This window comes from Salegentibacter maritimus (assembly GCF_016236975.1).
Lineage (GTDB): Bacteria > Bacteroidota > Bacteroidia > Flavobacteriales > Flavobacteriaceae > Salegentibacter > Salegentibacter maritimus.
The window spans coordinates 1-41,974 of the sequence record NZ_JAEHNY010000007.1 but is presented as its reverse complement, the minus strand read 5'-3'; the positions used below and the strand labels follow the sequence as shown (position 1 = coordinate 41,974).

Sequence of the window (41,974 nt, the reverse complement as noted above, 5' to 3'; positions counted from 1 at the left end):
AGATGAGAACGGCAATACTTCAACCCAGACACAAAATGTGATTATTGAAGATGTAACCGCCCCGGTAGCCGATCAGACAATTTTGGCAGATATCACAGCAGAATGTGAAGTTCTGGCCGGTGATGTGCCTACACCAGGCGCTACCGACAATTGTGGAGAAGTGGTTAAGGTCACCAACAATGCAACCTTCCCAATCACGACGCAAGGAACTACGGTGATCACGTGGACTTACGAAGATGAGAACGGCAATACTTCAACCCAGACACAAAATGTGATTATTGAAGATGTAACCGCCCCGGTAGCCGATCAGACAATTTTGGCAGATATCATAGCAGAATGTGAAGTTCTGGCCGGTGATGTGCCTACACCAGGCGCTACCGACCATTGCGGTGGAACAGTAAGGGTTAATAACGATGCTACCTTCCCAATCAGCACGCAAGGAACTACGGTAATCACGTGGACTTACGAAGATGAAAACGGCAATACTTCAACCCAGACACAAAATGTGATTATTGAAGATGTAACCGCTCCGGTAGCCGATCAAACGATTTTAGTTGATATCACTTCGGAATGTGAAGTATTAGCAAGTGATGTGCCTACACCAGACGCCACCGATAATTGTGGAGGCACGGTAATGGTAACCCATGATGCTACTTTTCCGATCACTTCACCAGGAACAACAGTGATTACCTGGACCTATGAAGATGAAAACGGGAATACTTCAACCCAGACGCAAAATGTGATTATTAATGACTCCCCTTTAACACAGGTTATTTTTGAAGATCAAACTTTTGTTTATGATGGTGCTGTAAAAGGATTAGAAGTAGTTAATCTGCCCGAGGGTACTACAGTGTCTTATACGAATAACGAGCAGGTAGATGCTGGAGTCTATGAGGTTACAGCTTTTATAACTTCTGCCAATACCAGTTGTCAAGATCAAACCTTGACAGCTAAGCTTACAATAGAAAAGGCGCCTCAGGAAATTAATTTTGATGAAATTTCCGATAGAAATCAATATACCGACGATAATTTCCAGTTGGAGGCCACTTCAAGTTCGGGGTTACCTATAATTTACTCCTATACTTATAATACCGAAAATCCACCTGCCACCGTAGGCCCCCGGGGCTTTGTACAAATATTAAACAGGGGAGAAATAACTATCACTGCCAGGCAGGAAGGAAATGAAAACTATAAACCAGCAACCCAAATAGTAAGAGTACTTAGGATAATCGGTGGTGAAGCCCGTTTGAATAATGTGGCTATCAACAATATCATGTACCCTAACCCCGATGAAGAGGTTTATCATCTTATGGTTTGTGGAAATGATAAGAATGAAGTGCATATTGAACTGGAACCTAGCCTTGGTGCCTTTACTGATAAGGGAAATGAATTTATAATGGCAACTCCAATTCCTGGTATTTACAGGGAGACGGTAAGAGTTACTTCTGAAGATGGGAATATTACAAAAACCTATACTATAATTATTGAAAAGAGGTTCAGTTTTGATGATATTATTATTCAAAAATTCAATAATGTCTTGCTTGTGAATAATAATCCGGAAACTAATGGAGGTTATAAGTTTGTTAAATACAGGTGGTATAAAAACGGTTCGGTAATTGGCCACAATCAGTATTATTCTGCAGGAAATGATCTGGTAGACCAATTAGATCCTGATAGCGATTACTATGTGGAGATGGAAACCGAAGACGGAGAAATTCTAAAGACCTGTATTGCAAAGGTTCAGTTAAGGAGTTCCTACAATATAACCTTAACACCTAATCCGATAAGATCGGGGGGGGCTATGGAGCTGTTCGTAGATTTCCCCAAAGAGGAACTAAAAACAATGGAACTTTCTATACACAATCTTAACGGTGTATTCTTGAAAAACCTAAAAGCCAATAGTAAGACTACTCGCATATCTATACCGTATAATCTTCAAATAGGTGTGTATTTACTCCGTATAAAAACTCAGAATATCAATAAAACCTTAAAGTTTATTGTGAAATAAGAAAGGTTTACATATTAAAAAACTCACTAAAGTTTAATATATCGATGAATAATAAAGATATAATAGTTTATAAAGAAAGATTTTTATTAAAGCTCATGATACTGGTTGTTTTGATAAGTGTAACCGGTAGTGCCTTAGGACAATCGAAGAATGAAGTCTCATTCTTTTTGCAGGGCTCATTTTCAAAACTGGATTATAAAGTTTTGAATCAGAAAAGTGAAATGAAAAACGGCTTTGGTTTTGGAGCTGGGTACGCCTATTATTTATCTGAAAACTGGAGTATTGGTACTGGTGCAGAGCTACAATATATAGAAGGATCTGTTTACATTCCTATTATTGAAGATGCCTATCAAACCCGGGATCAGGAAGGGGAGAATTTTGAATTTAGATATCAGGCTAAAGACTTTTATGAGAATCAATATGCTTACTTTTTAAATATACCACTAAAAATTCAATATGAAACAAAAGGGATAACTCGCTTTTATGCCGGTGCTGGTATTAAAGCCGGACTAAGTTTAAAGTCTGAATACAAATCAAGGCTGTCCTCTTTGGTCACCAGTGGTTATTATCCACAATATGATGTGGAACTGAAAGGCCCGGGGTTTGCGGGATTCGGGAAGTTTGATGAAATAGACGATTCCCGGTCTGAATTCGATATAAATACCAGTTTTATACTGAACCTGGAGAGCGGGATAAAGCTTATGCTTGAAAATAAAAAATCTTTATACATAGGTGGCTTTCTGGATTATGGGCTTAACAACATCCGGTCTGGTGCGTCGTCTGAAGAGAAACTTATAAGATATAATAGCCAGGATCCTATGACTTTTTCTGTTAGTAGTTTATTGAATTCGGGAGAAAATAGTAACTCGGGATCTTTTATAGATGAAATAAGAACTTTTGTTTTTGGTTTAAAACTTCGGTATGCCTTTAAACTATAATTGCGGTAGATTTATTGGCGCTGCCAAAGGGCATAATATCCTGAGGTTTGTCAAGAAATTAAAATTTTTTTCTAACGAATGTCTCGTTGGCTCGCCCTGAGGTAGTTTACTAGCATTATTCAGGATATTTTAATGTTCTCTTGTTAATTGACCTAAAAAAAATAGATATTTAAGGGTTTCAAAAATCATTAATTTACGATTCGTGAATTAATGATTTTTGAAATATGAATAGTGTATGTGACCCAATAAACTCTAAATTTCTATATTTTCGGCTTAGTTACATACATAGTACATTACTTTGCATATAGGATATTCAAAGTATACATTTTCTACTTTTTCTTTCTTTGGCTTTAACACTTACCCCGATAGTTATCGAAACTTTGAGGCTTTCCACGAAATAGGAAATCTTTCTATTCAATGCCTCGTGGGCGTGTCATGAGATAAATAAACTCGCAAAGAAAATATTATAAACCAATATAACCCACGTCCTTACTCATAAGATCTGCCAATAACTTACAAAAAATCACACCTGATTTCAAGAATGAAACGACCCGAAATAAAAAATTAAGTTGAAATTACTGGATAAATTACCAGCCTAATTTTATTCTTTTTAAGTCGATATAAGGATTCTTTAAATATTTTACTCATTGTATAGAGGGATGTTTTAATTATTTTAAATTTATATAAAATTATTGTAAAACAATATTTTTATATAAATTTGCAGAAATAAATTAAATTTTATGATATGCGAAAAACGATGATTATCTCCAAAATCTTATATTTCATTACAAGCATTTTGGCAGGCTTGTATATAGTTACTGGAATATACGGAGCATTAAGTTGGTTAACGAACACCCATTTACAAATCAAAAATACCCAAACAATTATAACCTATCCCTTTACAGAAAAGGCGTTTTTAATTTTAGATAGCAGTAACACATATTTGGTTTTTTGTTTTTTGATTCCAATTTTTGCGTATGGTTTGTTTTTTTGGTTGTTGTGCAATGTTTTTAAGGTTTTTTACCAGGACAAGTTATTTACTTCAGAAAACATCGTGCATCTAAGGCGGTTTTATCTTGTCAATATCTTTCTGCCTACTGTGCTCACCATATTCACATCGTTTTTTATGCCCATTGATAGTGAACTGTTCTTAATAGTTATTCTTCATCTTCTTCTTGGGGTTTTTATTTTTTTTATGTCAGAAATATTTAGCCAAGGATTGACCTTACAAAACGAACAAGATTTATTTATCTAAGCTATGCCTATTATTATAAATATAGACGTTATGCTCGCCAAACGTAAAATGAAGAGCAAAGAGTTGGTAAAAGAAATTGGTATTACCCCAGCAAATTTATCAATACTTAAAAATGGAAAGGCCAAAGGTGTTCGCTTTGAAACTTTAGAGAAAATATGCAAAGCCCTGGATTGTAAACCGGGAGACATCATAGACTATGTAGACTAACGCTTCCTTAAATATTACCTTATGAATACATTGAAAGTCAACAATGTATCCCTTGTGTACAACAATGGATACCAGGCGCTTCATGCCATAAATTTAAACATAACAAACGGTGTTTTTGGATTACTAGGGCCTAACGGCGCAGGGAAATCTTCGCTTATGAAAACCATTGTAGGCTTACAAAAACCATCGGAAGGAGAACTGTTTTTCAACGGCACAGACATTGTAAAAAAACCATTGGAAATACAAAAACAGCTGGGTTTTTTGCCCCAATATTTTGGTGTTTATCCTAAAGTTTCGGCTTACGATTTGTTGGAACATTTGGCCAGGTTAAAAGGCATTCACGGTAGGAAAGGGCGTCATAACCAAATTATGACTCTTCTGGATAAAGTGAATTTAACAGATGCCAAAAATAAAGAGGTACATACGTTTTCAGGTGGAATGAAACAACGTTTTGGTGTGGCCCAAGCTTTATTGGGAGACCCGAAAATTGTTATTGTAGACGAACCAACAGCAGGTTTAGATCCGGAAGAGCGTAATAGGTTCAATGCTTTGTTGAGCGAAATCGGTGAGGATATCATCATTTTATTATCCACCCATTTGGTGGAAGATGTACGCAATCTTTGTTCGCAAATGGCCATCATAAAACAAGGAAGCATTGTGGCCGAAGGAAATCCAAATCAATTTATTAATGCGTTGCACGGAAAACTATGGCAAAAAGCCATAAACAAAGAAGAGCTCCCCAAACTGGAACCGAACTTTAAAGTCATCAGCAAACAATTTATTGAAAAGGTGATGCACATAACCGTTTATGCAGAAGCCTGTCCAACCGGATTTCAAGCGGTAGCGCCAAATTTAGAGCACGCTTACTTCACTCATTTAAATAGTGCAAAATGAAAACGGTTTTAAGTAATGATATACGCGCCTCGTTAAAACAGACAGCCACTCGTTTTGCTTTCCTGGCTTATTTAGTTTTAGGCTTTTTTGCAGGTTATAAGTTCAATATTAATGTTGGCGATGGAATTGCTGCCAATGCGCCCTATTCGGTTGGGTTTATGACAGGTTTGTTAAGTCTGATTATTATTTTAATGGCAACACTGTTGGCTTTTTCAGGGTTATTTAAGGAAAGTGATACTAATTTTGGTTTGATAATTTTTACAACGCCCATAAAGAAGCGTGACTTTGCTTTAGCCCGATTTTTATCCTTCTTTTTACTTACTGTATTCAGCTTTTTTACTTTAATGCTTGGTTATGTTATCGGTTTGCATGTGCAAACAGATGCCGAAATGCTCGCAGGGTTTCAGCTGTGGTATTATGTGTATCCTTTTTTGATTTTTGGGGTAGTAAATAGCTTGTTGGTATGCAGCATCCTGTTTTTTTGTGCTAAAAAATTTCAGAATAAATTATTGGTGGCTATTGCAGGTTTAATGCTTTATATAACCTATATGATTGTGTTGATGTTTTCAAACGCGCCGTTTATGGCACAATCGTTACCGCAATCGCTGTTTGCTCAAAAAGTGTCTGCCTTAACAGACATATTTGGGCTGTCGGCTTACTTTTATGAAGCCAAAGATTTCGATGTTTTTCAAAGAAACCATAGTACCGTTTCGTTTACCAATGTGCTATTGCTCAATCGCCTGTTTGTTATTTTTCTCTCATTAATCATGGTAAAGCTGGGCATTCGTGCATTCTCGTTTTTACCGGTTTTTAAGCAAAAGTCAAAAAAGAAAAACACGGCATTAACATCTAAAAAGACCAAACGTTTAGACGCTTCATTTGCCAAAGTAAGCACTTTATTCAGCCCAAAAACAAGACAGAAAGCACTGTTTTCCTTTGTGAAAATCGATCTTATTTATTTGTTTAAAAGCATCCCGCTTATTTCGGCTTCTGTATTGCTCTTATTTTACGTAGGTGTAGAAATGTATGGCGATATTGATATGGGGATTAGACTGCCACAACAATACGCCAGCTCTGGCTTGTTAGCTCAAACTATTAATGAAACATTTTATTTTATTGGGGCATTGGTGGTGGTTTACTTTACAAATGATGTGTTTTGGCGTGCAAACGCCAGTGGGTTTTCTATCATCCAAAACACCACCTATTATGCAAGAGAACGACTATTGGCACACAGCATAAGCATGGTGTTATCGATTGTCTTTCTTACGAGTTTAATGCTGTTGGAAGCGATTATTTTTCAGCTTATTTTTCAATATGCCTACATTGATTGGCAAGCGTATTTTGGTGTTTTTGTTTTTAATACGTTGCCACTTATACTTCTTTCCTTAATACTGCTTTTTTTGAATAGTAAGAGCAAAAACAAGTCGATTGCTTTAGGGATTTCCATCTTGTTTTTCTTATTGTTTGTTACACCTATTTCAAAAAATATCATTTCCAATCCGTTGTTTAGAATATTATCTGGGTACAAAGGTGCTTATAGCGATTTTATAGCTTACGGACCTTACTTAAAAGTCTTTTTGTGGCGATTAATTTTTGGATTTTCTCTGGTTGGGCTGCTGTTTTTCGTTTCTCATTTAATCAAAACAACAGCTAAAAGAAAAAACAAATTGGTTGCCCTTATTGTTTGTGGATTCATGGCACTTTTTAGTGGATTTAATTTCTTAAAAGGCTATGAGCCTAAAGATAAAGAGGCTGCTATTTTGGAAAAAGTCACTTATGAAAAAAACTACCGAAAATACCAAAACCTTCCACAACCCACAATTAAAAAGGTAAGCACTGAAATAGACTTGTTTCCTAAAGAAAAGGCTTACCGAATAAAAGGCAATTATTGGTTGGTAAACCCACACAACCAAGTTATAGATTCTATGCTTGTAAGTGTTCCTAAAGACTTTGAGATAAAATCGCTTTTATTTAGCTATAAAAATGACACGATAATGTTAGATGGTTCCATTTCAGAATTGAAATTAAAACACGCTTTACAAGCACGGGATTCGGCAAAGCTGGAATTCGAGTTGGCTTATAAATGGCAGGCTGTTAATGGCCATAATCCCTTTAATGCGATTGTAGAGAATGGGTCATTTATGCGAATTAGTCGGTATTTTCCACAATTTGGTTACGATGCCGACAATGAAATTTCGGATAAAAACATTCGAGAACAACATGTATTGGGGGAAGAGACGCAAATGAAGCCATTAGACACTCCAAAAACCACTGTAGATGATTTTATTCGTTTAGACATGCAAATCTCTACCGATAAGAATCAAATTGCCGTTGGTACGGGTGAATTAAAGAAGCAATGGCAAGACGCCAATAGGAATTATTACCAGTACCGGGCAGATACCGTTCCGTTTCGTTTTGCGGTTTCTTCTGCCAGCTATAACGTTAAAAAAGTGCAACACAAAGGCATTTCTATTGAGGTTTTATACCATCCTTTGCACGAAAACAATGTGAACCATCTTATAGAAAACACAAAACTTTCATTGGACTATTGCACCAAATACTTTGGGCCTTATCCTTTTTCCTCTGTACGATTTGCTGAAGTTTCCTCGTTTACACAAGGCTTTGCGGGAACGGCTTATCCAGGCGTAATTTTTATGACAGAACACATGACATTTAATGCTAATATAGAAGCCGATCACAATCAGGATGTTATCAATGAATTGGCAGGGCATGAAGTGGCGCATTTTTGGTGGGGCACCAACCAAATTGATCCCGATTACCGAGAAGGTTATGCCATGCTAACCGAAAGTTTGGCCATGTATACTGAAATGATGATTTACAAAAAAATGTACGGCAAAGACAACATGTTGGAGCGTGTTGCCGTACACCAACAAATCTATGAAGCTGAAAAGGGTTTTAACGAAGACCTTTCTTTGTTGAAAACCACTAAAGACAATGCTTTTGTTGCCTATTCCAAGGGTGCCATAGTTTTTGTAGAATTAAGTGAATTGATTGGGGAAGAGCGATTGAACTTAGCGTTAAGAACTTTTTTGGAGCAACACAGATATCCTAACGCGAAGCCTACTTCAACTGATTTATTAGAAGAAATCCTAAAAATTAGTGATGAAAAATTTGAGCAAAAAATTAGAGAGATGTTTAAGTAAATTATCCCGAGCAAATTAACAAGGCATTAAATCTCGATTCTTGAGTAAATACCGTTTATAATTAATTGTTGCTGAATTCCTAAATCAGAATTCACCGTTTTTGATATATTGGTTATTAAGCATAAAAATAGCTGAAAGATTTTATCGCAATGGAAATGAAATTTTAACCACGTAAGTCACAAAGCTAAAGTCTTTGTACTTACTTTGAACAATATATGAAAATAGAAGAAGAGAAATTAGATAACCCTGTTTGGTATTCTTTAAGCGAAGAACACTATAAGCTTTCAGTAGAATATCATGGGATAAAATTTTATCAATCAGAGTATTGTCCTTTTGGTGGATTTATAGACCACAAAACACCTAAAGAGGGAATTAATAAATACTCTTTATTAACGGATAATTTTTATGTAGTTGGAGATAAGCCTATTTTAACAGACAAAGTACAACTCAAAAAAGAATTGGTTTGTAACCAAATGTTGCTCAACCAAGAAATTGACTTTGGAATCTCTGAACTCATAATAGAACTTAAAACGACCAGGCAAAAAAATGATTTGTTCGGTCTTGTAAACTTAGTTCAGCCGGGATACTTCAAAAGCAAGACCTCAAATTTAGGGAACTACTATGGCATATATAAAAACGATAAGCTGGTAGCTGTAACGGGGGAGCGAATGAAAATGGACAAATATACTGAGATAAGCGCTGTGGTAACGCATCCCGAGCATACAGGAAATGCTTATGCTAAACAATTAATAAAACACACTGCCAATAAAATATTTAAAGAAAACAAAATACCGTATTTACACGTTGCAGAATTAAATACTGGAGCAATTAAACTTTATGAAAAGTTAGGGTTCTTAACCAGGAGGAAAATTAGTTTTTGGAATTTAATAAAAAAATAAAAACGAAATCTTATCGTGGCTTAACTGTATTTAATTTTCACTTTTAAAATATTTCTGTAAGGAGAATTACACTATCATCTTTTAGTTTAAACCTTAGAGCCCGTAATGCTTCATTTGGAAAATAAAAATTGGGTTTATACAATATTTTGAATTACAGGCAGGTTACTTTTATTACCAAGCTGAAAACCTAAATTCAGATAATTAAATAAATATGAATATTGGAATAGTAAAAATGACTCAGTATGATTTTTCCGGGTATTTTAAGATGGTAAATGGTGATAAAGTAATGAAGATGATTACCGGAAAATCTATCGAATTAGAAAAAGCTAAAACCGATTTTGAAAAATTGATTAAAGAGAATAGCTTGAACAAAAACTTTGAGAAATTTAAAGTAGTGAATAATGAGACGAATGATTTTTTAGGAATAGCTAAGCTGGAAGTTTATGAGGGAAATAGTCAGGGAGTGGAGATTGGATATATGCTTTCGCCTCAATATTAGGGAAAAGGAATTGTAGATTTTGTTGCAAAAACATTAATTAATACTGTGAGGAGACAAAAATCAATAAAGCAAATATTCGCTATTATTGATCCTAAAAATATAGCTTCAAGAAAAATTTTAACAAACAACGGTTTCACTTCAAATGAACCTAAATGCATTGAAGGCCTACAAAGAGAAATCCTTGAGCTAAAACTTAAAAAGGAAGGTTATAGCTAGAAAGAAGAATATAAAAGATCAGTGATTTAACGATTTTCTTTAAGCTTAATAATTTTACATCAAAAATAGGATAAGATTAATTGTGAACACCGTATTCTGGTAATAGCCATAATCCTGTATTTATAAAATTGCATTTTAGGTTCTATTATACCCTGGTTATCTAATTTTGATTTAGGGTTGCCTCAGTAAAAACTGAACCTAAAATAAACTGCTCAGGTTCCTATTTATGGTTAATTCTATTAAACCACAGCGGTATCCTTATTTTTGGTTACACCAAGCCTGTGAAATTATTAAGTTTTATCTAATGAACTATATAGGGTAACATGAACTATCAAACATACAATCACATAATGACTTAAGTTTACTTGTTAGTTGTTTTTGGACCCTGTAGGTGTCTTTGAAAATAGAACCTCAAAATAATGAATTGTCCTGCACGCTTGTGTTGAAATGGCGTTTATTCCTGGCAACGGCATAAGGCGATACACTTGCGAAAATGATTTTCTACATTAACTTCTTACCATGGTGCTCGAACAAACAATTCACCCCTTTTATATTTAGCGAACCGGAGTAGTGAAAGTTTTTTCTGTGCGATTTTATCCGTATGGGTTTGCTAATTTTGTTTCTGAGCCAATTAGTAATTTAGTAGGTAAGGAAGCACCTATATTCCAGATTTTTGGAACAGAAAAGGGAATGATTCAGAGCAAAAAATAAATGAGGCTTATTTTTGAATAAAAAGGTATTACCTTTTAATAAAATTTAAATATGAACTTAAAAGATTTAAGCAAAATAACTTCATCAATGAGTAACACAGGCAAAATGCCTGTGCTTTTCTTAGGTCATGGCAGCCCTATGAATGCCATTGAAGAAAACGAATTTGTTTCAGCATTTAAGAAATTGGGAAAAGAATTGGTACGACCAAATGCTATTCTTTGTATTTCGGCACATTGGGAAACTAAAGGCACCTTTGTGACTGCGATGGAAAATCCGCCGACAATTCACGATTTTGGTGGTTTTCCACAAGCATTGTTTGACGTTCAATATCCAGCAAAAGGAAGCCCAGAACTTGCACAAGAAACCAAAAGTATTATTACTAAAACAGAAGTTGGATTAGATGATAAATGGGGACTTGACCACGGTGCTTGGAGCGTAATCAAACATTTATATCCAAATGCAGATATTCCAGTGATACAAATGAGTATAGATTATTCACAACCTGCAAAATATCATTACGATTTGGCAAAAGAAATAAGCAGTCTTCGCCAAAAAGGAATATTGATTATTGGAAGTGGAAATATGGTGCATAACCTTCGCATGGTAGCCTGGAACAAGCTAAACGAAGAATTTGCTTTTGATTGGGCTACCGAAGCCAACGAAAAAATGAAAAGCCATATTTTAAGTGGGGATTTTCAACCTTTAATCGATTTTAAATCGCAAGGAAAAGCCTTTGATTTGGCCATTCCAACACCAGAACATTATTTACCCTTACTTTATACATTAGCATTAAAAGAAGAAAGTGAAAAAGTAAGCTTATTCAACGACAAGCCTGTTGGGGGTTCTTTATCTATGACTTCCTTGAAAATTGAATCTGAATAGAGCTGAAAAAAGTAAACTTAGAAGGAATAAAATTAACTATCAAACATCCGATCATATAATGACTTAAGTTTACTTGTTAGTTGTTTTTGAACCCTGTAGGTGCCTTTGCAAATAGAACCTCAAAAACAACGAATTGTCCTGAGTTGATATTTTGCTATTTTTCACGTTTCAGAGGGAAACAAAATCAGATTTTCATTAGCCAAACTAAAAGAGCAACTCCAAAATAGTATACTAAAAAAATAGCTTGGGTTTGGTTTGGATTCTATACTTTAGAAGCCTAAAAGAAAGACGGTGTAGCAATAAGTTAGTTTTTCCTTCGCTATAATCCTTTGGAAGTAATAAAAAATGAGGAATTATTTAGAAGAATTTGGTGTACTAACCAAAGATGAAATAGATGTATTTGAAAATAAACTAGTCTATAAAAAGTTTAAAAAAGGAGATTTTTTTATCCGGGAAGGGCAAACTTGCAAAGAAGTAGCCTTTGTAGCTTCAGGACTATTTAGATCTTTTTACTATTCATCTTTAGAAAAAGAAGTAACCTATTGTTTTACATTTTCCAATTCGTTTGTAACTGCTTATTCTTCTTTTTTATCTCAAAATAAAACTGTTGAAAATATTCAGGCTTTAACCGATGTTGAAATATTAACAATATCTCGAAATGAGATTTTAAAACTAGAGCAATCAAGTACCAATTGGTTGCGGTTTTTTAAACTTATTGCAGAACAGGAATATATAAAAATGGAAAAAAGAATTTTCCTGTTACAAAAGGAAACGGCCGAAAAACGTTATAGCGACTTACTTAAAAACCAACCGGAATATTTACAGTTTATTCCCCTTAACTTTCTCGCATCTTATTTAGGCATTACCCAAAGACATCTAAGCCGAATAAGAAAGTCAATTTCAAATTAGACAAATGTCCTTTTAAAGGAGCTTAGTTGTGTGGTTCTTTGTAAAAAACATAGAACATAGATGAAACAAATACTTATAATTAATGGGCATCCCGATAAAGAGAGTTTTAATTACGCATTATCAAAGGCTTATGCAAAAGGTGTAGGTAACACAGATGCGATCTTGAGCCAAATTAATATTTCTGAATTAGACTTTGAACCTAATTTAAAATTTGGTTACCGCAAGAGAATGGACCTGGAACCCGATTTGCTTAAGGCAATTGACAAGATAAAAAAAGCTGACCATATTGTATGGATATTTCCAATGTGGTGGTATGGGTATCCGGCTATAATGAAAGGCTTTATTGATAGAACATTTCTTCCGGGAATCACTTATCAACCGGTTAAGGGTAAAGCTTTTCCCGAAAAGCTCTTAAAAGGAAAATCGGCACGTTTAATTATTACTGCCGATACGCCAAAATGGTATGATTCTCTATTTATGAAAAGCCCGGCCATAAATCAGTTTAAAAAAGGTACTTTGCAATTTTGCGGAATTACTCCTGTAAAAGTAACTTACATCTCCCCGGTTAAAAATTCCAGTCCCGATTTTCGGAAGAAATACTTAGAAAAAATATCTTTATTGGGGGCAGGTTTAAAATAATTACTGAATTCAAGACTATAGGGAATTTACGCCTCTTAGTAACTTTAGTTTTTAGTAAGCCACAAGCTGAATAATCAAAAGACAGTTTATAAAGTGAATATAATATTGAAAATTATTCAGAATAAACTCAAGAACAGGGCTAGAGAAACACTGGGGTACAATACACCGCAAGAAATGATGTGTCTTGAAGGAAAAAATTATATTTGACCACGCAACTTTTAATAAGACTTTGTTGCGTTAGAACATTTAATCCAGCAATGCGAAAGAATTAATGAGCAAGAAAAATAGCATATTTATCGCAACAAGTTTAGATGGTTATATAGCTGATAAAAAAGGAGGAATTGATTGGTTGAATTCCGTTCCAAATCCCGACAATGACGATATGGGATATTTGCAATTTACGAATGGGATTGACGCACTTATTATGGGGCGAAATACATTCGAAACTGTAATTGGATTTAATGTTCCATGGCCATATAACAAACCTGTTTTTGTGTTAAGTAACAAATTGAAAGAAATACCTGAATCTCATAAGGACAAGGCTTTTTTAGTCCATGGAACTTTAACCGAAATTTTAGAACAAATTCATAAAAAAGGATATGAAAGATTATATATTGATGGAGGAAAAACAATCAGAAATTTTTTAAAAGCAGATTTAATTGATGAAATGCTATTAACAACTATTCCAATTTTACTAGGCGGCGGTTCTTCACTTTTTGGAGAATTACCTAACGAATTGAAATTTGAGTTAATTGAAACAAAAACATTTCTAAATCAAATATCGCAGAGACATTATAAACGAAAAAAATAAAATTTGAAATATCAACAAGCTCTATAGCTAATAGCAAATCAGATAGATTACAAGAGTTCTGCTCTTTGAGCAGGCAAAGCCAAAACAAAGTTTTGATGTTTAACCAATAAGTAAATTAAAAGTGAAAACGTTTGTTAAAGCTTAGAGATAAAGGAAGAATGAAGTGCTTCGAATCTATCATGCTTTTCATAAATAGACCGTTTCAGAACTCTGGCAGCAAATAAACCAAAGTGTATCTAATGAACAAAAAAATAGGAATTTTAAGAGGAATAAATGTAGGAGGAAAGCGAAAAATCCTGATGGCCGATTTAAAGTTACTTTGTGAAAAATTGGGCATGGAAAACGTAAAAACCTATATTCAAAGCGGGAACCTTATTTTTAATTCAGATAAACAAGGTTTTGAATTAGAAAACGCACTGGAGAAAGGTATTGCCCAGGAGTTCGGGTTTGATGTACCTGTAATAGTTAGAACAGAAAAGGAGCTTGAAACTTCAATAAATAACAATTCTTTTTATGATAAAGATGTTGATATTAGTCAGTTGCATTTAACATTTTTAAAAGAAAAACCTGCTAAGCAACATATAGACAAAGTATCAAGCCTTGACCACGAGCCTGATAAATTCAAAATAAAAGATAAAGATGTATTTATATTATGCGAGGGTAAGTATCATAAATCAAAATTATCAAACAGTTTTTTCGAAAAGCAATTGAAGGTAGGGGCCACAACCAGAAATTGGAAAACGGTATTAAAGCTTTTGGAATTAGCCAAAAATTAATTGAATGTTACGGGCTAGTCATTTCAAATAGTATTTAAATACAATTAATACCCAAAAATACACCGGAGATCTAACAGGCCTCTTAATTTAAAATGAATTACCCGGTTTTAAAATTAGTAGTTGAAACCAGGTAACATCGGAAAAAAGTACTACATTTAACTATACATTAGCAGGTTTTTGTTGCGGAATGTAATATCCCTTCAAATATAAAATATGAAAAACTGGAATTTTAAAGTTAAGTGTAGGCCTAACGAAATAAGTAAGAATTTGGAAGCTTCTTTTGGTGCTGCCAATGGGTTTGTGTTTAATATTAAAAACAATCAAAATAACTTAGTATCTTTTAAAATTCGTAAACGGCTGCTTTATGCCTGGTATATTCTTTATCATAATAACGTGGTCGTAAAAGGAAGCTTATCTAATGCAGAAGGAAAAGGGGAGACCAATGTAAATATCTCTTTTAGCCAGCACTTATTGTGGAAGTTTGTAATATTTGTACACCTGCTTTTAGCTTTAAGTTTTGTAATAGCTATTTTTTTAGGGAGTAATGATATTGCTATGTACGTATTGGCAATTATTACTTTAGCAATTGGCGTATTCTTATGGCTTAGGTTGCAGAAAAAATACGAAAGAAATATACAGGAGTATAAAGATTTGATATGTAATTTGTTATAGTTTTAATTTGGTTGGTTTGGAGTGGAAATGAAGTGATTTTAAAAGTAAGCTGTAAATATGTCCAATCTTAGAAACGAATCAGGTTTGACTATAATGATTTCTCAGAAAATGGCACTCACCTTTTATACTTAGAAAAATTTATTTACTTCTAAAAGATCATGAAAGTATTTTTTCCAGTACGTCTCCTACATAATATGCAATAAATGCTGCAATTCCTCCAAGTAAAAGGGTTTCCAGAATACCAACAATCATATTCTTTTCAGTCACCAAACTCTTAAGGGCACCTACAATAGAAAGTGCAATAGCGGTAAGAATGCAGGAGTATAAGAAAAGTTGAGAGTCCAGGCTTGAAGAGTTAGTGTTCATGAATAGATATGAAAGTAGGGGAACCGATCCTACTGCTAGAAAACTTGCAAAAGTTACTCCTGCTGTTTTATAAGGGGTTTTTTCGCCTCGAACCATTTCAAGTTCTTCTTTCATCATAGTATCTACCCATACATCTTTATTAGAGGTAATTACTTCTACCACTTGTTCTAATAACTCTCCTTTAAAGCCTTTTTCTTTATAGATATCCCTTATTTCCTGTATTTCTTTTTCCCTAAGATTTTCTATCTCCCAGTATTCTATCTGCCTGTGTTTATCGAAGTTGTCTTTTTCAGCTTTTGTAGAGAAAAAATTACCTACAGACATGGAGAAGCCATCGGCAATTAAATTGGCTAATCCCAGTATTACTACTACCGAAATTCCCAGGCTGGCACCTTCGGCCCCGGCTACTACCGCAAATGTTGTAATGGCACCATCAATTCCACCGTACACAAATTCACCAATATATTCTTTATTGATAAATAATGCTTTTCCCCGCGAATGAAGCAGGCTTTCATCTTTCTTAGGTGGTTCTTTTGGTGGCATACTGGGTGTTACAAACTTTTATTTAAGCTAAAGTTAATAGAAAATAGTGAAAATAAGAATCCTAATTTATCATTTAAAGCTTTTATAGCGAGTTCTTTACCAATAAAAATGTTCGCCATACTATATTTTATAAAACTTTCTGGGCTTACATATTTTCGAGCAAAAACATTTACGAGTTACTGTAAGTCTTTAAATGGATAGTAATTAGTAGCCTAAAGAAACTTACCAAGTAAATTAAGCCAAATATTCTTATTAAGAATTAGGAGTGATCAATGCAATCTAAGGCTGGGCGGGAGTAAGCAGATGATAAAAAAGAATAATTATTTTTTTTCAGTTTTGAGAGTCCAATGAAAATATCGTATTTTGCTTTTATTAATCCTGCTATATAATAAAACTTCATGGGAACAATAGAAAGACATCAAATAATAATAGAAAAAATTACTAAAGACGGGCAAGTCAAGGTTCAGGATCTATGTGATGAATTTGATGTTTCTTCGGTAACGGTTCGAAAAGACCTTAAATTTTTGGAAGAGAAGGGTTTATTGTATAGAATGCATGGTGGTGCGACCCATACCAATCCTTATACAACCGATAGGCATGTGAATGAAAAGGAGAAAATTCATCTTTCGGAAAAAATGGGCATAGGTGAAGTTGCTGCAAAAATGGTTACTGCCAACGACTCTATATTAATTGCTTCAGGTACTACCGTGTTATCCCTGGCCAAAAATATAAAGCCCCTGGAAAACCTTACGGTTATTACTTCAGCTTTAAACGTAGCTCTTGAATTAAATCAGCATATCGAGATAGAGGTTATTCAATTAGGGGGAATTCTTCGTAAACGTTCTTCTTCTGTAACCGGTTTATATGCAGAAAATAACCTTTCAGATTTTTCTTGCTCTAAATTATTTTTGGGGGTAGATGGTATTGATCTTGAATTTGGTCTTACCACGGCCAATATGATGGAAGCCAGGCTTAATAGGGAAATGATTAAAGTGTCTCAAAAAACTATTGTACTGGCTGATTCCACTAAATTTGGTAAACGTGGTTTTGGTAGAATTTGCGGTTTTGATAGTATAGATGAAATTATAACAGATTCAGGAATTTCAAAATTTACCAGGGAAGCACTGGAGGAACATGGAATAAAAATTACAATCGTATAATTATTACTACTGCACTGTATTATCGAGCTAAGATGGTTCCTTTTTTTTTCTTGAGATTTAAATAAAAGCTCCAATAAATAACTAAAGCACTTGCTTTAAGCTAATTTAGCTTACACAAAACTTTATTTTCTCCCTCCATAAAACAATTTCTCAGGGATAGGAGTGAGTGATATACTTGCTGCAATACCTGTTTTTTCCCCTACTATACATAAAAGTTAGCTTTAAGCTGCTGGAGAATATCTTTTTGTTTTTTCTGTTAGTTTAGTTTAATGAACTTTTTAATGCTTTCCGGTTTTAAAAAGCTTTCCCATATATTTTTGAAAGCATCTTTATAGAGATATAGGTTATAACACTATTTAAGTTTTTTAAAAACAAAAGCTAATATAACCTATTAGAACAGTCAACTTTAGAACATACCTTTTCTTAAAGATTCCTATATAAGGTGCTAGTTTCGTTTTGTATTTAATAATATGTGCTGTTGAGATATCATTTCGAAGAGATTTTAGGACTTTTCTTGCTATTTTTTTAATAGTTTTTATATGAAAACACTATTAAAAATAACAAATAAAAATAAATAAAATATTTTTTTAGGTTTTAAATTGTTGTTTTTTGTTTTTATTTTTTACATTTGATTTTGTTAATCTAATGTGAATAAATGATTTGATTGTAGGTGTTTTTTAGTCACTATATCGATTTCGCGCTTTATTCGACGGTTTACACAAGATTTAGTTAACCTAAAGTTAATAGAAAGACAATTTTAAGGTGCAGAAGAATTGAAAACTAAATAAAATATTTGCAAACCTAATTATGAAATTTAATTTAAAAAATTATGAAACAAATTTTACAAGGGTTTATGTTATTAACCTTAGTTCTGGGACCTGGGTTAATACAAGCTCAGGAAAGACCAATTTCAGGTCTGGTATCTGACGAAACAGGGATACCAATACCTGGGGTTACTGTTCAGGAAAAGGGAACCTCTAAAGGAGCGGTTACCGATTTTGATGGGGAATTTTCCCTTTCAGTTTCAGATAACAATAATACTGTTTTGGTTTTTTCTTTTTTAGGTTATAAATCTAAAGAAGTAAGCATTGGGGCTAAAACTAATTTTAATATTACTCTGGAGGAGGATTCAGAAAGTTTAGATGAGGTGGTAGTTGTAGGTTATGGTACACAAAAAGAAGAAAACCTGGTTGGTTCGGTAAGTACCGCAAACCTGGGAAATATAGAAACACGACCTTCTGCCGATATAGCCAGTTCTTTACAGGGGGCAGTGCCGGGATTAAACGTTCGCTCGGGTGCAGGTGGTGATCCTTCATCAACACCCAGTATCAATATTCGTGGTTTTAATTCTATTAATGGAGGATCTCCGCTTGTTATAATTGACGGTATAGAAGGAGACCTTGCAAACATAAACCCAAATGATATTGCAAGTGTTACGGTATTAAAAGATGCCGGTGCAGCCGCCATATATGGGGCCAGGGGCTCTTTTGGGGTTGTTTTAATAACCACTAAATCAGGAAAAGAAGGGGAGTTTAATGTAGAGTATTCCAATAACTTCGGATTTACTACAAATACCAGTAGAACCGATTTTGTTACCAATCCATATACTTATGCAAAATGGGTAGATGAAGCTATAGGGTCTTACCATAGTGGATGTTACGTTTGTTATGAAGATGAAGATTGGGAAATTGCACAACAGGTAGGGAATGGGGAGCGAGAACCATTCTATGAACAACAGCCTGACGGGACTTATAAATTCTTCGGAAATACCGATTTCTATGATATTTTATTTAAAGATCGAAGAGCGCACCAGATAAATAATATTTCGGTTTCCGGTGGGTCTAAAAAGCTAAGAGGAGTGATTTCGGGTAGAACTTATGAAAGGGAGAAAATCCAAAACATTCAGGATGCCGAAATGAAACGATATAACCTGCAGCTTAAATTAAGTGCGAATCCTTATGAATGGTTGGAGTTAACGGCATTGAGTAGGTTTAGTAGTAGGTATGACGAGCAATATGCAGGAACAAAAAATGGTTGGGGAGATGAATTTGGAGTTAGTAAATGGCGTGACCTTTTTCCTAATCATCCGGCATTTGTAGATGGTTATGGTGTTAGTGTTGGCCGTACCAGAAATGGTTATGTAGGCCGTTTAGGAGCCTTAAAGGAAGGTGCAGCGCATCGACAATGGACGTATGAAAATCAAACAAACACCCTGGGTGCTGAAATTAAACCTCTTGAAGGTTTGGTGCTCAATATGAATTATAACTATAGTATTGACAGAACAGACAGGACGTTTTCTTATAAACCATTTAGTTACCTGTCTGGAGATAAACTTGAGTTATTAGAGGATGAAGGCTTAAACCGTCTAAATGAATATCGTTGGAAAGACTATTACACTGCGATAAATATTTATGGTACTTATACCAAAAGAGTTGCAGATAAGCACAACTTTAAAGTAATGCTTGGTTTTAATCAGGAGGAGTTTGATAGGGATAGAGTAGGGATGAGAATTGAGGATTTACTTACCAGGGATAAAGCTAATATTACTTTTGGTACTGAAATGCTAGATATGGAAGGCTCTACGTTAGAATGGGCCGTTCAGGGATATTTTGGACGATTTAATTATGATTACGATGGTAAATACCTTTTGGAGCTTAACGCCCGTTATGATGGCTCTTCACGTTTTCCTGAGGAAAACAGGTGGGGGCTATTTCCATCTATTGCCGGAGGTTGGATAATTGACAAAGAAGACTTCTGGACACCTTCAATAGAAAGTGTAATTTCTTCTTTAAAATTAAAAGCCTCTTATGGTAAGCTTGGAAACCAGAGTGTTGGTGTGAATACCTTTAGACAACTCATAGGAATGGGTAGAACTTCCTGGTTGTTTAATGGTGAGCAAAACAACTATGCAAGGGTGCCATCACCACTGCCGGCCAATATTGGATGGGAGAAGATAACTTCAACAAATGTTGGTCTTAATATGGGCTTTTTAAGGGATAAATTAACAACCTCTCTTGAAGTTTACGAGCGTAATACAGAAGATATGTACTTGCCTGGTCAACCCTTGGCAGCTGTATTTGGTGCATCAGAACCTAGAAGGAATTATGCAGCAATGCGAAACAGAGGTTTTGAGGTAACTGTAGGGTATAATGATGAATTTACTGTTTTAGGTTCAGAGTTATCCCTTAGTGCGAGTGCGAATGTATCAAATAACCGTGCAGAAATAACAAAATTTGATAATCCAAACGGCTTGCTGAGTACTTTTTATGAAGGTCAGGAAGTGGGTGAAATATGGGGGTATCGCATAGACGGTCAATTCCAATCAGATGAGGAAGCTGCAGCTTTTCAAAGTGAATATGGAAGAGACAACCTTTTTAGGGTGTATAGGGGAATACTTGATTATGGCTCAAATAGTGACTGGAACCTGTTAAGGGGAGGAGATCTTAAATATGTAGATGTTGATGGAGATGGTAGTATAGATAACGGTAATAATACGCTTGAAGATCACGGAGACTTAGTGCCAATTGGAAATTCTATGCCACAATTTCCTTTTGGGTTTAATATAAATGCTTCCTGGAAAAATTTTGATCTTACTGTTATTGGGCAGGGGGTTGCAAAACAAGATTGGTACCCCAACGGCCCATTGTATTGGGCAACTTTCCACAGGCCATATACATCATTTATTAGAAAAGATCTTTTAAATAAAGTTTGGGATCCGGCGCACCCTAACGATCCTAATAGAATATTTCCTCAGAGACAAAGAGCCTATAGTGCTTTAAGTTCTGGACGTATGTCGTATAATTATAATGATCACTTTTTAACCAATATTGGGTACTTAAGAATTAAAAACCTTACCCTTGGGTATACTATTCCTCCTACTTTAACCAAAAAGGTGAATATAAAAAGGTTAAGAGTTTTTCTTAGTGGAGAGAATATCTTTACCTGGAGTTTTGGAGGTTTAACAAAATATCTTGATCCTGAAGAGGTAGGAAGCCATGTAAGTTATTCAAACCCAAATAGTGTTAGCGGAAGATCGGCAACGAACACGCAATTGTACCCTATGGGCAAAACATTTTCGGCGGGCTTGCAAGTAAACCTATAAGCTTCTTTAATAATAAAAGGTTATCAAAATATATAAATCAACAATATTCAAAATGAAAACAAAAGATATACAGAAAAAAATGATTCGTGTATCGTCATTATTGGCTTTTTCTCTTCTATTGATAAGCTGTGATGCTGATATATTGGACCAGCCACCTGGGGATGCCATAACTTCAGATGAGTTTTTTAATACAGGTGCTGATCTTGAAGCTTACACCAATGATTTATATGGTGTTTTGCCAACAAAATCGGTGTATATGGACGATTCAGATTCCGATAATATTTTAGGTGTAAGTGCCGGAGATAGGTTAAGAGGAACACGAAGGGTGCCAACCGATAGGGGGAGCGGAGGCTGGTCCTGGGGGCACCTAAGAAGAATTAATTATTTCCTGGAAAATTATAATAGGGTAGATGATGCACAGGCTACGGCAAAATATTCGGGAATAGCAAAGTTTTTTAGAGCTTACTTTTACTTCGAAAAAGTACAACGATTTGGAGCAGTGCCATGGTACGGTGAAGTTATAAATCAGGACGACGAAGAGCTATTGACCAAAGGCAGGGATTCACGACAGTTGGTAATGGATTCTATTATAGCTGATATTGATTATGCTATTGAAAATATTCCGGCAGAAAAGGAACTAAATCGTATAACTAAATATACTGCACTTATTTTAAAGGCCAGGATTGGACTTTATGAAGGTACATTTAGAAAGTATCATGGGATAGACGACTATGAAAGATTCCTGGAAGGTGCAGCTTCAGCAGCTAAAGAGCTAATGGATTCGGGAGCCTATGAGCTTTATACCAGCGGTGGTACAGATAGGGCATATCTAGATCTTTTCGCTATGGAAGATCAGAATACGACTGAAACCATTTTGGCAGTAGATTATGAGTTTGGATTAAGAACTCATGACCTGGCTTATAGAATGACGGCACCAACCCAGGGAAGATGGGGCTTAGCAAAAGATTTAGTGAATAGTTATTTGATGACCGATGGTTCTTCATTTACAGATCAACCAGGTTATGAAACAATGGAGTTTTATGAAGAAATGCAGAATCGTGACCCCAGATTGACACAAACCACTGCAGGTCCTAACTTTGCTACCTATGGTTCTGAAGAACGTGAGCCTGTAAATTTAGATATTACCAGAACGGGTTATCGTATAATAAAAGCATTACCACCAAAAGGACCGCAATGGGGATCTGGCGGATCATTTAACGATGTGATACTATTTCGTTACGCCGAAGCTTTGCTAATCTATGCTGAAGCTAGAGCAGAACTGGGAACATTGACACAGGGAGATTTAGATATTTCCATAAACAAGTTAAGGGATCGCGTAGGTTTACCTCATTTGAATATGGCTGAAGCCAATGCAAATCCAGATTCATACCAGGAAAGCCTTTATGAAAATATTGAAGGACCTAATAAAGGAGTAATCCTGGAAATACGTCGCGAACGAAGAGTGGAAATGGTAAATGAAGGACTTCGTTGGGACGACCTTATGAGGTGGAAAGAAGGCCAAAAAATTGAAGCTCCAATAGAAGGGATTTACTTCGCAGAATTAGGTGCCCATGATTTTAATAATGATGGTAAGTTTGATGTATATGTACACGATGGGGACACTTCTGGTGCACCAGATGAAGTGAGCACTATGGTGAATATCAATGAAAGGCCCTTAACCGAAGGTGACTACGGGAACATGCTTTTATTTGAAGGTGGTAATTTTGACGAAAATAGGGATTATTTCTACCCGCTGCCACTTGAAGATTTGGAGCTTAATGATAATTTAGAGCAAAATCCCGGCTGGTAATTGAGAAGGTTAAAAAAGAGTAAACTGAGGCAAGCTCACGAAGCCTTGGTTGGAAACAAATTTTTAATTTAGTGGCAAGCTTCGGGGTATTATACCCTTTGGCGGTACCAATAAAATATTTGAATAGGTGATTGGTCTAAGGATTGATTAGCAAAACCTGCCGTAATTACTACGGCAGGTTTAATTTGTTAGGTCTTAACAGATGTTTTTTATTTCTAGGCTAAAGTGGCAATAGCTCCAGAAATCACCAATTATTATAATTAAAAAGATTGCTTTTAAACTTCTCTTAATGTGGCCATATTAATGTATTAATCTTATTAACCGGCTAATTGATTTAGCTGATGAATATTAATCAAAATTTCAATAAAAATGAAAATTACTAAATTGCTGTTATGCTTATTTCTTATATCTTCCTTGAGTTGTAAGAACAAAAATGAAACTAATAAAAATGAGCGTTCTAAAGATGAAATTTCCCAATTAGATGTAGAAGTTCAAGGACATAGGGGAGACCGTGGAAATTTCCCTGAAAATTCTATTCCCGCTTTTCTAAGTGCGGTGAAAAAAGGTGCTGATGTTCTGGAATTGGATGTTGTGGTTTCTAAGGATAAGAAGATTGTTGTTTCTCACGAACCTATTATGTTAGCTTTATATATGTTGACTCCAGAAGGAGATAGTATAGCTAAAGAAGATGAGAAGGATTATAATCTTTATAAAATGGATTATGATAGTATTAAAAAGTTTGATAGCGGCTCCAGAAAAAACCGCTTATTTCCAGATCAAAAGCTTCAAAAGACCTATAAACCTTTATTAAGTGAGGTAATAGATACAGTAGAAAATTATATTAAAGTTAATAATCTTGATGAGGTTAAATATAATATTGAAATTAAATCTTCTAAAAAGAATTACGGGATTTATCAGCCTAATCCAAATGAATTTGTAGACCTGGTAATGAATTTACTGGAAGAAAAAAATATAAAGAATAAGGTTAATATACAATCGTTTGATGTAAATGTTCTAAAAATTTTAAATGAGAAGTATCCAGATGTTGAACTTGCTTATTTAGTGTCTAAAGAAGGGGTAGATAAAAATTTAAAGAAACTGGGTTTTACTCCAGATATCTACAGTCCTAGCCATAAGCTGCTTAAAAGTAATTTGGTGGTAGATTCTATTAAAGAGCAAAATATGGAATTGATTCCCTGGACCGTAAATGAAGAAAAAGATATAAAAAGAATGTTGGAGTTAGAGGTTGATGGTATTATTACAGATTACCCTGAAAGGGTATTGAATAAAATATAGTTTTAGCCAAATTACCCGGTGAGATTAAAAAAGAGAGGATATAGTCCTCTCTTTTTTAATTTGAAATACCGTTGGATTATATTCTTAATTCAAGTAGTCTTGAAGAATTTGTGCCCAGGTTTTATAAGCGGTGGCGTTTAAGTGTAAACCTTCTTCAGTAAATTTTTTGCTTAAGCGGTCTTCTTCATCCAGAAAGTGAGGGTGCAGATCAATAAAGTTAACATTATAAGTTTGCGCTAATTTTTCTAATTCCTTGTTAATAGCCAGTATATGTTCATCTTTATTGTAATGGTTCTTATATCGTGTAAATGTATTATTTACAGGTAAAATACTTTGAATAAATACCTTTGTTTCGGGGCTTCCTTTTTTTATCCTATCTATTATTTTTTCATAGTTGGAAACAATTATCTCATCAGGATAATTTTTTGCAATATCATTTATGCCAATAAGGATAAAAACCTTTGCAGGTTCTCCTTCTATAACTTCATCCAATCTTTCCAAAATACCAAAGGTAGTATCACCCGAGATGCCACGATTTTTCGCATTGGGTAGTCCTAACAGTTCACTCCAACTGGTTCCGGCAGTAATGCTGTTGCCTAAAAATATTATATCTTCTTTAGAATTTGGGTAGCTTTCAAATTGATTTACCTGAATATGGTAATTTCTGGGTCTATGTAAACTATCAATACTAATATTTTGGGAAACCATTGCCGTGGTTGTAAGTAGAAGGATTGCAAGTGAAAAATTTCTAAATTTCATTTTCTATATTTTAAAATTTACATACTTATTTTAGTCTATAACCTATGCCTGGGACTTTGCTAAATCTAATATTTTTTAAAGATGCCAGTTAGTGTATATTTATTGATCTAGCATTTTGTGCAAAGGTCTACCGCTAGTTCCATTGGGAAAGGCAATACCTAAAATACTAGCTACCGTTGGTGCAATGTCTGGAATTTCAGAACGTTCTGTGGTATTTCCTTGTTTTACACCTGCACCAAAAAAGATAAGAGGGGCGTGGGTATCGTAAGTAAGACCGCTACCATGAGTAGAACCGGTTTTTGGGTATACAATAGTCGCAGGATTCAAAACAAAAACCACATCCCCGCTGCGTTTCTGATTAAAACCATTTTGAATTAACTCCCTAATACCACTGCTAAAGTTTGCACCTAAAAGCTGTTTGCGTGTTATAACTTTATCAATTTGCTCTTGCTGAATACAAAACAAGGCTACAGAATTTTGTAATTCTTCACTGCTAATATTGGCTTCTTTAAGTTTTTTATAATTAAAAAATACCTGTCCATTAGAGACATTCTGAATTAAATTGTCTTTGCCAAATTCACTAAAAACATGTTTTTTTAGAGCTTGTGTAAATTTTAAATCATTAAAATATCCCCCGGGAATTTTAACCGATTGTAAATAGGAAGGTACATTCACCGCGCCGTGGTCGGCAGTAAGGAATATAGTGTATGCTCCTTTGCCTATATTCTTGTCCAGAAAATTCAATATCTCTGCTATGTTTTTATCCAGGCGTAGATAAGTGTCTTCAATTTCTTTAGAGTTTACCCCAAAATTATGGCCAACATAGTCTGTACTGGAAAAGCTTAAGGTTAAAAAATCAGTAATTTCGTCTTCGCCAAGTTTTTCTCCTTTTATTGCAGCCAGTGCAAAATCGGTGGTTAGATCGTTACCAAAAGGAGTAGCGCTTATAATACCAAAGTTTCCATTCTTGCTACTTAAGGCTTTTAAATTATATGGAAAGGTCGCTTTTTCTTTGCCTTTAAACCCGGCTTCAAAATTGTTTTCGTCTATTCCACTTTCAGTATAAGTTTCTATATCATAAAGTGTATTCCATTCTTTTAGGTAAGATTTAACTTTCCCTGAATCATTGAAATCACGAATCCATTTTGGCAAATCATCTCTATAGAAAGAACTTGTAATGAAACGCCCTTCCTTTCCTCCAGAAAACCAATAAGCAGCATTTGCAGTGTGGCCGGCGGGCAAAATAGAGCCGCGATCTTTTAGGGCTACCCCAATTGTTTTTCCCTTCATTTGGGTGTGCAGCCTGTTTTGATCGGCTATTGTGGTAGTTTTAAGTAAGACCGGAGACATTTTTCCTGCATCAGAATTAGTTCCAATAGGAGTAACCGAGGCATCATCGGTACAGTATACAGATTCACCTTTTACTTTGTCGAACCAATTATTGCCAATAATACCATGGTTCATTGGGGTAGTTCCGGTCCACACAGAAGCATGTCCCGGTCCTGTATAGGTGGGAACGTAATTAAAATGGTGATTTTTAAAATTATAGCCTTCGCTAACTAGTCGCTTAAAGCCGTTTTCTTCAAATCGTTCCCAAAACCTCGTAAGGTAATCGTATCGCATTTGGTCTACTACGATTCCTACCACCAGTTTAGGTTTTTGGATGTTATTTTGTTGTTGGGCATAATTTTTTGTTATAAATAGGAGGCAAAAAATTAAAAGATACTTAGCTTTCATCTAGAGCGGTTTTATTTAATTATTTAAGAAAAGGTATGCTATTGCTGCTATGGAGGCACCAATTACAGGCCCAATAATGGGAATCCAGGAGTAGTTCCAGTCACTTTTGCATTTATTATAGGTACCAGAGAATGAACTATTCTCGGTCCTAAATCTCTTGCTGGATTAATAGCATAGCCCGTGGTGCCGCCTAAAGAAAGGCCAATAGCCCACACCAAAAAGGCTACCGGGATTGCTCCCAGTGACCCCATACCTATTGGGGTCTCACTTTCATTTCCCATTACAGGATTTGTGACATAGAATATTACAAATATTAGAGTGAAAGTTCCAATGATTTCACTCAATAGATTTGAAAACTTATTACGTATTGCCGGGGCTGTACTAAATGCTGCCAGGTGAAGGTTGGAATTAGTGGTGCAATTAAAGTGTTGCCTATAAATAGCCCACACCAAAAAGCTCCCGGCCATTGCTCCCAGCATTTGGGCTCCAATAAATATTGGGGCTTTCTCCCAGGGAAACTCGCCGGCTATAGCTAAGCCTAGTGTAACTGCCGGATTAATATGCGCCCCACTATAGGGCGCAGCAATTACAACGCCCGTAAAGACGGCCAGTGCCCAACCGGTAGTAATAACTATCCAGCCGCTATCATTTCCTTTGGTTCCTTTTAAAACCACGTTGGCTACCACGCCATTTCCCATTAATATTAAGAACATGGTGCCAATAAATTCAGCCGTAAATTCATTCATAATACTTTAATTTTTAGACCAACAATTAGTAGTTTTTACAGCCCGTTGCCAACCATTAAGCATTTCCTGAACAGGAATTTTATCATTCGGATTAAAACTCTCCATAACTTTCCACTTAGATTTAATCTCTTCAATATCCTTCCATATTCCAGCTCCTAAACCTGCTAAATACGCAGCACCCAGTGCAGTAGTTTCTGTAGTTTCAGGTCGTAAAATGCGAGTACTCAAAATATCAGCTTGAATTTGCATTAAAAGTGAATTTACAGTGGCTCCTCCATCTACTCTTAATTCTTTAATTTTAATTTCGCTATCGGCTTCCATAGCTTTTACAACATCATAAGTTTGATAAGCTATGCTTTCTAATGAGGCTCTTGCAATATGGCTTTGGTTGCTTCCTCTGGTAATTCCTACAATAGTGCCACGTGCGTGTTGATTCCAGTGTGGTGCACCTAAACCTGCAAAAGCAGGTACAAGATAAAGCCCGTCTGTAGTTTCTACCTGTTCAGCCAATGCTTCAATATCTGCAGCCGAAGAAATCAATCCCATGCCATCACGTAACCATTGTACAACTGCTCCCGCAATAAAAATACTTCCCTCAAAAGCATAATTTACTTTATCACCTATTTTCCAGGCGATGGTGGTTATTAATTTATTTTTTGAAATTATGGGCTGGTCACCAATATTCATTAATAAAAAACATCCGGTACCATACGTATTTTTTGCCATTCCTTTTTCGGTACACATTTGGCCAAATAGGGCGGCGTGTTGATCTCCGGCAATACCGGTGATAGGAATTTTTTTTGAAAAAATTTCTCCGGAGGTCTCAGAAAGTTTACCACTGGAATCACAAACTTTAGGAAGCATGCTTTTTGGGATTTCAAATAACTCCAATAACTCTTCATCCCAGTCTAAGGTGTGAATATTAAAAAGTAAGGTTCTTGATGCATTGGTCACATCGGTTAGGTGATCTTTACCATTGGTTAAATTCCAAACAAGCCACGAATCAACAGTACCCAATGTCAATTTGCCGGCTTTTGCTTTTTCTTTCGCACCTACAACGTTTTCGAGTATCCACCTAACTTTGGTTGCCAGGAAGTAAGCATCTAATACCAAGCCTGTTTTTTGTTGTACCATTGCTTCGTGCCCTTCAATTTTTAAAGCATCGCAGTAATCTGAAGTTCTTCTATCTTGCCATACAATAGCATTATATATGGGGGCTCCGGTTTCACGATCCCAAACTACGGTGGTTTCCCTTTGGTTGGTTATCCCTATTGCATGAATATCATCTGATTTCAATTTAGCCTTAGAAACAACTTCGGCTGCAACACTAATTTGTGATGACCAAATCTCATCGGGATCATGTTCTACCCAGCCTGGTTTGGGAAAGATTTGTTTAAACTCTTTTTGCGCAACGGAAATTGGATCCCCATGTTCGTTAAATACTATTGCCCTGGAGCTTGTGGTACCCTGGTCAAATGATAATATATGTTTTTTCATATTTACTTGGTTTCTATTTCTTTAGATTTTGGTTTTACTGGATTATAGGGTTCGGGCAGGTATTTTTGTGCCATTTTAATGAAGTTTTTTGTTTGATGATCTATCCAGGATGTATCTCTCCCTAAAACATCAGCCATGATTTTAGCTGTTTCTTCTGCAGCATCAATAGCCGCCCTGGCATTCAAAAATAATAATCGAGTTCTTCTGGCTAAAAAATCTTCGATAGTCCTTGCCATTTCTTTTCTGGCAGCCCAAACTACCTCTGCTTTTATAACTGGAAATTCCGGGTGAAGTCGTTCTTGTAATTTTGGTTCATCTTTGGCTAATTTCATTATTAATTCTGCATCACTTCCGTAAATATCTAAATAATTTCCAGTTACCTTCCGGGTAGCACCATGTATTTTTAAATGATCTGTTTTGCAGGGTGTGTTTTTTAAATTTCCGGTTTCAATGGCTAAATCTACGGTATCTTCAGCCATTTTACGATAAGTAGTCCATTTGCCACCTGTAATGGTAACAAGCTTAGATCTGGAAACGGTTAATTTATGATCTCGGGAGATTTCTTTTGTGCCTTTGTCTTTACTGGGCTGTACCAATGGTCTAAGACCTGCAAAAACACTTAAAATATCTTTCTTTGATGGTTTTTTTGCAAGATATTCTTCAAGGTTGTTTAGAATAAAATCTATTTCGCTATCGAGAGCGCTAGGTTCAAGAAGATGGTGCTCTACCGGGGTATCAGTAGTTCCTACAAGAAGATGTTCATGCCAGGGAAGAGCAAATAATACCCTGCCATCTGAAGTGGAGGGGATCATAAGGGCGTGATCACTCTTCATAAAAGATTTATCAAGAACAAGGTGAATTCCCTGGCTTGCTTTAACTAATGGGGTTTTTGAAGAATCGTTCATTTTAAGAATATTATCCACAAAAACCCCCGTTGCATTGATAACGACTTTCGATTTGAGATTATATGAATTACCGGTTTCGATATCTTTTGCTTTTACACCGGTAATTTTTTTATCTTCATCCTTAGATAGTGCGGTTACTTCAAAATAATTCAGAAGGTCTGCTCCCTGCTCTGCGGCGCTTTGCGCTAAATTTATAGCTAGGCGTGTGTCATCAAACTGGCCGTCGAAATAAAGCACCCCTCCATTAAGGCTTTCTGTATTTAAATTTGGTAAATGAAGTAAAGTTTCCTCTCTACTTAGGAACTTGGTTTTCTGAAACCTTAGGCTTTTTGCCATCCAATCATAAATTTTTAGCCCAATTCCATAGTAATATTTATCCCAGGCTTTATAGCTTGGAATTATAAACGGAAGCATTTTCACTAGATGAGGAGCATTTTTAATCATAAGGCCCCTTTCTTTTAATGCGTCCATAACCAATCCCAAATTTCCTTGTGCAAGATATCTTACACCGCCATGTACCAGTTTGGTGCTTCTGCTGGAAGTTCCGTTTGCAAAGTCTGCTTGCTCTAAAAGTAATGTTTTTAAACCTCTGGAACTTGCGTCGAGAGCAGTGCCAAGACCTGTAGCCCCGCCACCAATAATTATAACATCCCAGGTTGAAGAAGAGCTTAGTTTAGAAAGTATGTGGTCTCTTTTAAAAGAATTATTTTCTGAATTCTCACAGGTATTTGTCTTTTTCATTCTTTGTTTGACTAAAATTCTGATTCAAATATATTATCAAAAAGAAACTAAAACAAACAAAAAGTAATTTTTTATACTTATTTTTGATTTTAAATTATTTTGTTTGTTTATTTGATGAAAGTTAAGGTTGATGATAGATATTAATCTGAAAAGATATTCTACGGAGGCTTTAAGGTTATTTTTTTATTTGTTTTAGCGTAAAAGTAAAAGTGGTTGAAAAAAGAATGGCTGAAAAAGCTTTTTGAAATCGTTTCAGAGATCCCGAAAGTTACCTTTTCTATTGAGTGACCGGAAGTGGCTTTGGAAGATATAACCTTTTAATCACGTTCTATAAACAATAGGAATAAGTTTAAAACTGAAATTTACACCTCCAAAATATTTTAATATGAAAAAAATAAAACTTATTACTTGTTTACTATTAACCATTCCGGGATTTCTGGCTGCTCAAAATGCTACCGGAAAGATCTTTGAGGATAAAAACCGGAATGGAAAGTTAGATTCAAATGAATCAGGAATTCCAAATGTGTCTGTAACCAATGGGGAGGATGTGGTGCTAACCAACGAAAAAGGTGAATATAAGTTACCCGCATCTAACGATTTTATTATCTCTGTGATAAAACCTTCTGGATATAATTATCCGGTAGATGAAAATAACTTACCACTATTTTACTACAACCATAAACCTAAAGGCTCGCCTAATTTGCGATATGCCGGAGTGGAAGTTACAGGTGATTTGCCACAAGAGTTGAATTTCCCTTTGATTAAGAATGAAAAAGAAAAGGAAAATTTTTCGGCATTGATATTTGGTGATCCGCAAATGTACAATGAAGCTCAGGTGGCTTATTTTGAAAAGGGATTAATCTCGGAGGTGAAGAGAAATAAAAATATAGTATTTGGTATTTCATTGGGTGACCTTGTAGGAGATGATTTAGATTTATTTGATCCTTACATCAATGCTGTAAGTAAGCTGGATTTGCCCTGGTATAATGTTATAGGTAATCATGACTTAAACTTTGATGTAGACAGGGATGAGGATAGTGATGAAACCTTTGAAAAGTATTTTGGACCTCCTAATTATGCTTTTAATTATGGAAAGGTTCATTTTATTGTATTAGACGATATACTGTATCCAGATCCACGAGATAATAAAGGATATTGGGGTGGCTTTAGGGAAGATCAGCTTAATTTTATTGAAAATGATTTAAAACACGTCCCTAAAGATCATTTAATTGTTATTTCGGTACACATACCTTTTAGTGAGCCCAAAGGCGATGTTTTTAGAGATGAAGATAGGCAGCGGCTTTTTGAAATACTTAAAGATTTTCCAAATACCCTTTCTCTCTCGGCCCACACCCACATTCAAAGACAGGATTATTTTAAAAAAGAAGATGGTTGGTTAGGAGAAAAGCCTCACCATCATTTTAATGTAGGAACAACCAGTGGAGACTGGTATTCTGGAAAATTAAATGATAAAGGTGTTCCAATTTCAACTATGCGTGATGGTACACCCAAAGGTTATGCGATTATAAATTTTGAGGAGAATAAATATACTATAGATTATCAGGTGGCGGGAGAGTCGGAAGATTATAGAATGCAAATATTTTCTCCCAAAGTGGTGGCCAAAGATAAAAATACCAAAGCGGGGATTTTTGTTAATTATTTTATGGGAAGCGAAAATGACAAAGTAGAATACCGGGTTGATGATGGAAAATGGTCTAGGATGAAGTATGTGGAAGAATATGATCCCACGTATGTAGCTATGGTTTACGAATGGGATTTAACCGAAGAGCTTTTTTCAGGTAGGCGTCCTTCAAATCCTGTAAAGAGCAAACATCTTTGGCGTGGTAAGATACCAACAAAATTGGCCGAGGGAGTACATACCATAGAAGTAAGAGTTGAAGATATGTTTGGAAGAATATTTACTGAGACCCACGAATATAAAGTTGTTTCTGATAAAAAATAATAAATATTAAAAATTTTTTTTGAGTAAACTTAATAATTTCAGATCATAAGATTCTGAAATTATTAAGTTTTTTTATTTTTAGAATCTATCATTTTTCTTTAAGAACACTGTATCCTTAATAGCTATTTCTAAATATATTCACGTTAGCTTATTTCTTGTGGTTTCGGGGTTATTGTTGTGAAAAAATGTTAATTTATCTTGAAAATAATTTACATTATATAAAAATATGGTTACGATTGATAATTTGGTAATATAGAAATAATTGTTAATTTCGGTCGGTTCAATTTTTTGTTTTCTGTAATTAATTTTATTGTTTTTTTTAAAGTCGAGACCAGAATTAGTTACTACTTGAAATCATTAAATATTCTTTGTTGGACAGATTATACTATTCTTAAGATTTTTAATAATTAAAGGATTAAATTAAAAATGGAATACATTGAAGGAAAGAGGATATTTAAGGATGAAGTTGATGAGCATTTCAGTGTGTATTTAAATGATTTTAATAGTAGAGAGACGAAAAAATCTCGCCGTGTTATAGACTGTAAACACTCTTCAGGGGTAAGCTCGAGCGTTAACCCAGAAAAGGTAGAAGACTTAGCTTTTTTATTCTGGGAAAAGATCAAGAGAGGAGATATGGACGCTTTAGGGCAGTTGTACGACCTTTATGTAGATGAGTTATTTCTATATGGAATGGAAAAGGTTCAAGACAAAATTCGCGTTATGGACGCTATTCATGATCTTTTTGTCGATTTATATAAATATCGTAACAGTATAGCCTCTCCTTCTAATGTTAAGTATTATTTGTTGAGATCGCTGAAGCGAAAAGTATATAGAAAACAGTCTTCCAAAAAGTGTATAAATTTACAAGACTCCTTTTTTGAGAAAAAAACAGTGGCAACTGAATTATCTTATGAAGAGAAAATCATTGAAGGGGAGTATTCAAAAGAAAAAAAAGATAAATTAAAATTGGCCTTAACATTTCTTACAAAGAGGCAACAAAAAGCATTACATTTAAGATTTACTGAAAACAAGCCATATAATGAAATTGCCAATACTATGAATATTAGTATTGCAACCTCCAGAACATTGGTCTACCGTGCAATATTAGTGCTTAAAAAGCATTGCATTTCACTTTTTTTAACTGTCTCAGGTATATTTATTTAAAAAAAACTTAAAAATTTTGTCTATATATTATAAGTATGGTGCTTATGTATATATAGGCCTCTATTTACTTTTCTTATAGGAAAGAATACTGTCTAATATTCTGGCTAAAACCTTATTAATTGAAAGTCAGATTAATTTCATTTTAATGAACGAGAAAGAAAAAAAAGAATTAAGAGCCAAGATTATTACATCTGCTTATGCCTATAAAACAAGAAGGAAAAGATTGTTTTATAGTATATCAATAGCAGCGTCTATATTGCTAATAGTTACTTTAGGCTTTTATAAATACAATCTCTCAGAATCCTCTATTGCAAAATTTGCGGAATCTTCAGGAGACATAAGTATAGAAAGTGAAAGCAAACAAGATGTACAGTTATTTTTAAGTGGAAATAAAAAGGTGGTAATACAAAGTAATAATTCAAGTATTGCTTATCAAACTGGAGGACGGGAAATAAATATAGCTGACTCTTTGGGGAAAAGACAGGAAGTTACTTTAGATAATTCCAATGAGTTTAATACCCTAATAGTTCCCTATGGTAAACGATCTAAAATAAAATTATCAGATGGAACAATGGTTTGGTTAAATTCTGGCTCGAAACTGATTTACCCCGCTACTTTTAAAGCTAAGAACAGAGAGGTGTTTTTAATAGGAGAAGCAATTTTTGATGTTGCACATAATGCAAAACATCCTTTTAAAGTACTATCTAAAGGGCATACCATTGAAGTGCTAGGTACCGTCTTTAATGTTAGTAATTATCCTGAGGATAAAGATATTAAAACGGTGCTTAAAAGTGGAAGTGTAGAAATTAGCTATAAATCAGATTCTTTTTTTAAATCAGAGGAAAAAACAAAAATTACACCGGGTACCATGGCTGTGTATAATAAGGCCAGCCCAAAGGTGAATACCAAAAATGTAGAGGTAGAAAATTATTTTTCCTGGAGAGAAGGTGTTTTAATATTTAAGAATAATAGCCTGAAACATATCATGGGAAAATTAGGAAGGTACTATAATGTGGATATTGAGTTTCAGGAGCAGTATATGGAAAGCGAAACTTTCTCGGGCTACTTAGATTTAAAAGATTCGGTAGAAGGAGTATTAAAAACCTTGCAGAATGCAACCAACTTTAATTATAATATTAAAGAAAACGGATTAATAACAATTAATAAACTGGAAAATATGGAATGAAAATAACAAAGAAAGCCATAAGATGCGCCAACATCTTATGGCCGGGTCAGTTAACTTACTTATGTAGAATAAAATAAACTAACGAAAAACAAAATTATGAATAAAAATGAAAGATTTAGGTCATGTTTTGATTTAAATAACTTTACACGAAACTTAGTAAAAATTATGCGTGTACTATTAATCCTAATAGGATTGGGGCTTGGTTCCTCTTATGCTAATTCTTCCTACAGCCAGACTAAAATAGATATTGCCCTTAAGGATGCAAACCTAATTGAATTTTTTGAAGAAATTCAGGCTAACACCGAATTTGTGTTTTTTTACAAAGATGATATCTTACAAGAGAATTTACGGATTTCTGTGAGCTTAAAAAAGGCTTCCCTGGAAAACATTTTAAAAAGTGCTTTTAGCAATACCAGTCTTGATTATAAAATCTCAGATAAACAAGTGGTTGTAAAAAAACTAGCACAAAAATCTAATAGGTTACCCAATATAAATAGCGAAAATCAACAAGAAACCCTTACAGTTACCGGTACTGTTACGGAGGCTAAAACCGGAATGCCTGTTCCGGCTGCGAATATTTTGGAAATAGGAACTTCTAATGGCGTAATGACAGATTTTGACGGGAATTATTCTATAGATGTACCTAAAGATGCTGTTTTAAAAGTTAGCTATATAGGTTATGCCGCAAAGGAAATTCAGGTAAACAACCGTAGCGAAATCGATATCGTGTTAGAAGAGGACGCTGCGGCATTAGATGAAGTGGTAGTAGTTGGGTATGGAACTCAGAAGAGAGAAAATCTTACTGGGGCACTATCTTCAATGGATTTTGACGAAACCATTGAGAACCGGCCAGTAACAGATGCATCTCAAGCCCTTTCGGGGAAAATGTCAGGTGTATGGGTGAGTCAAAATTCGGGATTACCCGGGGAAGATGCTTCAACTATAAGAATTAGGGGGATAGGTACTTTAAATAATTCCAGTCCTCTAGTGCTTATTAATGGGGTAGAAGGAAAACTCTCTGAAATTAATCCAAATGATATTGAATCAATAACAGTATTAAAAGATGCAGCCTCTGCTGCAATTTATGGAAGTAGAGCTGCTAATGGAGTTGTTTTGGTTAAAACAAAGCAAGGCACTGGGGGAGAGGCTCAAATTAGTTATAACGGATATTTCGGTTTACAGCAGATAGGAAGAAAATATGATTTAATTACTAACAGTGCTGAATATATGGACATATGGAATATTGCTGTCACCAATTCTGGAGGAGATCCCTTATTTCCACAAGATGTTATCGAGGGGTTTCGTACCGGTGATGATCAATATAGATACCCAAATACAAATTATCTGGAAGAGATTTTTAGAACATCACCTATCACAGAGCATAATGTATCAATTCGTGGAGGCTCTGAAAAAAGTAATTACTATTTATCCTTTAATTTTAGAGATCAGGAAGGTATAGTTAGAAATACGAATTCAGAAAAATACGGCATAAACCTGTCACTTTCCAATCAAGTTGAGGATTGGTTAAAAGTAGAGGGTAATGTTCAGGCAAGTAGAAAAAAGTACGAAAGTCCTTATGATGAAATTTCACGTGCGTTATATTTAACGATGAATGGTCATCCTTTTAGTTCACCGTATAACAGTAATGGTGAATTTGGAGCTACTCAAGCTATTTATGAGCAAGGTGAGAATGCTGGAAAACCAATAGTCGATACTCGAAACCCATTTCCAGACTTATTTAATGGTAAAACCTTGAATGTGGTTAACTATCTGAACGTTAGTGGTAAAGTGGAGGTGAGCTTGTCTCCATATTTAAAATTTAACTCTACGATTAATGGTCAAGTCACAAATGGGATAACTGACAGATATAATGAGTTGAACTATGCCTATACTGAAGATGGATTTAGAACTTTACCTCTGGATTACGAACAAACTATTACAAATCAAAGAAATAATAGTAATGAGTTTTATTGGGTGAATTTTAATACAATTAATTTTGACAAGACATATAATGAGGTTCATAATTTTTCGTCCATTTTGGGAATGCAAGTAGAATCAAATGAGATTAAAACTACAGGTGCGCAAAAATCTGACCCTCCTAAAGAAGGAATACATCAAGTTGATGCCGCTACTTCAAATGCGATCGCCAATGGTAACCGAACAGAATGGAAAATGCTTTCTTACTTTGGTAGAATTAATTATAATTTTGATCAGAAATATTTGTTTGAGGCCAATTTAAGGGCCGATGCTTCTTCACGATTTAGAAAAGGAAATAAATGGGGCGTGTTCCCTTCGTTCTCAGCGGGATGGAATATCAGTAAGGAGGACTTTTTTAATATTACTAGTATTGATAGGTTGAAGCTTAGAGCATCCTGGGGAGAGCTGGGGAATCAAAATATTAACTTAATTGCTGGTAATTACCCTTATTTGACTACAGTTACACAGAGTAATGGAACCAGTTATAATTTTCAAAATCAATTTGTACCAGGTACCGCTATTACTGAATTAGTGGATAGGGATATTTCATGGGAAACTACTAAATCAATAGACATTGGTTTAGAAGCGACCTTCCTTGACAATAGAATTAGCTTTGAAGCCGATTACTTTAACAAATTGACAGAAGATATTTTAGTGCGCCTTCCTGTTCCATTAATTCTTGGTGGTGTTTCTTCTCCCATCCAAAATATTGGGGAAATGAGAAATGAAGGAGTAGAGCTCCTGGTGAACTATCAGTCTCATACCTATGAGAAAGATTGGACTTATAATATTGGTGGTAATGTTTCATTTATAGAGAATAAGGTAGAAAGATTCTTAGATGATTCTCCTGATCAATTATACCTAATTAGAGAAGGTTTTTCCTATAACACTTTATATGGCTTAAATGCAATAGGGGTTTATCAATCTGAACAGGAAATTGCCGAACATATCCCTCAAAACAGTTATCAACCTAAACCGGGAGATTTGAAATATGATGATTTAAATGGAGATCAAAAGATAGATTATCGTGATAAGAAAGTAATGGGAAATACGGTCCCTAAGATTACTTATGGTTTAAGTTTAGGAACTTCCTACAAAAACTGGAGTATTAATATGGTAGCGCAAGGTATCGCTGATGTTTCGTCTTATACTCAAAATGCCTGGACGGAACCACTTGGAATCTCAGGTGGTTCAATTACTAAAAGATGGAGAAATGCGTGGACTGAAGATAGTCCCAGTTCTTCGCTGCCTAGTATTAAAGTAAATGATACCTGGAATAGAAGACAGTCATCTTTTTGGGTGAGTGATCTTTCTTATTTAAAGATTAAGAATATACAACTTAGTTATGATGTATCTAAATCTATTATGGATGATTTAGGCTTGAAATCGGCCACGGCATATATGAATATGTCTAACGTATATACTTTTGTTAATAATGATTATGAAGGTTTTGATCCGGAAAGGAGCACCTTTGACTCTGGAGGCTATGTTTATCCAGCCCCCCGAATTATGACAATTGGACTAAATATTAACTTTTAAAATATTACAGATGAAAATCTTGAAGTTTAAATATATTCAAATTTTACTATTCTTGAGTGTAATGAGTTCTTGTACAGATGATTTTGTTAGTGTACTGCCAGATGATAGAATAGTACAGGAAAATTTTTGGCAAAATGAAGATGATGCGGTGATGGCCCTATATGGTATTTATAATGTATTACAGGATAGGTATATTTATGGATATGGAGGAGGAGAAGATGCCATGAGTCCCAATGCATTCCAATGGGCTCATTGGGAAGGTAAGCATATGCAGGTTGGAAACGGTACTATACAGCCAAGTGATGGAGGCATAGTTGCTGGAAGATGGACTGATGCATATAGGGGGATTAACCGTGTAAATTCATTTCTAGCCAATATAGATAGGGTAGATATGGATGTAAAGGATAAAGAAACCATGAAAGGTGAAGCATACTTTCTTAGAGGTGTTTTTTATTCATTATTGGTAAATACTTATGGAGGTGTGCCGTTAATTTTAGAGCCAATATCGGTTGAGGAAGCAAGGACACTTAGTAGATCAACTAAAGAAGAAAGTTGGAATCAGGTTCATTCAGACTATGATATGGCAATATCCTTACTTCCAACTAATGCAGAAGTTAAAGGCAGGGCCACTTTAGGAGCAGCTTTAGGTATGAAAATGCGTGCTTTTTTATATCAGAGTGAATGGGAGCAGGTTATTGAATATGCCGATAAAGTAATTGCCTTAGGAGAATATGATTTATTTCCAAGTTATGAGGGGTTATTTCATCTGGATAATGAAAATAACGAAGAAGTTATTTTTGATGTACAGTTTATGGATGGCCCATTTTCCCAGGGCAGTATTTTTGATAGATACTGGCAACCTCAGAATTTAGAAAACGGTGTTTCCGGTTCTAATTCTGTAGCACCCATTCAGGATTTAGTTGATGCGTATGAGACGATTGATGGTACAAATATAAATCCAGATAAACCATTTGAAAACCGAGATCCACGACTTGACTTTACAATTTTAAGACCAGGAGCATCTTTTCAGGATCAACTATATCCAGATGAAATTCAGAATCATACAGGGCAAAAGGTAGGTTATGGTATTAGAAAGTATACCATTGAGGATAAACAAATAGTACCTACCCAATCTCCACTGAATTTTATAGTCTTACGGTATGCTGATATACTACTTTCAAAAGCCGAAGCATTGATTGAAGGCGAAGAAAAAAATATCCCTAAGGCTATAGAATTGATCAATAGAATAAGAACTGAAAGAAATGATGTCAATATGTATTCAATTAATGCGAATTTAGATTTTACGGAAGCTAGAGAATTGTTAAGACACGAAAGAAGGATTGAATTTGCATTGGAAGGATTGTATTGGTCTGACATAAAGAGGTGGGAAATTGGAAATAAAATTTATCCTTTAGAAGTAAGGGGAGGTTCTAATGAACTAATTGAAGTTAAATTTGAAGATGGTTATAATCTAGAAGAAGATCAATATCTTCCTCTTCCTGATAGTGAACTTTCTTTAAACCCGAATCTTGAACAGAACCCAGGTTACTAAACTTGAAGTAATCACTAAAAGAGTTTATATGACTTAAAATAGGCCGTTATATATTCTATACGTATAACGGTCTACTTTTTTAAGTGTTTTATAGTTTTAAAATTTATATAGTATGAAAAATAACAGACGTTCCTTTATTAAGAATTTAGGAATAGTGGGCGCAACTGCGGCCGTAATCCCGTCCAGTTTTGCTGCAGAAGCGAAAGAAGTAAATTTATTGAATAGAGCTGCAAAGACTTCAACAAACAAAATCCTTAAAATCGCTTTAATTGGTGCCGGGGGAATGGGTGTTGCCGATACCAATACGGCATTAAAGCACGAGAATATAGAACTTGTGGCCGTATGTGATTTATACGATGGGCGTTTAGAAGATGCTAAAAAACGTTGGGGCAGCAGTTTGTTCCTTACCAAAGATTATAAGGAAGTGCTAAACCGCAGTGATATTGACGCGGTAATAATTGGCACCCCCGATTTTTGGCACAAAAAAATGAGTGTTGATGCGCTTAATGCAGGTAAACACGTGTACTGTGAAAAACCAATGGTACATAGTGTAGAAGAAGGAAACGATATCATAAAAGCCTGGAAGAAATCTGGAAAAATCTACATGGTAGGTAGCCAGGGAATGTCTTCTTTGGGTAATGAAAAGGCCAGAGAACTATTGGCAGCCGGTGCTATAGGAACGCTTAATTATGCTGAAGGCTTTTGGGCCAGGAATTCGGCCTTGGGTGCCTGGCAGTATCCAATCCCCAAAGATGCCTCTACCCAAACCGTAGATTGGGAGAAGTATACTTCTATAAGCAAAGACATGCCTTTTGACCCTTTAAGGTTCTTTAGATGGAGAAATTACCTTGACTACGGTACGGGTATGGCCGGCGACCTATTTGTGCATTTATTCTCCAGTCTTCATTTTATTACCAATTCGTATGGCCCCAATAAAATTGCGGCAACCGGTGGATTGCGCCACTGGGATGACGGGCGTGAAGTACCGGATGTACTTTTAGGAATGTTTGATTACCCCGATACAAAACAACACCCGGCATTTAACCTTTCCTTGCGTTGTAATTTTGTTGACGGTACCAGCGGAAGTACGTTCTTAAAACTGGTAGGAAGTAAAGGTTCTATGGATATAGCCTGGGACAGCCTTACATTAAAGCGCAATGCCGGTGGAGGAAGTGATGATCCTTTCCTGGCAGAAAAAGCAAAAGAAAATTCAGGCAGGCCAGATCGTAAAAAGCTGGTTCCACCTTTAGAAACCGTTTACCGGGCAGAAGATGGCTACAAAGGAGCGCATTATGACCATTTTGCCAATTTCTTTATGGCAATTCGTGAAAATGGCTCGGTAGCCCAAGATCCTGCTTTTGGGTTCCGTGCAGCCGCACCGGCTTTATTATGTAATGAAAGCTATAAAAAGAATGAATTTATAAACTGGGATCCGGAAAAAATGAAATTAG

29 protein-coding genes and 1 pseudogene are annotated in these 41,974 nt (G+C 35.2%); 24 read left to right on the top strand and 6 right to left on the bottom strand.

The window, feature by feature from the left end; genetic code table 11:
• The 14 genes from I6U50_RS08940 to I6U50_RS08875 form a co-directional block, all read left to right on the top strand.
• The coding region (locus I6U50_RS08940) for an HYR-like domain-containing protein (protein WP_198638603.1) at positions 1-2,008 on the top strand (2,008 nt) is incomplete at its 5' end.
• Between the two features lie 44 nt (positions 2,009-2,052).
• Positions 2,053-2,946, top strand: coding sequence for an outer membrane beta-barrel protein (locus I6U50_RS08935; protein WP_198638602.1), 894 nt, complete (start codon positions 2,053-2,055; stop codon positions 2,944-2,946).
• A 745-nt stretch (positions 2,947-3,691) separates the two neighbouring features.
• Positions 3,692-4,201: a DUF2975 domain-containing protein gene (locus I6U50_RS16170; protein ID WP_198638601.1), complete on the top strand. Its 510-nt coding sequence runs from the start codon at positions 3,692-3,694 to the stop codon at positions 4,199-4,201.
• A gap of 3 nt (positions 4,202-4,204) precedes the next feature.
• The gene (locus I6U50_RS08925) at positions 4,205-4,408 is read left to right on the top strand and encodes a helix-turn-helix domain-containing protein (protein WP_193711740.1); all 204 of its coding nucleotides are present in this window, start codon (positions 4,205-4,207) and stop codon (positions 4,406-4,408) included.
• 21 nt (positions 4,409-4,429) lie between these two features.
• Positions 4,430-5,302, top strand: coding sequence for an ABC transporter ATP-binding protein (locus I6U50_RS08920; RefSeq protein ID WP_198638600.1), 873 nt, complete (start codon positions 4,430-4,432; stop codon positions 5,300-5,302).
• Positions 5,299-8,466, top strand: a complete 3,168-nt coding sequence (locus I6U50_RS08915; protein ID WP_198638599.1) for a M1 family aminopeptidase — start codon at positions 5,299-5,301, stop codon at positions 8,464-8,466. Before I6U50_RS08920 ends, I6U50_RS08915 begins: the two co-directional genes overlap by 4 nt.
• Positions 8,467-8,681: 215 nt before the next feature.
• On the top strand, positions 8,682-9,365 hold the full coding sequence (locus I6U50_RS08910) for a GNAT family N-acetyltransferase (protein ID WP_198638598.1): 684 nt from the start codon (positions 8,682-8,684) through the stop codon (positions 9,363-9,365).
• A 211-nt stretch (positions 9,366-9,576) separates the two neighbouring features.
• Positions 9,577-9,864, top strand: a complete 288-nt coding sequence (locus I6U50_RS08905; protein WP_198638597.1) for a GNAT family N-acetyltransferase — start codon at positions 9,577-9,579, stop codon at positions 9,862-9,864.
• Between the two features lie 978 nt (positions 9,865-10,842).
• Positions 10,843-11,673 carry a 4,5-DOPA-extradiol-dioxygenase gene (gene ygiD, locus I6U50_RS08900; RefSeq protein ID WP_198638596.1) on the top strand — a complete coding sequence of 277 codons (831 nt, stop codon included), beginning with the start codon at positions 10,843-10,845 and terminating at the stop codon, positions 11,671-11,673.
• A 345-nt stretch (positions 11,674-12,018) separates the two neighbouring features.
• Positions 12,019-12,582 (top strand): Crp/Fnr family transcriptional regulator, encoded by a 564-nt coding sequence (locus I6U50_RS08895; protein WP_198638595.1) that lies wholly within the window; start codon positions 12,019-12,021, stop codon positions 12,580-12,582.
• A gap of 60 nt (positions 12,583-12,642) precedes the next feature.
• On the top strand, positions 12,643-13,221 hold the full coding sequence (locus I6U50_RS08890) for an NAD(P)H-dependent oxidoreductase (RefSeq protein ID WP_198638594.1): 579 nt from the start codon (positions 12,643-12,645) through the stop codon (positions 13,219-13,221).
• Between the two features lie 271 nt (positions 13,222-13,492).
• Positions 13,493-14,032 carry a dihydrofolate reductase family protein gene (locus I6U50_RS08885; protein ID WP_198638593.1) on the top strand — a complete coding sequence of 180 codons (540 nt, stop codon included), beginning with the start codon at positions 13,493-13,495 and terminating at the stop codon, positions 14,030-14,032.
• Between the two features lie 239 nt (positions 14,033-14,271).
• Entirely contained in the window at positions 14,272-14,808 is a 537-nt protein-coding gene (locus tag I6U50_RS08880) for a DUF1697 domain-containing protein (protein ID WP_198638592.1), read from the top strand.
• A gap of 213 nt (positions 14,809-15,021) precedes the next feature.
• Entirely contained in the window at positions 15,022-15,480 is a 459-nt protein-coding gene (locus I6U50_RS08875; RefSeq protein ID WP_198638591.1) for a DUF423 domain-containing protein, read from the top strand.
• A gap of 156 nt (positions 15,481-15,636) precedes the next feature.
• Here I6U50_RS08875 and I6U50_RS08870 read toward each other — a convergent pair whose 3' ends face one another.
• Positions 15,637-16,389 (bottom strand): VIT1/CCC1 transporter family protein, encoded by a 753-nt coding sequence (locus tag I6U50_RS08870; RefSeq protein WP_198638590.1) that lies wholly within the window; start codon positions 16,387-16,389, stop codon positions 15,637-15,639.
• 398 nt (positions 16,390-16,787) lie between these two features.
• Here I6U50_RS08870 and I6U50_RS08865 point away from each other — a divergent pair, with 398 nt between their 5' ends.
• The 4 genes from I6U50_RS08865 (at position 16,788) to I6U50_RS08850 (ending at position 24,757) form a co-directional block, all read left to right on the top strand.
• Positions 16,788-17,549: a DeoR/GlpR family DNA-binding transcription regulator gene (locus I6U50_RS08865; RefSeq protein ID WP_198638589.1), complete on the top strand. Its 762-nt coding sequence runs from the start codon at positions 16,788-16,790 to the stop codon at positions 17,547-17,549.
• 829 nt (positions 17,550-18,378) lie between these two features.
• Positions 18,379-21,651, top strand: a complete 3,273-nt coding sequence (locus tag I6U50_RS08860; protein ID WP_198638588.1) for a SusC/RagA family TonB-linked outer membrane protein — start codon at positions 18,379-18,381, stop codon at positions 21,649-21,651.
• A gap of 52 nt (positions 21,652-21,703) precedes the next feature.
• The gene (locus I6U50_RS08855; RefSeq protein WP_227740384.1) at positions 21,704-23,461 is read left to right on the top strand and encodes a RagB/SusD family nutrient uptake outer membrane protein; all 1,758 of its coding nucleotides are present in this window, start codon (positions 21,704-21,706) and stop codon (positions 23,459-23,461) included.
• 369 nt (positions 23,462-23,830) lie between these two features.
• Positions 23,831-24,757 carry a glycerophosphodiester phosphodiesterase family protein gene (locus I6U50_RS08850; protein WP_198638587.1) on the top strand — a complete coding sequence of 309 codons (927 nt, stop codon included), beginning with the start codon at positions 23,831-23,833 and terminating at the stop codon, positions 24,755-24,757.
• Between the two features lie 84 nt (positions 24,758-24,841).
• Here the strand turns inward: I6U50_RS08850 and I6U50_RS08845 are convergent, their stop codons facing one another.
• The 5 genes and pseudogenes from I6U50_RS08845 to I6U50_RS08825 all read right to left on the bottom strand — a co-directional run bounded on the left by I6U50_RS08845 (position 24,842) and on the right by I6U50_RS08825 (position 31,142).
• Positions 24,842-25,516 (bottom strand): GDSL-type esterase/lipase family protein, encoded by a 675-nt coding sequence (locus I6U50_RS08845; protein ID WP_198638586.1) that lies wholly within the window; start codon positions 25,514-25,516, stop codon positions 24,842-24,844.
• Between the two features lie 99 nt (positions 25,517-25,615).
• Positions 25,616-27,253, bottom strand: a complete 1,638-nt coding sequence (pafA, locus tag I6U50_RS08840; RefSeq protein ID WP_198638585.1) for an alkaline phosphatase PafA — start codon at positions 27,251-27,253, stop codon at positions 25,616-25,618.
• Between the two features lie 15 nt (positions 27,254-27,268).
• Positions 27,269-27,999: pseudogene (locus tag I6U50_RS08835) on the bottom strand (MIP/aquaporin family protein).
• Between the two features lie 6 nt (positions 28,000-28,005).
• Positions 28,006-29,496, bottom strand: coding sequence for a glycerol kinase GlpK (gene glpK, locus I6U50_RS08830; RefSeq protein WP_198638584.1), 1,491 nt, complete (start codon positions 29,494-29,496; stop codon positions 28,006-28,008).
• A 2-nt stretch (positions 29,497-29,498) separates the two neighbouring features.
• Positions 29,499-31,142, bottom strand: a complete 1,644-nt coding sequence (locus tag I6U50_RS08825) for a glycerol-3-phosphate dehydrogenase/oxidase (protein ID WP_198638583.1) — start codon at positions 31,140-31,142, stop codon at positions 29,499-29,501.
• Positions 31,143-31,527: 385 nt separating this feature from the next.
• Between I6U50_RS08825 and I6U50_RS08820 the strand changes: the two genes are divergently transcribed.
• The 6 genes from I6U50_RS08820 to I6U50_RS08795 all read left to right on the top strand — a co-directional run.
• A complete protein-coding gene (locus I6U50_RS08820; protein ID WP_193711721.1) occupies positions 31,528-33,105 on the top strand; it encodes a calcineurin-like phosphoesterase C-terminal domain-containing protein in 1,578 nt (525 codons plus the stop codon).
• A gap of 426 nt (positions 33,106-33,531) precedes the next feature.
• On the top strand, positions 33,532-34,269 hold the full coding sequence (locus tag I6U50_RS08815; RefSeq protein WP_198638582.1) for an RNA polymerase sigma factor: 738 nt from the start codon (positions 33,532-33,534) through the stop codon (positions 34,267-34,269).
• Positions 34,270-34,414: 145 nt separating this feature from the next.
• Positions 34,415-35,455 carry a FecR family protein gene (locus I6U50_RS08810; RefSeq protein ID WP_198638581.1) on the top strand — a complete coding sequence of 347 codons (1,041 nt, stop codon included), beginning with the start codon at positions 34,415-34,417 and terminating at the stop codon, positions 35,453-35,455.
• Positions 35,456-35,620: 165 nt separating this feature from the next.
• Positions 35,621-38,971, top strand: a complete 3,351-nt coding sequence (locus I6U50_RS08805; RefSeq protein WP_198638580.1) for a TonB-dependent receptor — start codon at positions 35,621-35,623, stop codon at positions 38,969-38,971.
• A 10-nt stretch (positions 38,972-38,981) separates the two neighbouring features.
• On the top strand, positions 38,982-40,523 hold the full coding sequence (locus tag I6U50_RS08800; protein WP_198638579.1) for a RagB/SusD family nutrient uptake outer membrane protein: 1,542 nt from the start codon (positions 38,982-38,984) through the stop codon (positions 40,521-40,523).
• 112 nt (positions 40,524-40,635) lie between these two features.
• On the top strand, positions 40,636-41,974 hold a 1,339-nt coding region (locus I6U50_RS08795; RefSeq protein ID WP_198638578.1), incomplete at its 3' end, for a Gfo/Idh/MocA family protein.

Bases quoted from the DNA above. Each gene is read 5' to 3' on its own strand.
- I6U50_RS08935 (WP_198638602.1), top strand. From the start codon at position 2,053: ATGAATAATAAAGATATAATAGTTTATAAAGAAAGATTTTTATTAAAG.
- I6U50_RS16170 (WP_198638601.1), top strand. From the start codon at position 3,692: ATGCGAAAAACGATGATTATCTCCAAAATCTTATATTTCATTACAAGC.
- I6U50_RS08925 (WP_193711740.1), top strand. From the start codon at position 4,205: ATGCCTATTATTATAAATATAGACGTTATGCTCGCCAAACGTAAAATG.
- I6U50_RS08920 (WP_198638600.1), top strand. From the start codon at position 4,430: ATGAATACATTGAAAGTCAACAATGTATCCCTTGTGTACAACAATGGA.
- I6U50_RS08915 (WP_198638599.1), top strand. From the start codon at position 5,299: ATGAAAACGGTTTTAAGTAATGATATACGCGCCTCGTTAAAACAGACA.
- I6U50_RS08910 (WP_198638598.1), top strand. From the start codon at position 8,682: ATGAAAATAGAAGAAGAGAAATTAGATAACCCTGTTTGGTATTCTTTA.
- I6U50_RS08905 (WP_198638597.1), top strand. From the start codon at position 9,577: ATGAATATTGGAATAGTAAAAATGACTCAGTATGATTTTTCCGGGTAT.
- ygiD (WP_198638596.1), top strand. From the start codon at position 10,843: ATGAACTTAAAAGATTTAAGCAAAATAACTTCATCAATGAGTAACACA.
- I6U50_RS08895 (WP_198638595.1), top strand. From the start codon at position 12,019: ATGAGGAATTATTTAGAAGAATTTGGTGTACTAACCAAAGATGAAATA.
- I6U50_RS08890 (WP_198638594.1), top strand. From the start codon at position 12,643: ATGAAACAAATACTTATAATTAATGGGCATCCCGATAAAGAGAGTTTT.
- I6U50_RS08885 (WP_198638593.1), top strand. From the start codon at position 13,493: ATGAGCAAGAAAAATAGCATATTTATCGCAACAAGTTTAGATGGTTAT.
- I6U50_RS08880 (WP_198638592.1), top strand. From the start codon at position 14,272: ATGAACAAAAAAATAGGAATTTTAAGAGGAATAAATGTAGGAGGAAAG.
- I6U50_RS08875 (WP_198638591.1), top strand. From the start codon at position 15,022: ATGAAAAACTGGAATTTTAAAGTTAAGTGTAGGCCTAACGAAATAAGT.
- I6U50_RS08870 (WP_198638590.1), bottom strand. From the start codon at position 16,389: ATGCCACCAAAAGAACCACCTAAGAAAGATGAAAGCCTGCTTCATTCG.
- I6U50_RS08865 (WP_198638589.1), top strand. From the start codon at position 16,788: ATGGGAACAATAGAAAGACATCAAATAATAATAGAAAAAATTACTAAA.
- I6U50_RS08860 (WP_198638588.1), top strand. From the start codon at position 18,379: ATGAAACAAATTTTACAAGGGTTTATGTTATTAACCTTAGTTCTGGGA.
- I6U50_RS08855 (WP_227740384.1), top strand. From the start codon at position 21,704: ATGAAAACAAAAGATATACAGAAAAAAATGATTCGTGTATCGTCATTA.
- I6U50_RS08850 (WP_198638587.1), top strand. From the start codon at position 23,831: ATGAAAATTACTAAATTGCTGTTATGCTTATTTCTTATATCTTCCTTG.
- I6U50_RS08845 (WP_198638586.1), bottom strand. From the start codon at position 25,516: ATGAAATTTAGAAATTTTTCACTTGCAATCCTTCTACTTACAACCACG.
- pafA (WP_198638585.1), bottom strand. From the start codon at position 27,253: ATGAAAGCTAAGTATCTTTTAATTTTTTGCCTCCTATTTATAACAAAA.
- glpK (WP_198638584.1), bottom strand. From the start codon at position 29,496: ATGAAAAAACATATATTATCATTTGACCAGGGTACCACAAGCTCCAGG.
- I6U50_RS08825 (WP_198638583.1), bottom strand. From the start codon at position 31,142: ATGAAAAAGACAAATACCTGTGAGAATTCAGAAAATAATTCTTTTAAA.
- I6U50_RS08820 (WP_193711721.1), top strand. From the start codon at position 31,528: ATGAAAAAAATAAAACTTATTACTTGTTTACTATTAACCATTCCGGGA.
- I6U50_RS08815 (WP_198638582.1), top strand. From the start codon at position 33,532: ATGGAATACATTGAAGGAAAGAGGATATTTAAGGATGAAGTTGATGAG.
- I6U50_RS08810 (WP_198638581.1), top strand. From the start codon at position 34,415: ATGAACGAGAAAGAAAAAAAAGAATTAAGAGCCAAGATTATTACATCT.
- I6U50_RS08805 (WP_198638580.1), top strand. From the start codon at position 35,621: ATGCGTGTACTATTAATCCTAATAGGATTGGGGCTTGGTTCCTCTTAT.
- I6U50_RS08800 (WP_198638579.1), top strand. From the start codon at position 38,982: ATGAAAATCTTGAAGTTTAAATATATTCAAATTTTACTATTCTTGAGT.